This window comes from Ureibacillus chungkukjangi (genome assembly GCF_003217295.1).
GTDB classification, from domain to species: Bacteria; Bacillota; Bacilli; order Bacillales_A; family Planococcaceae; genus Ureibacillus; species Ureibacillus chungkukjangi.
The window spans coordinates 35866-93536 of record NZ_QJTJ01000006.1; the positions used below are offsets into that span (position 1 = coordinate 35866).

Genomic DNA, 57671 nt, shown 5'->3' on the forward strand with positions numbered 1-57671 from the left:
GGAGATAGGAGTGGAATGCGTTTCATGTAGGTGATGAAACGCGTTAGGGAGTGGAGATAGGAGTGGGATGCGTTTCATGTAGGTGATGAAACGCGTTAGGGGACGGAGATAGGAATGGAATGCGTTTGATGTGGGAGATGAAACGCATTAGGGAGTGGAATTTGTAGTGGGATGCGTTTCATGTGGTTGATGAAACGTGTTAGGGAGTGGAGATGGTAATGGAATGCGTTTGATGTGGGAGATGAAACGCGTTAGGGGACGGAGAAAGGAGTGGAATGCGTTTCATGTAGGCGATGAAACGTGTTAGGGGACGGAGAAAGGAGTGGAATGCGTTTGATGTGGGAGATAAAACGTGTTAGGGAGTGGAATTTGTAGTGGGATGCGTTTCATGTAGGTGATGAAACGCGTTAGGGAGTGGAATTTGGAGTGGGATGCGTTTCATGTAGGTGATGAAACGCGTTAGGGAGTGGAGCTGGTAATGGAATGCGTTTGATATGGGAGATGAAACGTGTTAGGGAGTGGAATTTGGAGTGGAATGCGTTTCATGTAGGTGATGAAACGCGTTAGGGAGTGGAGATAGGAGTGGGATGCGTTTCATGTAGGTGATGAAACGCGTTAGGGGACGGAGATAGGAATGGAATGCGTTTGATGTGGGAGATGAAACGCATTAGGGAGTGGAATTTGTAGTGGAATGCGTTTCATGTAGGCTATGAAACGTGTTAGGGAGTGGAGCTGGTAATGGAATGCGTTTGATGTGGGAGATGAAACGCGTTAGGGAGTGGAATTTGGAGTGGGATGCGTTTCATGTAGGAGATGAAACGCGTTAGGGAGTGGAGATAGGAGTGGGATGCGTTTCATGTAGGTGATGAAACGCGTTAGGCGGTGGAGATTGGATTAGAATGCGTTTCATAACGGGAATGAAACTCATTAGACGATGTAGATGGGATTAGAATACGTTTCATAACGCAGATAAAACGCGTTAGAACTAGAAAAATCACTTAACAAGCACTTCATAACCAGCATCGATCATATTAACGACAAGAGCTTCACGAAAAACGCAATTCACAACCTCTATCCGCAAGCCTCAATTGAAATCCCATCCCCAATTAATCTATCAAATTCCAAAAAATATACATGCTACAGTAAGATAAAATTCGACATAAATAGAAGCTATTCTCCTCCTCAAGAATGTAGTTTATCCAGTAGCTACTCTTTTCCTAAAGCCGCATCCTACCACTTAAACTCCACACTATATCCAGAACCTATTATAAGGGCAGCTATTATCAGCATGCCTATCCATTTTCCAACAAGATAGCTGTAAAGACACTTCACATTGGCTCAAGCCTACTTGTTCACTAAGATTATTCATCGCAAAAATACAATTTTAAATCAACTATACTTACACAACTTTCAATATCAATTTTATTAATCTTTTAATTTTTACTTCTGCATACACAATTTTCCCCAAGTCGAATATTTCTACATATCGTGTCGAAATTACTCAGTTTTTTAAGGGTTATTGTCAAAAAGAAATTCGAGTTTTGTACGATGGTTTGACAATTTCTGAAGAGGCAGGATGGTACTCTATTTACAGGAGGACGCTGAAATGATTGGAGAATTACTCGTACTATACAATACGTTATTTAACTATTTTTTATTAAAATTCACGCAAGAAATAACGGGATTGTATGTGAAAAGGAGTAGGTTGCTACTTAGTGCGTTTTGTAGTGGACTGATTGCCAGCATTTTCTACCAGACATTACTTGGAGCCTTACTGAGTTTTATCGTACTAATTGGAATGGCCTTTTCCTTTAGACTCCAGTCGTTGTTAAAGCAAGGCACTGTACTTTTTATTACAACGTTTTTTCTAGGTGGCGTTTTAACAAGCTTACTGCCCTTTTTATTAAATCAATCCGATGTCACCTTTTTTATATTATGTACAGCAGTCGCCTTTCTCGGTTTAACAGCGATTCATTCAAAGTGGAGAGAAATGATGCAATCAAAGATTCAACATTCATTTGTCGTAGATTGTGACCTCGAATTATTTAAAAACACATATAGTTTAAAAGGATTTATTGACACGGGGAATGAGTGCTCGGAGCCTATGAGTGGAAAGCCGGTACATTTTCTTTCGTATTCGGCAGTCTCAAAGGAGCTACCAGAGGACTTCCATAAAGCGTTACTAGAATGGGATGAAAAGAATCCTTATCAGCTTAAGATGTTTCCTACGTATGTCTATCCAAAGGTAAGGGTCTTAACGCTGTCGACAGTTCAACAGGAACGTTCAACAGTTCTTGCCTTCCGTTTTGACAAACTAAAACTAAGTGGGACAACTACGAAAGAAATTTTCGAACAGTATGTTGTTTTCACAAAGCAGGATGCGAGGTATCCACAAGACGCACAAATGATTCTTCATGTTTTGGCACTTTAAGCTACTAACTTATGGTAGCAGTGAGCTGCTTCGATTCATTTACAAAACGATTTGTAAATGCTGAACGAAGCTACTAGAACCAAAATTTGGACAAGGTGCTAGGTGTATTCAACCCGCATTTAAGGGTACTAAAATCTCCTTCCTAGATGATGAGTAAAGTGAAGAAGTGTAGGAGAGGTAAGTCCACAAGCGCCAAATCAGCTCACCTAACAAAAGCTAGACAGGTTTTAGCTATTGGAGGGTCACTTAATCAAACTTACGCATAAAGGGGGAAAATGATTGTTTAATAAAATTATTGACTTATTTAGAAAAATTTGGAGTAAGTTTCGACTAAAGGGAACGTACTATATAGGAGGGCACGATTCATTGCCAGTACCATTAACTAGAGAAGAAGAGACGACAGTTATTGAAGCCTTTATGAATGGTGATTTAAGAGCAAGAGATACACTAATTGAGAGAAACCTTCGTCTTGTTGTATATATTGCAAGACGTTTTGATAACACAGGTACACCTATTGAAGATCTAATCAGCATCGGTTCCATTGGTTTAATCAAAGCCATTGAGACCTTTAATACAGAAAAGAATATTAAATTAGCAACTTACGCTTCCAGATGTATTGAAAACGAAATCTTGATGCATTTGAGAAAGACAAGCCGTATGAAGGGGGAGGTTTCGTTAGACGAGCCTTTAAATTCCGATCCAGATGGAAATGAATTACTCCTTTCAGACATTCTTGGTACAGAAGAACAAATTATTATGAATGATGTGGAAAAGAAGATTGAACGTCAGCATATGTTCCAGGCGATTAATGGCTTAAGTGAACGTGAACGATACATTATGGAATGTCGATTTGGTTTAAACGGGAAGCAAGAAATGACACAAAAAGAGGTGGCCGACCATTTAGGCATTTCACAATCCTATATTTCACGTTTAGAAAAGAAAATAATTTTAGATTTACGTGAACATTTAAATCAACCAATTTCTTAATTTATATAATAAGAAAGGTTTTATTTTAAACAAATACAATTGAATATTAAGAGCTTTAGTACGAATCCGATTGGATGAAATTGGACGAAAATTTTGTGCATATTCTTTTTTATTCCGGACAAACTTAAAAAACAGTTCAGAGATATATGTGAAACTTTCATAAAAATTCCTTATGAAGGTTGAAGTGCATCTCATGTGCTTCATAGACATAGCTGCATTCATTTATGCTCCTATTTCTGTGCACATAGAAATTCATGCATTTCTTGACTGTATATTCCTTTGGTCATAACAGCAGGAGAATGCGGGGAAAAAAATGACAGTTCGGAGGAAAAGAAGATGGTTCGTACTAAGGTAGAACTTTGTGGTGTAGATACTGCTTCTTTGCCAGTGCTAAAACATGAAGAGATGAGAGAGCTGTTCGTTCGCTTACAAGCTGGAGAAGAATGGGTAAGAGATGAACTGGTAATTTGTAATTTAAGGCTTGTGTTAAGTATTGTCGGTAGGTTCTCCTATCGAGGCGAACAAGCAGATGACCTATTCCAAGTAGGTTGTATCGGTTTATTAAAAGCTATTGATCATTTTGACCTTAAGCATAATGTTCGATTTTCAACATATGCTGTACCAATGATCATCGGTGAAATTAGAAGACATTTGCGTGATCATCATGCATTACGCGTTTCCAGATCCTTAAGAGATATTGCTTACAAAACAATGCAGGCAAAGGAAGCGTTTATTTCAGAAAATCTACATGAGCCGACAATTGAACAATTGGCAGAAGCAATCGAGATGAAAAAGGAAGATGTATTGTATGCACTGGATGCAATTCAGGATCCTTTATCACTGCAAGAGCCAATTTACTCAGATGGCGGTGATGCCGTTTATATTATGGATCAGTTAAGAGATGATGATGTATCAGAGGAACAGTGGGTTGCATATGTAAGTGTAAAAGAAAGTATGCAAAAGCTAGATGAAAGACAGCAAATGATACTATCAAAACGATTCTATTACGGCGAAACACAAACGGAAATTGCAAAATCACTTGGCATATCTCAGGCGCAAATTTCTCGATTAGAAAAAAATGCAATTGAGACAATGCAAAAAGACTATAAATTAGGATAAAACATGCGGCGCACTTATCTTTTAAGTGCGTTTTTATTTGGTAATAAAGCCTTGACACAATAAATCCAGAAAATCCTTTGTATAAGTAAATATTTTGCCTCACCAAGCATAAGTGTTATTAAAGAGTGGTATATGTGAAAATGTACAAGAAGGGAGATCGGATTTGCGTTTTTCTGATGTGCAGCAAAAGGAAATTATTGAAGCTGGCAGTGGTCGTTTTATTGGGTATATTGTGGACGCCGAGGTGGATGAAAAGTCAGGGAACATAGTAGCTTTTCTAGTTTCAGAGCCAAAAAAATTTATGTCCTTTATGCAAAGTGACGAGCAAGTAAGAAAAGTAATGATTAGCGATGTGCTCGTAGTAGGAAAAGATGTTATTTTAGTTAGAGAACTTGTCTGATAGAAGTAGCAATGCATTGAAAAGTAGCATGTAGATTGATACAATAAAAGAAACTAATGATGTAAAGTTGGGTTTAAATTGGCAAAGATTACAGAAAACTTACAATTCATAAATGAAAAAATAAAACAGGCAAAAAATCGTTCTGAAAAAAAGCAGGACGTAACCGTAATTGCTGTAACAAAACAGGTCACTACCGAAAGAGCTTTTGAAGCGATAGAAGCAGGGCTAATTCATCTTGGTGAAAACCGACCAGAAGGATTATTGGCTAAAAAAAGCGAAATTAATAATCAAGCCAAATGGCATTATATTGGCTCGTTACAGTCAAGAAAAGTAAAACAAGTAATCAATGAAATTGACTATCTCCATTCTTTAGACCGTTTTAGTTTAGCTGAAGAAATTGATAAAAGAGCACAAAAAACGATTAATTGCTTTGTGCAAGCAAATGTATCAGGAGAAGAGTCAAAGCACGGACTTAACAGAGATGAGGTAATACCTTTTATCGAAAGTCTAGCGGAATTTGAACATATTCGCATCGTCGGCTTAATGACAATGGCTCCAAATACAGAAGATGAAGAAATAATTCGAAACGTGTTTCGTGAATTAAAAAATCTACAACAGGAAGTTGTTAAGCTCAACTTACCGTTTGCACCATGTCAAGAGCTTTCAATGGGTATGTCAAATGACTACGAAATTGCAGTTGAAGAGGGTGCAACCTTTGTAAGAATTGGAACAGCTCTTGTTGGATAGAAAAGAGGGATATTAGATGAGCATGAAAAACAAAATCAAAAATTTCTTTTACTTAGAGGAAGAAGAGGAAGCAGCAGCACAAGTGCAAGCTCAAAGCCCAGTGAATCTTCCAAAAGAGCAACCGGTAGTAAAATCTCGCACGAAAAAGGAAAGAAAAGTAGTGGAGGTAGAAGCAGCTACAGCGCAGCCACCACGTAATGTTGTAAGCCTGCAAGCTGCAAACTCGCTGAAAAATTCGAAAGTAGTCATTATCGAACCACGTGTATACGCAGAAGCGCAGGATATTGCCGAGCATTTAAAAAATAAACGTGCTATTATTGTCAATTTACAAAGAATTGATCGTGAATCCGGGATACGAATTATCGATTTCTTGAGTGGAACAGTGTATGCTTTAGGTGGAGATATTCAAAGAATCGGTACGGATATCTTCTTATGCACACCAGAAAATGTAGAGGTATCTGGTGAAATCTCTAATTATTTTTCTGAGGAATACTAGCTTCATTCCCTTCCAAGGAATGGAGTTTCCCTCTGGTATTGAAGTACATAAAAGAGCAATCAACTAGCTTGGGTAAGGTTTTACTCCTAGCAATTAAGGGGAATTTAATTTAGAGAGGGTTATCAATTAATATGTTACTATCAATTATAAACGTAATCTCAATTGCATTCTCGATTTATTCGTTTATGCTAATTATTTACATTTTAATGTCCTGGGTTCCGGCAGCTAAAGAATCTGGATTCGGACGTTTATTAGCAAAAGCATGTGAGCCTTATTTAGGCTTCTTTAGAAAGTTCATCCCACCAATCGGTATGATCGATTTTTCTCCAATCATCGGTATCTTATTATTAAGCTTTATCGAGAACGGCGTAAAAATTGTTATTTATAATATCTTTAACCTGATTGCATAGGACAAGCCCCTACGAATGAGTGGGGGTTTTTTATATAAGTTGAAAAGCATTTTAGCTAAAAGGAGTTTACTCCACATATTTAAGTAGAAACCGTTTAAGTAAGAACTTTATGAGAAAAAAACTCTAGCTTTTTACTATAAAACTTAAAAATTTAGGAATAATAATATTTATAAAGAGGGGCTTTTTTCAGATGGAGCATTTAATCCAGCATTTTAGAAAAGATGAACAGACGTTTATAGAAAAGGTCATTGGCTGGCAACGGGAAGTAGAGGACCGTTTTGCTCCAAAGCTAACAGATTTCCTTGACCCTCGAGAGCGCTTCATTGTTTCGTCCATCATCGGTCAGGCTAATGATTTGCAAGTGAAAACCTTTGGAGGGTTTCAAGAAGCAGAGCGGCAAAGACTATTTATCTGCCCAAGTTACTTTGAACCATCCTTAGATGACTTCCAAATTACCTTTTTCTCTATTAACTACCCTTCTAAATTTGTGCAGTTAAAGCATCCGGATGTTCTAGGGGCTCTATTATCACTAGGCATTGAACGCAGTAAATTTGGGGATATAAGAATCGAAGAAAACACTATCCAATTTGCAGCGGTAGGGGAAGTACAAGACTATATTCTAGCTAATTTAACCTCCATTGGAAAATCGAAAGTGAAGCTAGAATATGTAAAAACTACGGATCAATTAATCACCGTAACGGAAGAATGGTTTGACAATACCTATACCGTAGCATCTATGAGGCTAGATGTGATACTCGCAACGGTAGTGAATATATCTAGACAAAAGTCTCAAAGTCTCATCAAGGCTGGAAAAGTAAAAGTAAATTGGACCGTTAGAGAGGATACTTCCTTTGAGGTTCAAGAAGGCGATGTCATTTCAGCCAGAGGTCATGGAAGAATCAAGGTCATGATGACTGAGGGTAGAACAAAAAAGGATAAGATACGACTTCAAGTAGGACGATTAGAGCAAAAATAGTAGTTTCTGGTGAAAATTTACGAAAATTTGATGTCAAGTGACGACACGAGTTGTATAATAGGATTAGTTATTTCAAATGAGAAGGAGTGTTGACCATGCCATTATCACCTCTTGATATACATAATAAAGAATTTACTAGAGGCTTCCGCGGCTATGCAGAAGACGAAGTGAACGAATTTCTAGATCAAATTATTAAAGATTATGAAATTATCCTTCGTGAGAAAAAAGAGTTAGAAGAGAAGATTAAAACAATGACTGTACAAATGGGTCATTATAATACACTAGAAGAAACATTACAAAAATCTATCGTTGTAGCTCAAGAAGCAGCAGAAGAGGTTCGTCGTAATTCTCAGCAGGAGTCTAAGCTAATTATTAAAGAGGCTGAAAAGAATGCTGATCGTATTGTCAATGAAGCATTGGGCAAAGCTCGTAAAATTGCAATTGAAATTGATGAGTTGAAAAAACAATCGAAAGTATTCCGCAATCGATTCAAAATGCTAGTCGAAGCTCAATTAGACTTGTTAAGTACAGATGACTGGGATCATTTAATGGAATATGATGTGGGTCTTACTGAAATCCAAAAGCATGCGAGAAAAGAAACAGATGAAATCGAGCTTACAAGTGAAGAGTTAAACAAGCTTCTATAATATCCGATTTACTTGACGAAAATTATTTGGTTTCATATACTGATAAACGAGATTAAAAAATAACTTAAAATATGCGTTGACGGAGACAGTATTTTTTTGAATGTGGACACAAGCGATTCGAGGATGGTGAAAGCTCGAACAATACCTTCAATAAAAGAAAATCACTCCCGAGCAAAATCCCTGAAAAAGAGCGCGCAAAATAGTGCTGTAAGTAAGTGATTTCGTTAACACTAGCGTTAAAGTGTCTAAGAGGTAATCTAATCTTAGTGTTAGATTGCAAATTAGGGTGGTACCACGAGTTATAGCTTCTCGTCCCTTTTACCAGGGATGAGAGGCTTTTTTTATTTTTAAAAAAGTTCTGAGTCATTTATATTGGATTCAAAAAAAGGCTTCTAATCTACAACATGTTGCCTACTATGTAAGCCCTGCAATAGATCACAATATCCACTTTATTTATTGATTTAAACAACGCTAGTTATTTTAAGAATTAAGAAGTTGAAACTTTAGGAGGACTTAAAATGGTCGAGTACAAAGATACGTTATTAATGCCAAAGACAGATTTCCCAATGCGTGGAAACTTACCGGCAAATGAACCAAAAATGCAAGAAAAATGGAATGAAATGGACATCAACGCAAAGGTGCTAGAGCGTACAAAAGACCGTCCGCATTTCGTTCTACACGATGGTCCTCCATATGCTAACGGAGATATCCACATCGGGCATGCATTAAACAAGGTTATTAAAGATATGATCAACCGTCATCGTTCAATGACTGGCTACCATGTTCCATATGTACCAGGCTGGGATACACACGGTTTACCAATCGAGCAGGCTCTTACAAACAAAGGTGTAAAACGTAAAGAAATGACAGTAGCCGAGTTCCGTGAGCTATGTGAAAAATATGCCTATGAGCAGGTTGAAAACCAAAAATCACAATTCAGACGTTTAGGTGTTCGTGGTGATTGGGAAAATCCTTACATCACATTAAAGCCGGAATTTGAATCACGTCAAATCGAAGTATTCGGTAAAATGGCTGAAAAAGGCTATATCTATAAAGGTTTAAAGCCAGTTTATTGGTCTCCTTCTTCAGAGTCAGCTCTTGCAGAAGCAGAAATCGAGTATCAAGATATTAAATCACCTTCAATTTATGTAAGCTTCGGCATTAAGGATGCAAAGGGAGTTGTTCCTGGGGATGCAAAATTCATTATCTGGACAACGACACCATGGACTATTCCTGCAAACTTAGGGATTTCCTTAAACCCTGAAATTACTTACGTAGTAGTGGCTGTAAATGATAACAAATTTATCATTGCAAAGGATTTATTAGAAACAGTTTCACAAACACTAGAGTGGGAAAATGCAGAGGTTGTTCAAGAAGTAAAAGGGCAAGAGCTTGAATACGTAGTTGCTAAACACCCATTATATGACCGAGATTCTTTAATCATGGTTGGGGATCACGTTACTACTGATGCTGGTACAGGATGTGTTCACACGGCTCCAGGTCATGGTGAAGACGACTTCCAGGTTGGTAAACGCTATGGTTTAGAAGTACTAAGCCCAATCAATGACCAAGGCTGCTATACAAATGAAGCACCTGGTTTTGAAGGTTTGTTTTATAACGATGCCAATAAAGTGGTTACTGAAAAGTTAAAAGAGGCTGGTGCTTTAGAAAAGCTATCCTTCTTCTCTCACTCATATCCACATGACTGGCGTACGAAAAAGCCGGTTATTTACCGTGCTACACCACAATGGTTCTGTTCTGTAGAAGCATTCCGTGATGAGCTATTAAATGCGGTTGAAAGCACTACTTTCACGCCGGCGTGGGGAGAAACACGACTATATAATATGCTTCGTGATCGTGGTGACTGGTGTATTTCTCGTCAGCGTGCATGGGGTGTTCCAATTCCAGTATTCTATACTGAAAATGGTGAAGAAATTATTACACCTGAAACAATTGCTCATGTATCAAAGCTGTTCCGTGAGCACGGTTCAAACATTTGGTTCCAATGGGAAGCGAAAGACTTACTTCCAGAAGGCTTTACACACCCTGGAAGTCCAAACGGAAAGTTCTCTAAAGAAAATGACATCATGGACGTATGGTTCGACTCAGGTTCATCACACCAAGGTGTACTTGTTGAGCGCGGCATGAAATATCCAGCTGATCTTTACCTGGAAGGCTCTGACCAACACCGTGGATGGTTCAACTCGTCATTAATCACATCAGTTGCCATTAATGGCTATGCACCATACAAAGGTCTATTAACGCATGGTTTCGTATTAGATGGCGATGGTCGTAAAATGAGTAAATCCTTAGGAAATGTTATCATTCCTGAAAAAGTAATGAATCAATATGGTGCAGATATCCTTCGTTTATGGGTAGCTTCAGTGGATTATACTGCTGATGTACGTATTTCGATGGATATGCTAAAGCAAATTTCTGAAGTATACCGCAAAATCCGTAACACACTTCGCTTCTTACACGGGAATGTCTCTGACTTCAATCCTAAAGAAGACCGCGTAGCTTACGAAGATTTACGCGAAATGGATCAATACATGTACATGCGTTTACAGGATGTTTTAAAGGCTGTACGTGCTGCTTATGATCGTTATGAATTTGCATCTGTTTACCACACTATTAATAACTTTGTTGCAGTTGAATTATCAGCGTTCTATTTAGATGTAGCAAAAGATGTGGTATATATCGAAGGTAAAGAGAACCATGATCGTCGTGCAATGCAAACAGTAATGTTTGATACGCTTCAAACATTGCTAAAAGTGTTAACACCGATTCTGCCGCATACAACAGATGAGCTATGGTCGTACTTAAACGAAGAAGAAGCCTCTGTTCAATTAACAGACTTCCCAGAGGTTGATGAGCATAGCAACTTCCCTGAGCTACGCGCGAAATGGGAAAAAGTAATTGCTGTACGTGACGAAGTACTTAAAGCACTAGAAGAAGCTCGTAATGCAAAAACAATCGGTAAATCATTAGAGGCTAAATTAACAATCTTTGCAAATGAAGAGGTTACAGCACTTTTAAATGATACAGCGGTTAACTTTGCTCAAAGCTGCATCATTTCTCAGCTGGAAGTAGTAGCAGGTAAAGAAAATGCACCTGAAAATGCTCTAGTTCTAGATAAAACTTCTATTGTAGTTGAAAAAGCAGGCGGAGAAAAATGTGAGCGTTGCTGGTCTTACTCAGAAACTGTAGGTCAAAACGAAGCACATCCTACTTTATGTAGCCGCTGTGCGGATGTAGTAGAAAAGCATTACGTTTAAAATTCATTTTTCTTAGTTGTCGGCTATATTAGTTAAAGTAGCGGATACTCGGACATTAATTGGCGAAAAAAAGCCAAAACTGACGGATATCCTATAAACTATTACGACGCGCAGATAAATAACCGCTCTCGTTTTCGGGGGCGGTTGTTTTATAGTGACACAAAATAATGATGTTTAGTACCTACTGACATCGTTTAAGTGTTAGGATAACAGTATATATTAAATTTAATCTTTGCCATGGTTAATTTGAATGTGAAAAAAGGTAAAGATAATGGCTAATGGGGGAATACTGTGTATAAATACTATGGTATCGCTGCAATCGTTTTAATATTAGATCAGTGGACAAAATGGTTAGTTGTTAAAAATATGGAGCTTGGTGACCGTATCACAATCTGGGATCCATGGTTTGGGCTACTTTCCCATCGTAATCGTGGTGCTGCCTGGGGAATGCTACAAGGGCAAATGTGGATCTTTACCATTGTAACCTTAATCGTTATTGCAGGTATTATTTATTACTTCCATAAAGAAGCAAAAGGAAAGCCCGCTTTTGGAATCAGCTTAATGGTTTTACTTGGCGGGGCTTTAGGTAATTTTATCGATCGAATTTTCAGAGGAGAAGTAGTCGATTTTGCAGATGTACTAATCCCAATTATTAATTATGACTTCCCAATTTTTAATATTGCTGATGCAGCTTTAACAATTTCAGTTATCATGCTAATCATAGTAATGCTTAGAGAAGAACGGAATGAAAAGAAAAAGGTGAAATGATGACACTAGTCACAATTACAATCGAACAAGAAAACGCAGGAGAGCGTATTGACAAAGCGCTTTCAACAATTCAAGAAGAATGGTCAAGATCACAAATTTCCACTTGGATTACAGAGGGAATCGTGAAAGTAAATGGCGAAGATATTAAGCCGAAATACAAAGTAAAAGAAGGCGATGTCATTGAAGTGGACGTGCCAGACCCAGAGGTTCTAGAAGTAATTCCAGAGAATTTAGATTTAGAAATTATTTACGAAGACAAGGATGTACTTGTTGTAAATAAACCTAAAGGCATGGTGGTCCACCCGGCGCCTGGCCACTTAACAGGTACATTAGTAAATGGTTTAATGCATCATTGCAAGGATTTATCCGGCATTAACGGCATTTTACGACCAGGTATCGTACACCGAATCGACAAAGATACATCCGGATTATTGATGGTTGCTAAAAATGACCAAGCTCACCATTCGCTTGTAGATCAGCTTGTAAATAAAACTGTAACGCGTAAATATACAGCTCTAGTGCATGGACATATTGCACATGATAAAGGTACAGTAGACGCACCTATTGGACGTGATCCAAAAGATCGCCAAAAACAAGCCGTTGTTGATAATGGGAAGCATGCTGTCACTCATTTTAGTGTAATGGAACGACTTGGTGATTTCACACTTGTGGAATGCCGTCTAGAAACTGGGCGCACTCACCAAATCCGCGTCCACATGAATTATATTGGCTACCCCCTAGTAGGAGACCCAAAATACGGTCCAAAAAAGACAATCGACTTTGGTGGACAAGTGTTACACGCAGGCGTCTTAGGATTCGTCCATCCAACATCTGAAGAATACATGGAGTTTGAAGTACCACTACCAGATGACTATGTGGCATTATTAGAAGAACTACGAAAAGCATAATCAAAAACCCGTAGAGACAACGCTAAGTTGACTCTGCGGGTTTTTTTGTTGTGGGGAGGTGGGGAGTGGATTTGATAGATATAGGGGATGGATGAGTTTCAGATGTGGGGTGAAACGTGTTGGAAAGATGAGTTAGGGATGGAATGAGTTTCATAATGGAGTGAAACGCGTTGGGAGGAGAAGTTGGAGTTGGAATGCGATTCATATGTTGATATGAGATGCGTTAGGCGAGGGAGCTTGGTGCAGAATGCGTTATATAGTGAAGATGAAAAGTGTTGAGAGGAGAATGCGGAGTTGGAATGAGTTTCATAGTGGAGATGAAACGTGTTGGGAAAGGGAGTTGGTGCTGGAATGAGTTTCATAGTGGAGATGAAACGTGTTAGGAAGAGAAAGCGGAGTTGGAATGCGTTTCATAGTGGAGATGAAGCGTGTTGGTAAGAGGAGTTAGAGGCTGGAATGCGTATCATATGTAAGATGAAACGTGTTGGGAGGAGAAGTTGGAGTTGGAATGCGATTCATAGTGGAGATGAAACGTGTTGAGATGAGAAGTTGGAGTTGGAATGCGATTCATAGTGAAGATGAAAAGTGTTGAGAGGAGAATGCGGAGTTGGAATGAGTTTCATAGTGGAGATGAAACGTGTTGGGAAAGGGAGTTAGGGCTGGAATGCGTATCATATGTGAGATGAAACGTGTTGGGAGGAGAAATTGGAGTTGGAATGCGTTTCATACTGGAGATGAAACGTGTTAGGAGGAGAAGGTAGGGGTGGAATGCGTTTCATAATGGAGTGAAACGCGTCGGGAGGAGAAGTTGGAGGTGGAATGAGTTTAATAGTGGAGATGAAACGTTTTGGGAAAGGGAGTTGGTGCTGGAATGCGTTTCATATGTGAGATGAAACGTGTTAGGAAGAGAAAGCGGAGGTGGAATGCGATTCATAGTGGAGATGAAACGTGTTAGGAGGAGAAGTTGGAGTTGGAATGCGATTCATAGTGGAGATGAAACGTGTTGGTAAGAGGAGTTAGGGCTGGAATGTGTATCATATGTGAGATGAAACGTGTTGGGAGGAGGAGTTGGAGTTGGAATGAGTTTCATAATGGAGATAAAACGTGTTGGGAGGAGAAGGTAGGGGTGGAATGCGTTTCATAATGGAGTGAAACGCGTCGGGAGGAGAAGTTGGAGGTGGAATGCGATTCATAGTGAAGATGAAATGTGTTGGGGGTGAGGAGTTAGGGCTGGAATGCGTATCATATGTGAGATGAAACGTGTTGGGAGGAGAAGTTGGAGTTGGAATGCGATTCATAGTGGAGATGAAACGTGTTGGGAATAGAAAGCGGAGTTGGAATGCGTTTCAAAGTGGAGATGAAACGTGTTGGTAAGAGGAGTTAGAGTTGGAATGCGATTCATATGTGAGATGAAACGTGTTGGGAATAGGCGTTAGGGCTGGAATGCATTTCATAATGGAGATGAGACGCATTAGGCGAGGAGATTGGGGATGGAATGTATTCGGTTGGTAGAAATAGTTTTTATTTTTACGACGTTTTAGCAAGAATCTCTTTCCGCAAGGTAGCAAAAAGTTAGTGAATGCGACAATCGAGCAAGAATCTTACTCCAAAAGGTAGCAAAGTCCTCAGCATTAAGACAATCCAGCAAAAGACATACTTCAAAAGGTAGCAAAAAGTTAGTGAATGTGACGATCCAGTGAGATTCTTACTCCGAAAGGTAGCAAAGTCCTCAGCATTAAGACAATCCAGCAATAGACATACTTCAAAAGGTAGCAAAACGTTAGTGATTGCAACAATCGAGCAAGAATCTTACTCCAAAAGGTAGCAAAACCCTCAGCATTAAGACAATCCAGCAATAGACTTACTCCCAAAGGTAGCAAAAAGTTAGTGAATGTGACGATCCAGTGAGATTCTTACTTCGAAAGGTAGCAAAGTCCTCAGCATTAAGACAATCCAGCAATAGACATACTTCAAAAGGTAGCAAAAAGTTAGTGAATGCGACGATTCAGTGAGATTCTTACTTCGAAAGGTAGCAAAACCCTCAGCATTAAGACAATCCAGCAATAGACTTACTCCCAAAGGTAGCAAAAAGTTAGTGAATGCGACAATCGAGCAAGAATCTTACTCCAAAAGGTAGCAAAGTCCCCCGCATTAAGACGATCCAGCAAGAATCATACTCCAAAAGGTAGCACCCCCCCAGCATTAAAACGATCCAGCAAGAATCATACTCCAAAAGGTAGCAAAACCTCCAGTATTGCAACATTCAGCAAGAATCATACGCCGAAAAGTAGCACCCCCCCAGCATTACTACAATCCAGCGAGAATCTCACTTCGAATGATACCACCAACTCCCCCCAACCCCCACAACAATCTGAATCTACTCCCCTCTTAATATTTTCAAATAATTTTCAAAATAAGGTTGACGAATGACATTTACAATACTATACTAACAACAGTGAAGCCTACAGAGATGGGAACACGAAAAAGTAAAATCAAATAGAATCACCTTTAATGGCAGTCCAGAGAGGCTGAGAAGGTACTTGTAGAAATGTTATGGAATGATTATGCGCTTTTTTCGAATGAGGAATAGTTTAGACTGTTGACTCAAAATAGTAGGGAAAAGATTGCATCACTATACGAATATAGTGCGAAAATTGTCCGAACATGTTATTTCAACACGTATATCCAACCTCTTAAAGCCAAATGCTTTAAGAGGTTTTTATTTTGTGAAAAACTACAACCCTCTTTTGACTGAAACAAGCTATTTGTAAATCGAAATTAGGAAGGAGGAAAAATGATGGGACAAATTACAGAATTATTAGATGGCCCTTCAATGAATCGCGCTTTAACAAGAATTGCTCATGAAATCATCGAGAAGAACAAAGGAATCGACGAATGTATTTTAGTAGGCATTAAAACACGCGGTGCATTTCTAGCTAGAAGACTGGCAGACAAAATCGAGATGATCGAAGGAAAACCAATTCGTACAGGGGAATTAGATATCACGCTTTATCGAGATGATCTTACTACTAAAACCGAAAACGGTGAAGCACTCGTAAAACAGGTTGATATTGATTATGTAGTGGCGAATCAAAAAATTATTCTTGTAGATGACGTTCTGTACACTGGTCGTACAGTGAGAGCCGCTTTAGATGCAGTAATGGACTTAGGTCGACCTTCTCATATCCAGCTGGCTGTCCTTGTAGACAGGGGGCATCGTGAATTGCCAATCCGTGCTGATTATGTAGGAAAAAACATTCCAACATCAGGTGTCGAGAGAATCGTTGTTCGATTAACAGAAGTAGATAAAGAAGATAACGTAACACTTCATAAAGAAGATTAACTGACAAAAGAGGGAAATGAATATGTCAAAAGCGGTGTTAGACATCAATGACAAACCTACAGCAGGACAACTTGTTACACTAAGTTTTCAGCATATGTTTGCAATGTTTGGAGCAACAATTTTAGTACCAACCTTAGTAGGCTTAAGCCCATCAATCGCACTTCTATCAAGTGGGATAGCAACTATCATATTCTTGTTTATAACACAATTTAAAGTACCAGCTTATTTAGGCTCATCCTTTGCATTTATCTCGCCAATCATTATGGTTGCAGGATTAAATGAGGCTGGGGTTGCAGTTAATCCAGGAAATGCGATGATTGGTGCGATGGCAGTAGGGATTGTATATGCAATCGTTGCCTTGATCATTTGGAATACCGGCTATAAATGGTTAATGCGTTTATTGCCGCCGATTGTAGTAGCACCGGTAATTATCGTTATCGGATTAGGTTTATCGGGAACTGCAGTCGATATGGCGATGAACATTACAGTAGAAAACGTTAAACAATATAGTGGATTACATTTCTCGGCAGCACTTGTCACTTTGTTTGCAGCAATTATCTTCAATGTATACTTCAAAAACATATTAAGCGCGATGCCAATATTGCTCGGTCTAATTGTTGGATATATCTATTCATGTATCATTGGTCTCGTAAACTTTGCACAGGTTAAAGCAGCAGCTTGGTTCGCACTTCCAGATTTTTTACTGCCAGGTGTCGATTATGAATTTAAAATCACATCAACAATTCTCCTAGCCATGGTTCCGATTGTAATTGTGACTATCTCAGAACATATCGGTCACCAATTGGTATTAGGTAAGGTTGTAAATCGAAATTACATAAAAGATCCAGGGCTTCATCGTTCTTTACTGGGAGATGGGCTTGGGACATTTGTAAGTGCCTTTATCGGTGGACCACCAAAAACAACGTACGGTGAAAATATTGGGGTTCTAGCAATTACTAGAGTTTACTCAATCTACGTAATAGGTGGTGCAGCAGTACTTGCAATCGTTATATCATTCTTTGGTAAAGCAATGGCAGTAATTAGTACAATTCCAACAGCAGTGCTTGGAGGAATTTCAATTCTACTATTCGGAATCATCGCATCAAGTGGTTTACGTATGTTTGTAGAAAACAAAACAGACTTCGGAAACAACCGTAACATGGTAATTGCCTCTGTTATTTTAGTAGTAGGTATTGGGGGAGCAAAAATCTCGATAACTTATCCGTTTGAAATCGAAATTTCCGGCATGGCACTAGCAGCAATCATCGGAGTACTCATGAATTTAGTCTTACCAGGAAGACCAAAGCAAGAAAATGAATTAGAAGAATAAAGAAAACCTTTTAATGAATTGTCCAGAGAGGCAAAGAAGGGGAATAACAAGTAGGTACATCTAATTATGGGGTACCTTAGCTTGTCATACCTTTTGCCTCGCGAATCGACATTTGCGAGGCATTTTTTCTACTAATAGGGATTTAGTAAACGTGTTTTCTAGAGGAAATACGACAATTAGGAGGAAGAGGTAATGAGAAACTTATTATCGATGGAGCACTTATCAAATGAAGAAGTAATGCAGATTATAGAACGCGCCGCTCAGTTTGAGGATGGTGAAATGACAAGGTTAGAAAAATCCTATAACGTAGCAAACCTTTTCTTTGAGCCAAGTACTAGAACGAAAACAAGCTTTGAAATGGCTGAAAGAAAAGTGGGATGCACAGTAATCCCGTTTGATGCTGACTTTTCGAGTGCATTAAAGGGAGAAACAATGTATGACACTGTCAAAACTCTTGAAATGATCGGAATGGACGCAGTCGTCATTCGAGCTAAAGAGGATGAATATTATAATGAGCTTCTTGAAGGCATCAATGTAGCTGTTATCAATGCTGGAGATGGCGCTGGTCAGCATCCTTCACAGAGCTTGCTTGACCTTTATACGATACATAAGGAATTTAGTTCTTTTGAAGGCTTGAAAGTCACAATTGTTGGTGACATATCACATAGCCGTGTCGCTAAATCAAATGCAACTGCACTAAAACGTTTAGGTGTGAACGTTCGCTTCTTATGTCCACCAGAATGGGCTGGCGATTTTGAAGCATATCACTCCTGGGATGGACTAATCGAGGACAGTGACGTAATCATGTTATTAAGAATTCAGCATGAACGTCATGTTATAAATAAAAGCTTTTCAAAAGAAAGCTACCACGAGCAATATGGACTGACTTTTGAACTCGAAGCAAAAATGAAGAAAAACGCGATTATCATGCACCCCGCTCCAGTAAATCGGGATGTAGAAATCGTATCAGAGCTTGTTGAATGTGAGCGTTCAAGGATATTCGATCAAGTTCGAAATGGCGTTTTTGTGAGAATGGCAATATTAGAGACACTCCTGGAGGGAAGATCGATATGACAAAATATATTCAAAACGTAAAATTACTAAACGGACAAAGTGAACTAGTAGAAAGTACGATAACAATCGTTGACGGACGCATCACAGAAATAGGTGGAGAACAGCCAGCTGGTGCTGAAATAATTGATGGTAAAGGAAACTTCCTGGCACCAGGATTTGTTGATGTTCATGTGCATTTACGTGAGCCTGGATTTGAACATAAAGAAACAATTGCAACAGGAACAGCATCTGCTGCAAAGGGTGGTTTTACAACTATTTGTGCGATGCCAAATACGAAACCAGTGCCTGACTCGGTTGAAAATTTGGAATTAATCAACAGCTTAATCGAACAAAGTGCAAAAGTGCGAGTACTGCCATATGGATCATTAACGGTTGCTCAATCTGGTGACGAACGTACGGATTTAGAGGCGCTTAAAGCGAGCGGAGCAGTTGCCTTCTCGGATGATGGAGTTGGTGTACAGCTTGCAGCAACGATGTACGAGCAAATGCAGGCTGCAGCAAAGCTTGACATGGTTGTGGTAGCACACTGTGAGGATAACTCGTTGATCTACGACGGGGTTATGCATGAAGGAAAACGTAATAAGGAGCTTGGTTTACTAGGTATTCCTTCGATTTGTGAGTCGGTGCAAATTGCCCGTGACGTTCTGTTGGCTGAAGCAGCAGGAGCACGTTACCACGTATGTCACGTATCTACGAAGGAATCTGTCCGTGCAGTGAGAGATGCAAAGGCAGCAGGTATTCGAGTGACTGCGGAGGTTTGTCCACACCATCTGCTATTAGAAGAAATGGATATTCCAAGTGATGATGCGAACTGGAAAATGAACCCGCCATTACGAGCAATCGATGATAAAGACTCACTGCATGCTGCACTACTTGATGGAACAATCGATTGTATCGCAACAGACCACGCACCTCACACAGTTGAGGAAAAATGCTGTGGAATGGTTGGTGCTCCATTTGGGATTGTAGGCTTTGAAACAGCATTCCCACTTTTATATACACAATTTGTAGAAACGAAGAAATGGACTTTGAAGCAATTGGTAGATTGGATGACGGTTAAGCCAGCACAAATCTTTGACCTTCCATATGGAACATTAGAAGTAGGGGCTGCAGCTGACCTAGTATTAATAGATTTAAATCAAGAACAATCAATCAACCCAGATGAATTTGCATCAAAGGGTCGCAATACACCATTTACTGGATGGAAGGCAAAAGGCTGGCCGGTACTAACAATGGTTGAAGGTAACATCGTTTACAACGAGGAGGCAAAATAATGAAAAAGCGATTATTGATTTTAGAGGATGGAACAGTATTTTACGGGTACGCATTCGGCAGCGAAAGAGCGTCACAGGGTGAGGTAGTATTTACAACGGGGATGACTGGCTATCAGGAAACTTTATCTGATCCATCCTTTTACGGACAAATCGTTACATTCACTTATCCGTTAATCGGGAACTACGGCATTAATCGTGATGATTTTGAATCCATTACACCAGCTATTCGCGGCATGGTCTGTCGCGAGCTTGCAAAGGAACCTTCGAATTTCAGAAGTGATCTTTCATTAAATGATTATCTAGTGTCACAGGATATTCCCGGTATTGAAGGAATTGACACACGCAAGCTAACAAGAATTATTCGTTCAAAGGGTGCTGTAAAAGCGATGCTGACAGCAGCTGATGAGGAAGTAAATATAGATGAAATAGTAGCAACGTTACAAGCGACACCATTAATCACAAATCATGTAAAAGAAGTGTCACCTAAAGCGGCTTACCCAAGTCCGGGTCGCGGAAAACGTGTTGTACTAATGGATTTCGGTATGAAGCATGGTATCTTACGCGAGTTGAACAAACGTGATTGTGACGTACTAGTTGTACCTTACAACACTTCAGCACAACAAATTTTAGCATGGCATCCAGATGGCATTATGCTGTCAAATGGACCTGGAGACCCTGCTGATGTGACAGAGGGCATTGAAACAATTCGTAATTTAATCGGAAAAGTTCCAATCTTCGGTATTTGCTTAGGGCACCAGCTGTTTGCTTTAGCTAGCGGAGCAAAAAGCTTTAAGCTTCCATTTGGTCACCGCGGAGCAAATCACCCTGTAAAGGATTTACGCACTGGCCGAACAGAGCTTACCTCACAAAACCACGGATATGCTGTTGATGAAAGCTCATTAGCAAATACCGATTTAGAAGTAACACATGTTGCATTAAATGATGGAACAATCGAAGGATTACGTCATAAAAAGCATCCAGTATTTACAGTGCAATACCACCCAGAAGCATCACCGGGACCAGAAGATTCCAACCACTTATTTGACGAATTTATTGAATTAATGGAATCACATGTAAAGGAAGGGAAACAACATGCCTAAACGTACAGATATTGAAACTATTTTAGTAATCGGATCAGGTCCAATTGTAATTGGACAAGCAGCAGAATTTGACTATGCAGGTACACAAGCTTGTCTTTCTTTAAAAGAGGAAGGCTACCGTGTAATTTTAATCAACTCAAACCCTGCCACAATCATGACAGATACAGAAATTGCAGACAAAGTCTATCTTGAGCCAATTTCACTAGAATTTGTATCACGTATTTTGCGTAAGGAACGTCCAGATGCAATCCTTCCAACACTTGGTGGACAAACTGGCTTAAATATGGCAATCGAGTTAAATGACTCTGGCATTTTAGATGAGCTTGGAATCGAAATTTTGGGTACGAAACTAGATGCCATTCATAAGGCAGAAGACCGTGATTTATTCCGTACTTTAATGTATGAATTAGGTGCACCGGTACCTGAATCTGATATTATTACAAATCTTGAGCAAGCAAAAAACTTTGTAGCTAAAATTGGCTACCCAGTAATCGTGCGTCCTGCCTTCACTCTTGGCGGTACAGGTGGTGGAATTTGCTCAAACGATCAGGAGCTAGAGGAAATCGTAACAAGCGGTTTAAAATATAGCCCAGTAACACAATGCTTACTTGAAAAATCAATTGCAGGCTATAAAGAAATTGAATATGAGGTAATGCGTGACTCTATCGACAATGCAATCGTTGTATGTAACATGGAAAATTTCGACCCAGTGGGGATTCATACAGGTGATTCAATCGTAGTAGCACCTTCTCAAACATTATCGGATCGCGAATACCAAATGCTGCGCAATATTTCATTAGATATCATCCGCGCTCTAAAAATTGAAGGTGGATGTAACGTACAGCTAGCATTAGACCCGAATAGCTTCAATTATTATGTAATTGAAGTAAACCCGCGTGTTTCACGTTCATCAGCATTAGCATCTAAGGCAACTGGTTATCCAATTGCGAAGCTAGCAGCGAAAATTGCAGTAGGCTTAACTTTAGATGAAATTGTCAATCCAGTAACAGGGTCAACTTATGCTGACTTTGAACCAGCACTTGACTATGTTGTTGCAAAAATTCCACGCTGGCCATTCGATAAATTCGAATCTGCTAAACGTAATCTAGGAACACAAATGAAGGCAACTGGAGAAGTTATGGCACTTGGCCGCAACTTTGAAGAAGCCATTCTAAAAGCAGTTCGCTCGCTTGAGACGGGTCATACACATATTGAGCTGAAGCACGCTGAAGAAAATAGTGATAACTGGATTGAAAAACGTATTCGTAAAGCAGGGGATGAGCGTTTATTCTTTATAGGTGAAGCATTACGCCGTGGTGTAACGATAGAAAAAATTCATGAATGGTCAGAAATTGATCTTTGGTTCTTAAACAAATTACAAAACATCATCAAAATGGAAGCTACTTTAGCTGACAATGTAAATAATGCAGAAATTTTGCGCCAAGCTAAACGTATGGGCTTTGCGGATAAGAAAATCGCAGAGCTTTGGAACACGAATCCTGAGGCAGTGTATGCATACCGTAAAGAACAAAATATTATTCCGGTATACAAAATGGTGGATACTTGTGCAGCAGAGTTTGAATCAACAACACCATACTTCTACGGAACTTATGAGGATGAAAATGAATCCATCGTAACAGAAAAACCTTCTGTAATCGTGTTAGGCTCTGGTCCAATCCGTATAGGGCAAGGCGTTGAGTTTGACTATGCAACAGTTCACTCGGTATGGGCAATTCAAGAGGCTGGCTATGAAGCGATCATCATCAACTCAAACCCAGAAACAGTTTCAACTGACTTCTCGATTTCAGATAAGCTATACTTTGAGCCGCTTACGATTGAAGATGTTATGCACATCGTTGATTTAGAAAAACCAATCGGTGTAGTTGTTCAATTTGGTGGTCAAACTGCTATTAACCTGGCTGACAAATTAGCGGCAAACGGAGTGAAGATTTTAGGAACAAGCCTAGAGGATATCGATCGTGCAGAAAACCGTGATAAGTTCGAGCAAGCATTACGCGTGCTAGATGTTCCACAGCCAGCAGGGGAAACAGCTGTATCAACTGCAGAAGCACTGGAAATTGGCAAAAAACTTGGCTTCCCAGTACTTGTTCGCCCTTCTTATGTATTAGGTGGACGTGCGATGGAAATCGTTTATAACGAGCAAGAATTAGAGCATTATATGGAAAATGCTGTAGAGGCTTCACCAGACCATCCAGTATTAGTTGACCGATACTTAACGGGTCAAGAAATTGAGGTTGACGCAATCTGTGACGGTGAAAATGTGTTGATTCCAGGCATTATGGAGCACGTTGAAAGAGCAGGTGTTCACTCAGGTGATTCGATCTCGGTATATCCACCTCAAAAGCTAACAGATGAACAAAAGGCAACAATTGTTGATTACACAACGCGTCTAGCAAAAGGGTTAAACATCGTCGGGCTGATGAATATTCAGTATGTACTTTCAAAAGGGGACATTTTCGTAATCGAAGTAAACCCACGTTCAAGCCGTACTGTACCGTTCTTAAGTAAAATTACAAATATCCCGATGGCTAACATTGCTACTAAGGCTATACTTGGTCAATCCATTGTAGAACAAGGCTACCCAACTGGCTTAGCTAAGGAGCAAAAGGGTGTATTTGTGAAAGTACCAGTATTCAGCTTTGCTAAGCTTCGTCGTGTAGACATTACATTAGGACCTGAGATGAAATCGACAGGGGAAGTAATGGGGAAAGACTCAACCTTTGAAAAAGCTTTATACAAAGGCTTTGTAGCAGCGGGTATGGAAATCAAAACTCACGGAACAGTGTTATTTACAGTATCTGATAAAGATAAAAAAGAGGCGATTGAGCTAGCGAAACGCTTCAACACAGTGGGCTACCGCATTATGGCTACAGAAGGTACTGCACAAAGCTTTAAGGAAGCAGGAGTACAAGCAGATGTAGTTGGAAAAATCGGTTCTAAAGAAAAAACATTACTTGAAGTGATTCAAAACGGCCAAGCTCAGCTAGTTGTCAATACGTTAACAAAAGGTAAGCAGCCAGCTCGTGATGGATTCCGTATTCGACGTGAATCAGTTGAAAATGGTGTGCCTTGCTTAACATCATTAGATACAGCAGAAGCAATGCTAGAGGTTATTGAATCAATGACATTTACAGCAGAAGAAATGCCAAAAGCGGAGGTAGTTCATTAATGATTCAACAAGAACGAATGATTGTCGTTCGTCAAAGTGAAATAGCTCAGCATATTTTTGAACTAACATTACAAGGGCAAATTGTTCAGGACATGAATCCTGGACAATTCGTCCATATTCGTGTGTCAGACAGCTTTGAGCCACTTCTTCGACGACCAATAAGTATTTCCAATATAGACAAAGAAACAGGTGAAGCAACTGTTATCTACCGTGCTGAAGGGCGTGGTACACAGATCCTTTCCCAAAAACAAGTGGGCGATGAAGTAGATGTTCTGGGTCCCTTAGGAAATGGCTTCCCAGTAGAGGCTACACCTGAAGGCGGTACTGCTCTATTAGTTGGTGGAGGTATTGGCGTACCACCACTTTACGAGCTATCCCAGCAATTGAACGCCCGAGGTATCCGAACAATTCATGTATTCGGCTTTTCAACAAAAGATGTGTGCTTCTATGACGATCAGTTTTCAACTTTAGGAGATACTCATTACGTAACAGTGGATGGCACGAAAGGAACAAAAGGCTTTGTAACGGATTTACTTGAGGAGCTAAAGCCTGAATTTGATGTCTTTTATGCATGCGGTCCCTTACCGATGCTTCGTGCACTAGAAAACTTTTATCCAGATAAAACTGGTTTCCTTTCCTTTGAAGAACGGATGGGCTGTGGAATCGGTGCTTGCTTTGCATGTATTTGTAAAACGACGGATCAAACAGACAAGGATTATGTAAAGGTTTGTTCAGATGGACCAGTGTTCCCGAAAGGAGTTGTAGAGCTATGAGTCGACTAAGTATTCAACTCCCAGGCTTAGATTTAAAAAACCCAATCATGCCAGCTTCAGGCTGCTTTGGATTCGGCAAGGAATTTTCTAATCTCTATGATTTGTCTAAGCTTGGAGCCATCATGATTAAAGCTACAACTGTAGAGACACGTCTTGGTAACCCAACACCTCGTGTAGCAGAAACTGCAGCTGGGATGCTAAATGCAATTGGACTTCAAAACCCTGGCTTAGAAATGGTAATGAAAAATGAGCTTCCATATTTAGAACGCTTTGATGTTCCAATTATTGCAAACGTTGCGGGAACAACAACGGAAGACTATGTGGAAGTGGCTGAGAAGATTTCTGAAGCGCCAAATGTAAAGGCACTGGAGTTAAACATTTCCTGCCCGAACGTCAAGCATGGCGGTATCACTTTTGGTACAGATGCCGTTGTAGCTAAAGAATTAGTGGAAGCAGTTAAAAAAGTTTCAAAGGTACCAGTTTACGTGAAGCTGTCGCCAAATGTAACGGATATCGTGGGAATTGCAAAAGCTGTTGAAGCAGGTGGAGCAGACGGTATTACGATGATTAACACATTGGTGGGTATGCGTTTAGATGAACGTACTGGTAAGCCCGTGATTGCAAATGGCACAGGTGGGTTATCAGGTCCTGCGGTGAAGCCAGTAGCAATTCGTATGGTTTATGAAGTATACAAAAATGTAAACATTCCGATTATCGGTATGGGCGGCGTAACAAATGCACAGGACGTAATAGACTTCATGTCTGCAGGTGCGTCAGCCGTTGCAGTAGGTACAGCAAACTTTGTAGATCCTTTCGTTTGTCCAAATATTATCGAAGCATTGCCAGCTCGCCTAGAAGAGTTGGGAGTACAACGCATAAAAGAAATTATCGGAAGGAGTCATCTGTAAATGAACACTAAACCAATCATTGCACTAGATTTTCCAAGCGAAAAGGAAGTATTCCAGTTTTTAAGCAATTTTAATGAGCCGATTTTCGTGAAAATTGGAATGGAGCTATATTTACAAGAGGGCCCTAGCATTGTTCAAAAGGTAAAGGAACAAGGCCATGATATTTTCTTAGATTTAAAGCTTCATGACATACCGAATACTGTAAGGTCTGCCATGAAAGGGTTAGCTCGTTTAGGCGTAGATCTAGTTAACGTTCATGCAGCAGGTGGAATTGACATGATGCGTGGTGCACTTGAAGGACTAGAGGCAGGAACGCCAGCAGGTAAGGAAAGAGCAAAGCTTATTGCAGTAACACAGCTTACTTCAACGACAGAAGAACAAATGCAGAATGAGCAAATGATCAGCTTATCCTTACTTGACTCTGTACTACATTATGCAAGGATTACAAAGGAAGCTGGCTTGGATGGAGTTGTTTGTTCCGTTCACGAAGCAGGACAAATCGGTGAAGCTTGTGGCCAGGAATTTCTGCGTGTAACACCTGGTATTCGTTTACCAGGTGGAGAAGCTCACGATCAAAAACGAATTGCTACACCAAATGGGGCAAAGGCTAGTGGCTCATCATTAATCGTTGTAGGTCGTGCGATTACGGGAGCAGCTGATCCAGCAGCTGCATATAAAAAAGTTTGCGATTTATGGGAGGAAAACTAAATGTCATTACAAAAAGAAATTGCTCTTGGAATGCTAAAGGTGGGAGCTGTCGAATTAAATCCAACTGATTTATTTACTTGGGCTTCAGGAATAAAATCACCAATCTACTGTGACACACGTTTAACAATTTCTGATGTAACAGTTCGTAAACAAATCGCGCATGGTCTTGCACAAAATATCAAAGAATTCTTCCCTGAAACAGAAATTGTAGCTGGTACAGCAACAGCTGGCATCCCACATGCTGCATGGGTTTCAGATGTACTGGAGAGCCCTATGGTGTACGTTCGCTCTAAAGCAAAAGAGCATGGTCGAGGCAACCAAATCGAAGGAAAAATCGCACCAGGTCAAAAAGTAGTCGTAGTAGAGGACATCATCTCAACAGGCGGCTCATCGATTACAGCCGTAGAAGCATTACGTGCAGCTGGCTGTGAAGTAGTAGGCGTTGTCTGCGTTTATACATATAACTTACCACGTGCCGAGCAAGCCTTTGAAGAAGCTGGCATAAAATACGTATCCCTAACAAACTTCGACTACCTAGTAGAAGCAGCAACAGAAACAGGCGCTATCAACGAAAAAGACATCCCATTCTTAAAAGAGTGGCACGCAGATTTGAAGGCAGGGAGATTATAAATCTCAAACGAATAGCTTATTTGGTAAATTTATTTATACTAAACAGGAGCTGTGTCGAAAGCTTGCGACTGGTGCACCGCAGATTTTAAGAGAGTGAGAAAAGGAGTTCATCAGTTTGATGAACTCCTTTTATTAATTTAGTAGAAGTGTAGGAAATGACTTGGGATGTATTTGATTTATAGATTTATAAGGTGAACTGCATCACGCCGCAAAATGAGAGTCGGCATGCAGTTCATTTACCAGATGAACTGCATCACGATGCAAAAACAGAGTCACCATACATTTCATTCGTCCGCTGAACTGCATCACGCAGCAAAAACAGACTCCCAATGTACTTTATACACCCGCTGAACTGCATCCCAAGCCCAAAACAGAGTCCCAATGCATTTCATACACCCGATGAACTGCATCCCGCAGCAAAAACAGACTCCCAATGCACTTCATACACCCGATGAACTGCATTCCACGCACAAATCGAACTCCCAATGCATTTCATTCAATAAAAAATGGAGAAAAACGTCGCCGTTTATCTCCATCCTCCATCTTCAATCTTTAATTATTTCCCATTACCTTTTCCATTACCTTTCCCATTCCCTGGTTTCTCATTCGAGCTTCCAGTTTTTTTGATTTGGATTGTTTGAGTTGTAAGGTGGCCGGCTAGGTCTTCTGCTTCGATTACAAATTCGTTTGTACCGTCAACTAATTCAAGCTTTAGTTCGATTTGTTTTTCGAAGCCCTTCATTGCGTAAGGGGAAGAAAGCTCATGCATGAATCTTTCATCGCCGTTTACAGTTAAACGTAGCTCGTCGAAATTATCCTTTAATGTCACGATAACAGTTGCTACACTATCCTTTGTATTTTTAGGGACGCTACCAAGTTTGATAGTAGGTGCTTGTGTATCGACGAAAATTTGACGTGCAATTTGCATTTCGTTGTTGAACTCGTCAATTGCTTTCACACGAACGTTATGGAAACTATCTTTTAGGTTTAACTTGTGTGAGAAGTTTAGACCATCAAATGCTGCTTTTGCATCATTTACAGTTACTGAAGTAATTTTAGAATCATCTTCAATTGTTCCATATACGTCCACTTCGTTAGTATTGAATACATCGAATAATCCAGGAGACTGGATGTAAATTACAGGTGGTTTTGTTTCTGCTGTGCTGCCTACTTGGAAATCATATGCAGTCGCGTTACGAGCTGCATCCACAACCTGGACTGTAATTTTATCTTTATTTGTTAACTCACCTGCAACTACAAAGCTAGTAGTTGAAGTTGCTAGATTTTGTGAAACAGCTTTGCCATTTACAAGTACTTGCCAGTATTCCACGCCCGTACCAGAACCTACATCAGCAAAATCAGAAGCTGAAACAGTTTTTGTGGCAGTATCGAAGCTTACTTTTGCCGTTGGTGCTGCAGTATCGACTTTTACAGGGTATTCGATGGATTGCCACTGGGCACCCGCATAATCGATTACACCACTTAAGCGAATTTTGTAGTCACCGTCTGCAGCGATTTTATTGTTGATTTTTCCATCCCAGCCGTAATTTGTATTGTACGTGTAAGGAAGAGTAGTAGCTGAAGAAACATAATGCTTTCTTAAATCATTTGCAGTACGAACTGTACGGACAACCTTGCCCTTACTATCTACAACTTCCACTTTAAATTGCTTTGCATTACGGAATAGAGAGTATACAGGGATCGCTTTATCACGAACACCATCACCATTTGGAGAGAAACCAAAGCGAGTAGTGTCAAAGCTGCCTCCACCATCGATGAAATTACCTTGTTCATCTGCTAAAGCAGTATAGCCCCAGTATGTTAGCTCATCCCATGCAAAGTAATCGAAAATACGAGCATCATCCCAACCACCGTTGAATCCAAAGAATGGTACAGATAATGGAACATTGCCTGTAATTTCTTCATTTGGATCAGTTAGCGTAACAAATCCATCTACAAAGAAACCATTTTTATAGATTGAACGAATATCAGCTGGAATATCAGTTACATCCACTGAAATAGTAATTGTTGCTGTACCGTTAGCTGGAACAGTAACAGTTTCTGGAGCTTCAATATCGGCTTCTTCGTCAGTTAACACGTATGAACCGTATGTGTTTGTTGGAGTTACGTATAACCCTCCGCCAGCGTTGGCTGGATAGTCGATTTGAAGCTGAGTATTAACGTCATATGTTGCTGCTTCATCTGAATAGTTTTTCGCTTGTAATGTGAAGGAGAATTGGTCGTTTTTAATTTCTTTTAACGCAACCTTACCTTCTTTTGAATTACTTTCTGTTACTACAACATCTGATGTAAGAGCATTTGCAATCTGCATTAAACCTGCACCCTGACGACGAGGTGAAACATATTCACCTTCAAATAGCTCAATTGGAGTTGCAGTGTTCATTAATAGATTTTTAGTAAGCTGAACACGTTCTGCACCAGTTAGGTCAAATTCTGTGTCAACACGTTCTAAAACTAATGCACTACCACCTGCAACATGAGGAGCAGCCATGGATGTCCCACTCATAATACCGTATTCATTGTCGTTTAAAGTAGAGAAGATGTTGCCTCCTGGCGCTGTAATTTCAGGCTTGAAGTCTAAGTTTGGCGTTGGCCCCCAAGAAGTGAAGCTACTCATTTGGCCAGCGCTTGGATTTTGGACCTCGATGAAATTTCCTTCGAAGGAAACTGTTACAGTTTGCCCATTAGCAATCGCCGTTTTCAAAGCTAATCCATCTGACTGCAATGTTGACATAAACGGGATCGTAATAGCAGGATCTGATGCCATATTGATTGTGCCAGATGTATTATTGTAAACAATTGCAGCTACAGCACCGGCATTTTGAGCATTGACTCCTTTTTCAACGAAAGTATTTTCACCACGGGAAATTAGAGCTACTTTCCCAGTAAAATCCTTCCCGGCGAAATCAGCAGGTGTACCTAAACCAGCATCTACTACTTCAACTGCTCCTGATAAAACTGTTCGTGGATCTGCTTCATTTGCTGCTAGATATAGTGCGCCACCAGCTTTTTCACCATCGAATTGGTAGTCAAAGCTATAAGCAGTAATCATACTGTTTTCAAAGGATGCAACACTGATAGAGTCTTGTGAAATACCAGGAGAGCCTGTTACACCATAATCCTGATTTTCTGCGTATGGATAGAAAGTGCCTGATCCGTACATATCTGAGTTACCAGAAGAAATAGCAACGATAATTCCGTTTTCAGTAGCTCTTGAAACTGCTTGTTGCTCAGGACTATTTGCATCAACATAGCCAGCAGGAGAGCCTAATGACATATTAAGTACGTCTGCATTTAGTTTAATCGCATCGTCAATTGCCTTAATGTAGATATCTCCATAAGTAGTAGAGATTAAAGGGTCATTCCCGAATACCTTTAGAGCTAAAAGCTGCGCTTCTGGAGCTACACCTTTAATACCATTATTTTCTTCGTCGCCATTTGCCGCAACAGTACCACCTACGTGCATACCGTGCATTGAGGCTTCTGGACCTAAATCTAAAATTTCATGGCTTGCATCCATATAGTTATAGCCAAAAGGAACCTTGGCTGTATAGAATTGACCATTTTCGATAGAGCCATCTGCTAACAGTGCGTTTACTTCGCTTTCAGTTAACTCGCCCGTACTGTTGTCAGATAAAATCATGTCCTTATGGCTAGGATCGATTCCTGTATCAATGATACCGACAACCATTCCTTCGCCCTTGAAGCCATAATCATTCCAAGCTTGTTGTGCTTGAACTAATTCCTTTGAATAAACCATGTCTGGCGTCTCTTCTGGTCTTTCGTATTCTGTCGCCTCATATACAGCTTTAACTCCAGTAGTTGCCGCAATTTTTTCTACAACCTTCGCTTCAACCTCGGCAGAGAATCCATTAAATACAACAGTGAAGTTTTTAAGGTATTTCATAGAAGGAGCAGCAGCCTTTAAGCTAGCTTTTGCATTTTTTTGCTCTTTCTCAACTGCAGCTTCAATAGATTCTTTTTCTGCAGCTTTTAATTCTTTGTAAAGAAGACCTTTTTTCGTCGCTTTTTGAATTGCGGGTTCTCCCTCAAGCTCGATTACGATACGAACTTTTTCTTCAGGATTTTCTGGATTGATTAGTGATTTGGAAATGTTCGCTTTTGGTTTTTCTTGCTGAATGGATGGTAAATTTTTAATGCTTTTTGTACTAGCACTTGCAGCACTGACGTTAAATAGTGCTGAACTTAATGACAGCATAAAAATAAGTGCCACTAGTAAGGTCTTCCTTAAATTCATTCGTTTTCCCCCTGTTTCATATAAAAGTTGTTGTAGAAAAACTGATATTAAATCTATAGCGACTTTAGATTTAAGAGAGTTATTTCTATTATTCTATTATTTGATTGATAGACAGAATATTCCTTCAATTGTGTAAATTTTGAATCTAAAGGATGATACTTTTGTTTGGAAAATAAATGGGAAATGAAGTATGGCGTCGTATTAAGTTGCTAATTGTCGAGAAGGAGTGTTGTTGGACCTTTCTGAAGGTAATTTAACTAATGCAAATGGAGTGGTGTGCGGGAGATAATGTACCTATTCTGAAGGATGAAAAAAGATCTAAGAAGGTGAATATCTTCTTAGATCAGCAAAATAATTTTAAATTTATTTTTTTAACTTCATAACAAGCTCTTCATCAGGCGTGACATACAGTGTTTTTTGGTCAAAATAAATAACAAAACCAGGCTTAGATCCATTTGGCTTTTTTACTTGTCGAATTTCAGTGTAATCGACAGGGACGGAGGATGAATCTCTAGCTTTACTGAAATAAGCACTTAAAGTAGCAGCTTCTAATAGCGTTGTTTCATCGGGTTCAGATGAATGAATAACGACATGTGAGCCCGGGATATCCTTTGTATGTAGCCATATCTCTGATTTTTTTGCGAGCTTAAAGGTTAGATAATCGTTTTGTTTATTATTTTTCCCTACAGAAATCGGTATTCCAGTAGAGGAAACAAAGGATTCTGGTGAAGGCTTTGTCGGTTTTTTCTTCTTTTTGCTTGCACGTAGTCGAAGATAACCCTGCTCTGCTAGCTCTTCACGTATTTCCTCGATATCAGCAGGGGAGGCTTGGTTAACCTGTGCCATTAGCATTTCGAAATATTGAATTTCACTTTCCGTTTTTTCGAGCTGCTCCTTAACCATAATAAGTGCATTTTTAGCTTTATTATATTTACTATAATAGCTTTGAGCATTTTCAACAGGAGTTTTCCGTTCGCTTATAGGGATTGTAATTTGTTCACCGGCTTCACTATAGTAATTGGAAACCGTAACCTCCTTCATCCCTTTTTCAAATAGATAGAGATTGGCCATTAACAATTCACCATAAAGCTGGAACTTATCTAGTTTAGACGCATGATCTAAATCCTTTTGCAGCTTTTTGATTTTAAGCTTCAATTTGTTCAGCTCATTTTGTAGCCAGCGCTCTAGGTCACCTGCCTGCTGCTTTACTCGATCACGCTCGGCACGTGCAAAGAAGGTGCGGTCTAAAAGAATACTTAGTGTTTCATAGGCTGTTTCTGCACCTTCTAAATGTGTTAGCCTAGTAGGCGAGAAAAAGATTTTTCGATCAACCTCGATATAGGTTGGACGGGCACTTTTTACAATTTCATCAAGAAATGCACGGAAAGCAGTTACTTTATCGTTACCCTGTAGTCGATGCAATAACTCCTCGGCATGGGTTGGCGAGAATCCTTTAAATTGTTCAACAATTTCTTTAGACGAAGCTTCCTCTGTGAAAAATTGATTTATTTCTTCATCACTAACCATTAAAGGATTCTTTTTGTTTTGCTCGGGTGGTGTGATGTAGAGCTGGCCCGGCAATACCGTGCGATAGCTATTGATAGATGGAGGTAAATGCTTCAAGCTATCGATAATTTTGTTGTTTTCCTTGTCAATCAGAATAATATTACTGTGTCGTCCCATTATTTCGATTGTTAGCTTTCTGAAAATTTGGTCCCCAATTTCATTTTTACTTTCAATATTTAATGTAATAATTCGTTCAAAGGGATCTGTTTCAATTGCGTGAATAAAGCCGCCTTCAATATGTTTACGAAGTAGCATGCAAAACATTGGTGGTTCAGAAGGATTATCGATTGATTGCCCAGTTAAGTGTACTCGAGCGTAAGATGGGTGAATAGAGCTTAATAATTTAAAATTTTCTCCATTTGACCGTACGTGTATGACAATTTCAAGGGCGTTTGGTTGGTGAATTTTCGTTATACGACCAGTTTCCAATTTTTTTAATTCATTTGTCATTGCAAATGTAAATAATCCATCAAAAGCCATGATTGTGTACCTCTTTTCTAAAAATCAATTTAAAAATGGTTAAAATTTTTTGTTTTCTTATATTAGATAAAAAAGTCTATTTCACATTATACTATAGTTCTTGCATGTTTCCTCCAATATTTACTTTTTATAAACCTCCTAGATTAAAAATTTACTTAAATGTGTTATACTTGGAATAGTATGCAAAGAAAGGTGTGATGACCTTGGTGCGTAGTATGACCGGTTTTGGCAGGGGTGTCACAGCTACGAATAACTATCAACTCACTGTGGAGATTCGTTCAGTGAATCATCGTTTTTTAGAAATTTATACGAAGTTTCCTAAAGAGTGGTTTGAGGCTGAAATCGCGACGAAAAAACAATTATCACAATATGTGAAACGTGGGAAAATTGATGTTGCGATTGATTTGAAAACCATTGGGAACGAGAAGTTAGCTATCCAAATCAATTGGCCTTTAGTTGAAGCTTACCAAAAGGCTAAGGAACAGCTTCAAGAAGTCGTTTCGATAGAAGAGAAATGGTCGATGCAAGAAATTCTTTCATTAGATAATGTTATATCTTATGAAAAACAGGAGTTAGCTCCTGAAGAGTTAAAGATGTCGATTGGGCTTGCAGTTAAAGAGGCTGCAGAAAAATTAGTTGAAATGCGGATTCTAGAAGGTCAGCAGCTGAAACAAATTTTGACAAGCTTTAATAGCCAGTTAAAAGAACTGATCCATCGTATTAGAGAATTGTCCGGTGAAGCTGTCAATAAGTTTCGAGATAAACTAATTGATCGCATAAAAGAAATTGGGAATTTAGAGGAACTAGAAGATCGACTATTGGCAGAGGTAGCGATTTTTGCTGAAAAAATTGATATATCTGAGGAACTAGATCGTTTGACTAGTCATTTTAAACAATTTGAAAGTACAATTGAAGAGTCAGATTCAATTGGACGTAAATTAGATTTCTTGATGCAGGAAATGCACCGGGAGATCAATACTATTGGTTCTAAAAATCAAAATTCCGAGATATCACTTGCAGTTGTTCAATCTAAAACAATTTTAGAAAAAATGCGTGAACAAGTACAAAATATTGAATAATACATGTATTACCCTTTCAACTGGTAAGAATCTTCTATATAAAAGAAGTCTTCTTTACTAAAGGGGAATTCACTTCTTGTTAAAACCTCATCGATTTAACTTTATAAGTAGAAGAATAAAAAAGTCCCCACAATTTGAAATTTTACTTTATACTGTAGTAATCATTAAAAATATTGTTGTAAAAGCAGTAAGTAAGGGAGAATTTGAGAACAATGAGAAAAGAACGAGGTTTATTAATTGTTCTATCAGGCCCATCCGGTGTCGGTAAAGGAACAGTACGTAAAGAACTTTTTTCTAAGGCCGGCACTAATTATGAATATTCGATTTCAATGACAACACGCTTGCCTCGTGAAGGTGAAGTTGATGGAGTGGATTACTTCTTTAAATCACGTAACGAATTTGAAGCGCTTATTGAAGAAGGCGGCTTATTAGAGCATGCCGAGTTTGTTGGCAACTATTATGGCACACCACTTGCCTATGTAAACGAAACATTGGATGCTGGCCGAGATGTATTCCTAGAAATAGAGGTGCAGGGAGCAGCTCAAATTCGTGAAAAAGCTCCAGATGCTCTGTTTATCTTCTTGGCGCCACCAAGTATTTCGGAGTTGCAAAATCGTCTAATTGGACGCGGTACTGAAACAGAAGAAATTATTAAAAAGAGAATTGACACGGCACGCAATGAGCTTGAAATGATGAGTTTATATGACTATGTGGTCGAGAACGATGAAATTCAAAACGCATGTGATAAAATAAATGCTATTATTGTCGCTGAGCATTGCCGTCGTGAACGTATTGAAAAAACCTATTTGTCTATGTTGAGAGGAGAATAAATTATATGTTATACCCATCTATTGACGCTTTAAAAAACAAAATCGATTCAAAATATTCTTTAGTGAGCTTAGCTTCAAAGCGCGCTCGCCAAATGCAAGAAGAGGGCAATGAGCAATTAGCAAAATACGTTTCTTACAAACCAGTAGGTAAAGCACTGGAAGAAGTAGCAGCTGGCGTGCTTAAAAAAGAAAAACAAGACGCATCAACAATTTACGAAGACGAAGTTTAATAATCAACATCGAGTTGGCCTTTGTCTTGCTCAATAAATATACGATTATTAGAAGCTTTTTAAGTGTTTATATACTCGTATGTTTGTTTGTACCCAGAGTGTACGGGTACAGAATTTGTTTGTAGATAAGTTGTGATTATGTAGCTCCCGAAGAATTTTTCTTTGGGAGCTTGTCATTTGAAAGGAGATTAGTCATGCAAAAAAATATTTTGCTTTGTGTATCAGGCGGGATCGCAGTCTATAAAGCAGTCGCACTTGTGAGTCAATTAACAAAAGCACATTTCAACGTAAAAGTCATAATGACAAAATCCGCAAGGGAATTTGTAACACCTCTTACGTTTCAGGTCATGTCAAAAAACGATGTATTCTTTGATACCTTTGACGAAAAAGACTCAAGTAAAATCGCACACATTGATTTAGCAGATTGGGCCGACCTAATTCTTGTAGCACCAGCTACGGCAAACGTAATCGGAAAGCTTGCCAATGGTATAGCAGATGACATGGTGACGACTACTTTACTTGCTGCTACCTGTCCTGTCTGGCTAGCTCCTGCCATGAACGTACATATGTATGACCATCCTGCTGTAAAACGTAATATCGCACAGCTTGCAGAGGATGGGTGCTCCTTTATCGAGCCATCAGAAGGTTTTTTAGCCTGCGGGTATGTCGGTAAAGGCCGACTTGAAGAACCAGAAAAGATAACGCAAATTGTGGTCGACTTTTTTAAAGAAGAAGTAAAAGAAGAATGATCACCGTTGCGCAAGTTATCGTGGACGTTGCTGCATATCCAGTCGATCGTCCCTTCGATTATCTAGTGCCAGCTGAAATGACACAAATAATCGAAACGGGCTGTCGCGTTAAAGTACCATTTGGACCACGAAATGTACTCGGATTTGTTGTGGCTATTAAAAACGAAACCGATGTCCCAATAGAAAAGATAAAGCCAGTTTCGCAGGTTCTTGATATTGAACCCGTATTAACTGGTGAAATGCTAGAGCTTGCAAAATGGTTGAAAAATGAAACGATCTGCTATGAAATCGATGCACTTCAGGTAATGCTTCCATCTGCCTTAAGAGCTAAATATGAAAAAATCGCAAATCTGCAAACTGAAGTGGAGCTATTACCTGAGCCACTCCAGGAAATTTTTAGAGATTCTCAACAGATAAATGTAAACGTATTTGAAAAAAACAATCTACTTCCTCAGTTGAAGGCGGCGATAAAAAATAAGCAAGTTTCAATCGCCAATGTCGTAAAGCAAAAGGGGAAAGTAAAGGAAGTTAGAAAAGTTCGAATAATAGAAGACAACCAAATGCTGGCTGACATTCAGGCGAATATTTCAAACCGTGCTAAAAAGCAAAAGCAGCTAGTGGAATGGATGCAGCTTCATGCTGGCGAAATAATGGATCCAGAGGTTATCTATAAAGAGCTGGAAACTTCTGCCCAAGTGTTAAATGCAGTAGTTGACCTGGGTGCAGCAGACTTTGTTCAAGAAGAGGTCTATCGTGATCCTTTTACAAAAGAGATTAAACGAACAAACTTTTTAAATTTAACAGATGAACAATCTGTAGCATTAGATCAAATCATGAACTCAATCGAAGAACAAGAACCAAAAACCTTTTTACTCCAGGGTGTTACTGGTAGTGGTAAAACAGAGGTCTATTTACAAACAATCGCCAAGGTATTAAATGATGGAAAAGAAGCGATTGTCCTAGTTCCAGAAATCTCCCTAACACCTCAAATGACGGAACGATTTCGCTCGCGGTTTGGTGAATTGGTAGCGGTTATGCACAGCGGTTTATCAGTCGGTGAAAAGTATGATGAGTGGAGAAAAATTCACCAAGGCAAAGTGAAGGTAGTTGTTGGTGCTCGTTCGGCTGTTTTTGCGCCCTTTGAAAACGTCGGGATTATCATTTTGGATGAAGAACACGAATCGACGTATAAGCAAGAGGATTCACCAAGATACCATGCCCGCGATGTTGCGATTTGGCGAAGTAAGTATCACAACTGTCCGGTCATTTTGGGAAGTGCAACACCTTCACTTGAATCCTTTGCGCGCGCGAAGAAAAATGTCTATACATTACTGACATTAAAGGAGCGAGCGCTAAAGCAATCATTACCGAAGGTTCAAATTGTTGATATGCGTGATGAATTGAAAAAAGGCAATCGCTCAATGTTCTCTCAAAGCCTGATGGAATCCATTCAGATCCGTTTGGATAAAAAAGAACAAATCGTTCTGTTTTTAAATCGACGCGGCTATTCTTCCTTCGTTATGTGTCGGGATTGTGGAACCGTTCTTCAATGCGAAAATTGTGATATCTCCTTAACCTACCATAGGAAAAATGAAAAATGTAAATGTCATTATTGTGGCTATGAGATACATGTGCCAAAAACCTGTCCACAGTGTCAAAGTGATCACATTCGATATTTCGGTACAGGTACGCAAAAGGTGGAGGAGGAATTAGCGAAATTCTTTCCTGGAATAAGAGTACTGAGGATGGATGTTGATACGACCCGAGCAAAGGGGTCGCATGAACAACTATTAGAGGCGTTTGGTAACGGAGAGGCGGACGTATTGCTTGGTACCCAAATGATTGCAAAGGGCCTAGACTATCCAAATATAACTCTAGTAGGTGTACTTAGTGCAGATACGTCGCTGCATTTACCTGATTTCAGAGCGGCAGAAAAAACATTCCAGCTTTTAACACAGGTAAGTGGACGAGCCGGAAGACATGAAAAGCCAGGTGAAGTAGTCGTACAAACCTATACACCTGAGCATTATGCGATTGAATTATCAGAAGCACAGGAATATGACCCATTTTATGAACGTGAAATGCAAATGCGCCATCAAGCAGGCTATCCACCTTACTATTATTTAGCATTGATACAAGTATCACACGAGGATGTATTGATGGCTGCGGATTATGCAGGAAAAGCAGTAGAGTGGTTACGCTCACAGCTTTCCTTTAATGTTTCAATTATTGGACCGACCGCTTCAGGCATCAGTCGTCTCCAAAATAGATATCGCTATCAATGTTTGATAAAATACAAGGTAGAGCCAGATTTAATCCCAACCTTATTACAACTGATCAAAATTTACCGTTCAGATTGGATTAAAAAAGGAATTAATTTGACTGTAGATTTAGATCCAAACATGATTTAAACAGGATTGGCAGAGTCAGATATGATGCTGCGAATTCTGATAATAATAATAAGCTTAAAGAAGTGTAGAAAGAGGTAATAATAATGGCAATTAAAGAAGTAGTGGAGCATCCGGCAAAGGTGCTTTCAGAAAAATGTAAAGAAGTAACAGAGATTAACGAAGAAATTATTACACTTCTTGATGATTTATATGACACGATGGTTGAGCATGATGGTGTTGGGATTGCAGCTCCACAAATCAATGTCCCATTGCGAGTGGCAATTGTAGAGCTTGGCGAAGAACGTGATGTTTTAGAAATGATTAATCCAACAGTAATTGAAACCTCTGGTGCAGAGGTTGATATAGAGGGCTGCTTAAGCTTCCCAAATCTATTTGGTGAGGTGGAACGCCCAACTTACGTGAAAATTGAAGCATGTGATCGTGAAGGTCGTGTTTATGAGCTGGAAGCTGGTGGCTTTGATGCTCGTGCGATTCTCCACGAAATCGATCATTTAGACGGTATTTTATTTGATTCTAAACTAATTCGAGTTGTCACAGAGGATGAGCTAGCTCAAATGTATGGTGAGGAGGAATAAGAATGACTTCTGTTGTTTTTATGGGAACACCAGATTTTTCGGTTCCAATTTTACGAATGATTCATGAGGAAGGGTACGACATATTAGCAGTTGTTACTCAGCCCGATCGTCCAGTTGGTCGTAAGAGAGTGTTAACACCACCTCCAGTTAAAGCCGAGGCTTTACGTTTAGGGCTGCCAGTCATTCAACCTGAAAAATTGCGTAACTCTGAGGAGCTGCAAGAAATTATCAATTTGAAGCCAGATATAGTTGTTACAGCAGCTTTTGGTCAAATCCTGCCTAAAAGCTTACTGGATGCACCTCCTCTTGGCTGCATTAATGTACATGCTTCACTATTACCAAAGTATCGTGGGGGAGCACCAATCCACCAAGCGATCATTGATGGAGAAGAAAAAACAGGTGTTACGATTATGTACATGGCAGAGAAATTAGATGCTGGGGACATTATTACACAGCGTGCCATCTCTATTGAGGAGGAAGATAATACAGGAACAATGTTCGAAAAGCTAAGTGTAGTTGGAAGAGAGCTATTAAAAGAAACATTGCCTTTAATTATCGAAGGGAAAAATGAACGTATTCCTCAGGATGAAGAAAAAGTAACCTTCGCCCATAATATTTCTCGCGAACAGGAACGTGTGGATTGGTCAAACGGAGCTAGAAATGTGTTCAACCAAGTTCGTGGTTTAACGCCATGGCCAACAGCCTATACAACCTTCCAAGGCGAGAATGTGAAATTATGGTCTGTAAAAGAAGGCGACAGTGTAACAACACACACACCAGGTCAAGTTGTGAAAATTGAAAACGATAGCTTTGAAGTTGCAACAGGTGACGGGAAGTCTATCGTGATATATGAATTACAGCCTGCTGGGAAAAAAAGAATGACAGCACAAGACTACCTGCGTGGGACAGGATCGAAGCTAGCGATAGGGGACCAATTTGAATGACAAAAAAGAAAGAACAAATTTGGGACGGCAATGTTCGAGATGCAGCACTAACAATCCTATTAGCAGTAGACAAACATCAAGCATACAGTAACCTTTTACTAAACCAGACGATAAACAAATATAAAATCGAAGCAAAAGATCGAGCTCTACTAACTGAACTTACTTATGGTACTCTTCAGTATAAGTACACACTAGATTACTATTTAGAGCCGTTTATCAAAGGAAAGATGGACCTTTGGGTAAAGTGGCTTCTTCGTCTTTCACTTTATCAAATCGTTTTTTTAGATCGTGTTCCAGATCATGCCGCGGTAAACGAAGCAGTGGAAATTGCAAAACGTAGAGGTCATAAAGGGATTGCATCAGTGGTGAATGGTGTATTACGCTCTATTTTACGTCAGGGAGTTCGTTCTACTGAGGAAATTACGGATTCTACAAAGCGACTAGCAATTGAAACAAGCCATCCAGATTGGCTAGTAGCACGATTTATCGAAGCATATGGATTTGAAAAAACAAAAGAAATGCTCAAAGAAAATAATCTACCACCAATTGCATCGATTCGTGTAAATACGGCAAAAGCTACAGTAGAAGTAGTACTTGCTCTATTAGAAGAAGAAGGTGTAAAAGCTGAGCAGAGTAAGGTCATTCCTGAATGCCTGCACTTATTGAGTGGCCAAGCTTCTCGTACAAAGGCGTTTAAAGATGGCTATATTACGATTCAGGATGAAAGCTCGATGATGCCTGCAAATGCCCTTAACCCACAGCCGGGCTGGCGTGTATTGGATATGTGTGCAGCACCAGGCGGGAAAACAACTCATATGGCTGAAAAAATGAAAAATGAAGGTTCTATCTTAGCTACAGACCTACATCCACATAAATTGGACTTAATCGATGAGACAAGTAATCGTCTAGGCTTAGAAATCATCCAAACTGCACCAGTTGATGGGCGTAAAGCGGCAGAATTTCTAGAAGCGGAATCCTTTGATGCTGTATTAGTAGATGCGCCGTGTTCAGGATTGGGTGTAATGAGACGCAAACCTGATATTAAATATACAAAGCGTGAAGAAGACTTATCAAGACTTCATGAAATTCAGCTTCAGCTTTTGGATAATGCGGTGAAGGTTCTTAAAAAGGGTGGGAGACTAGTTTATAGTACATGTACTATAAATAAAGAGGAAAACGAAGAAACTGTTCAAGCGTTTTTAGCGTCTCATCCTGAAATGGAAGCTGTCCCGTTAGAAAATTTACCAAAAGAACTTTTAGAAAAAAGCCAGGGTGGTATGCTACAAGTATTCCCACAAGATTTTGGGAGCGATGGATTTTTTGTAGCTGCCTTCCGAAAAAACAAACAAGATTAGACATAAAAGGAGAATCCTAAAGACTAATGGATGAAAATAAATTTATTGAACGTATACAAGACTTGGTAGAAGAGGCTGAACAAAAGCCAGAAGAAAAGTCAGAAGAAAAGCCGGTTCGTCGTGAGAAGAAAGAAAAACCAAAATTAAAAGAATCAATTTATTCACTGCGTCCTGATCAATTAGGAGAATGGTTAACAGCAAACGGTGAAAAAGCTTTCCGTGCTGGACAAATTTATGAATGGTTATATGAAAAACGTGTAAAAACCTTCGAAGAGATGTCAAACCTTTCAAAAGCATTACGCGAAAAATTAGCAGAGAATTTCTTATTAACAACATTATCTACAATTATTAAACAGGAATCAAAAGATGGTACAATCAAATTTTTATTCCAACTTCAAGATGGCTATTCAATCGAGACTGTATTAATGCGCCATGAATATGGAAATTCTGTTTGTGTAACTACACAAGTAGGTTGTCGTATCGGTTGTACATTCTGTGCCTCAACACTAGGTGGGCTAAAACGTCACTTATTAGCCGGTGAAATTGTTGAACAGGTTGTAAAGGTACAACAAGAGTTAGATAAAGAAGGCGAACGTGTTTCTCATATTGTTATTATGGGAATTGGTGAACCATTCGATAACTATGATGCTATGATGAACTTCTTAAAGGTCATCAATAATGACAAGGGGTTAAATATTGGTGCACGTCATATTACCGTATCTACATCAGGTATTGTGCCTAAAATTTACGAATTTGCAGATGAAGAATTACAAATCAATTTCGCGGTCTCACTACATGCACCAAACCAAGAAGCACGTCAAAAATTAATGCCGATTGCTCGTGCCTACAAGCTTGAAGATCTATTAGAGGCGGTTCGTTATTATACGAACAAAACAGGACGTCGTGTGAGCTTTGAGTATGGTCTAATGTCAGGTGAAAATGATTCAGTTGAAGTTGCAGAAGAATTAGCAGCTCTAATAAAAGGCATCAAATGCCATGTAAACTTAATTCCTATCAACTATGTGCCAGAGCGTGATTATATTCGTACATCACGAAACAGTATTTTTGCGTTTGAAAAAACTTTAAAGAAACGTGGCATTAACGTAACAATTCGCCGTGAGCAAGGCGCGGATATTGCTGCAGCTTGTGGACAGTTACGTGCACAAGAACGTCAAGAAGAAACAAAGTAGGCAGGTGACTTATGTGAAGTTTACAGTCGAAAGTGATGTGGGGCGTAAACGTATGGTTAATGAGGATCGGGTTGCTTTTTTTGAGCATCCCGATCGCTTTAAGCTCGCCATTTTAGCAGATGGAATGGGTGGTCATAATGCTGGTGATGTTGCTAGTGAAATGGCGATTGAAGAGATGAAATCATATTTTCTTAACTTAGATGTAACGCAGCTAGACTCAACTGAGGCCAAAAGACAATGGATGCTAGAAACAATTCAGTCAGTTAATGAAAAGGTTTATAACCATTCCTTATTACACGAAAGCTGTAAAGGGATGGGAACAACCTTAATTGCGATGCTAATTGATGAATACGACTGTTTAATAGGACATATTGGGGATAGTAGAGTCTATTATTTTACGGCTGATTCGGTCACGTTAATTACGAAGGATCACTCTTATGTAAATTTCCTGGTGGAGTATGGGGAAATTAGTGAAGAGGAAGCAGAAAATCATCCTCAAAAAAACTTTATTGTAAAGTCGCTTGGTACGGAAAGTACCATTGAACCAGATTTCTATGAGCTACAAGTAGAAGATGCATCAAATGTATTAATCTGTTCTGATGGTTTAAGTAATAAACTTACCACTGAAGAGATGGCAGCCATTTTAACCTTGCCTTTATCAATCGAGGAAAAAGGTAAGAAGCTAATTCAGCTGGCGAATGATTCAGGTGGAGAAGATAATATTTCAGTAATTTTATTATCTAACGATGGGGAGGTGTAGAGATGCTTGAAGGAAAACGATTAAATGACCGTTATAAGATTTTAGACCTCATTGGCGGAGGCGGAATGTCGAATGTTTATTTAGCGCACGATATGATTCTTAACCGTGATGTGGCTGTGAAGATTCTTCGCTATGATGCTACGAACGAAGAAGAGTTCCATCGGCGTTTCCATAGGGAAGCATTATCAGCTACAAGCCTTACACATCCTAATATCGTAAGTATTTATGATGTTGGTGAAGACCAGGATATGCACTACATCGTGATGGAATATATAAAAGGCAAAACGTTAAAACAATACATAAATGAGTTTTCGCCTTTATCACCAGCTAGAAGTGTTCAAATCATGAAGCAATTAACTTCAGCAATTACCCATGCACATGAAAATCAAATTATTCATCGAGATATTAAGCCGCAAAATATATTGGTAGATGTTGAAGGGAATGTGAAAATTACCGATTTCGGTATTGCAACCTCATTATCTGCGACTAGCTATACGAAAACTAATTCTGTCATTGGGACAGTGCACTACCTATCACCTGAACAGGCGCGTGGAGGAACTGCAACAAGTCAATCCGACATTTATGCACTTGGAATCGTATTGTATGAATTATTGACAGGTGAACTTCCATTTTCTGGGGAATCTGCCGTATCTATCGCATTAAAGCATTTACAGGCAGAAACACCGTCAATTAGAGCGATAGATGCCTCGATTCCACAAAGCTTGGAAAATGTCGTGTTAAGGGCTACCGCAAAAAATCCACTTCATCGATATCCTACAGTTGAAGCGATGGAGGAGGACCTGTTAACAGTTTTATCGCCAAATCGTACAAATGAACAAAAATTTGCTCCACCTGTCGATGATGATGAAACAAAAGCTATCCCAATTATAAAAGAGCCAATGCCAATCGGCGATATGGCGAATACAAAAATTTTAAATCAAGAAATAGGTAAGATTGAGAAGGTTGAACTGACAAAAAATAAAAAAGAGCCAAAAGGCGAAAAGAAGAAGAAAAAAAGTCGTGGAAAGATTTTTGGAATAATTCTTGCTTCACTTTTGATTGTCATTTTAGCTGCTATTTTACTATTTAACTTACTTAGTCCAAAGCAGGTTGAAATTCCTGACGTGGCTAATTTAGAGCTTGAAGAGGCTATTGAAACTCTTGAAACAGCTGGGTTTACTATTGGTGAAACGAAAGAGAAGCATTCAGAGGATGTAGAAGAAGGCCTTGTCATTGAAACAAATCCAAAAGCTGGCGTTACACGTGTAGAAGGCACAGAAATTACGATTTACACGAGCCTAGGAAATGAAACTGTTCCAATGGACGATTATACTGGAAAGCAAATTGATCAGGTAATCGCTATCCTTGAAAACAGTGACTTTAAAGTAAATTTAATAGAAGAAGATTCAAATGAAAATGAAGGAATAATTATCGGACAGGAACCAGAGGCTGGCGAAGAGGTTATTCCAGGTGAGACAGAAATTACTTTAACGGTTAGTAAAGGTAAAAGCTATGGTACAGTAGAGGACCTTTCAGGCTATAATAAGGCCTCATTAAAGAGCTATGAACAAAGATCTGGATTTAAGGTTGATATTAAAGAAGAATATTCAGAGGATGTTCCTGCCGGTGAGGTAATTGAACAGGATCCAAAAGCAAACAGAAGCTTAGAGCTTGGCGGTAAAATCTATGTGGTTGTATCATTGGGACCAAAAGAAAAAGAATCTAAGCTATACGTAAAAACTATTAAGATTCCTTATGAGCCAGTCAATTTAGGTGACGAACAACAGGTCCGAATCTTTATTCAAGATAAAACCCATACAATGGTTGAGCCTTTTGCTGAGTTTACAATTACTGAGGATACAGATTATAAGATTGAATTAGAAATTACTGAAGATCAACCAGCAGCTTATCGAATAGAACGTGATGCAATGAGGATTGCTGAAGAAACGATTCCATATAAAAGTGTTGAGGAGTGAAACAATGGCTGAAGGCCAAATCCGTAAGGCGTTAAGTGGTTATTATTATGTCTATTACAATGGAGAATTGCTACAATGTCGTGGGCGCGGTGTTTTCCGAAATCGAGGAGAATCACCGCTCGTTGGTGATTTTGTCGACTTTACTAAAGAAGGGGAATCGGATGGTACGATCATGAAAATCCATCCGCGATCTAATGAGCTAGTACGTCCACCGGTTGCGAATATCGACCAAGCGCTATTAGTCTTTTCAGTAAAGGAACCAGATTTTAATACGATTTTATTAGACCGCTTTTTAGTTGTTTTAGAGTCCTTTAACGTAGAACCAATCATTTGTTTAACGAAAATAGATTTATTGACTGACGTGGAAAAAGAGAAGCTTCAAAGCTATATCGATGATTACAAAGCAATTGGCTATGAAATCATTGAAACCTATAAAGAGGATGCTTCTTTAATGGATCGTTTGCAGCCAATTCTGAAAGGGAATACATCCGTTTTGGCAGGTCAATCTGGTGTAGGGAAATCGACTATGTTAAACACTTTACTTCCCGAGCTACAATTGGAAACGGGAGTGATTTCTCAAAGTCTAGGTCGCGGTAAGCATACAACGCGTCATGTTGAGCTAATAGAGGTTTGTGATGGTCTTTTAGCTGATACACCAGGGTTTAGCTCCTTTGACTTTGATACGATTGAAAAAGAAGAGCTTACGTCTTGTTTCCCTGAATTTAGCAAATTGAGTGAAGGGTGCAAATTTAGAGGGTGCTTACATATAAAAGAACCCAAATGTGCAGTAAAGGATGCCCTTGAAAAGGGTGAAGTAAAGAGCTATCGTTACGAGCATTATCAACAATTCTTACAAGAAATTATTGATCGAAAGCCGAGGTATTAGTGATGATTAAAATTGCACCATCGATATTATCTGCAGATTTTGCAAAATTAGGACAAGAAGTGAAGGAAGTAGAAGCAGCTGGAGCAGAGCTAATCCATATTGATGTTATGGACGGACATTTTGTACCCAATATTACAATGGGACCAATCGTTGTTGAGGCATTACGTCCAATTACACAATTGCCATTGGATGTTCATTTAATGATTGAAAACCCTGATAACTACATCGAACAATTTGCTAAAGCTGGTGCTGACTACATTTCCGTGCATGTAGAGGCATGTAGACATTTACACCGTACAATTCAACTAATTAAATCTCTAAATGTGAAAGCGGGCGTTGTATTAAATCCGCACACACCGATTGAATCGATTCAACATATTTTAGAAGACATCGACTTTGTTCTGTTTATGACAGTAAACCCTGGCTTTGGAGGTCAAAAATTCATCACTTCTGTAGTTCCCAAAATTGAGGCTCTTTCAGCTATCATCAAGGAACGTGGGTTAAATATCGAAATCGAAGTTGATGGCGGCATAACTGCCCAAACGATTGGAGAATGTGCTAAAGCTGGAGTAACAATGTTTGTAGCCGGCTCTGCTATTTATAATAAAGAAGATCGTGCCAAGGCCTTACAGGAGATTAAAGCTGCTGGTGAGGCTGTATTACAATAATGACGTGCGTTGTAGTATGTTCAGGTGGGCCTAAGAGAGAACTTTGCTCATTTGATGATTTCAAAGCTAGAAATGCACTTTTTATTGGGGCAGACAAAGGCGCTCTTTATTTAATAGAAGAGGGCATCGTACCTACTGATATTGTTGGTGATTTTGATTCATTATCGAAAGAAGAATGGCAGCGGGTTTCTACTATTGCACTTAACGCCGAAAAGGTACAGGCTGAAAAAGATGAGACAGATACGGATTTGGCATTATTGAAGGCATTAACCTATAATCCAACAGAAATCTTTTTAACAGGAGTTACAGGAGGAAGGCTAGATCACTTTGAGGCAGCTCTTCGTTCTATGTACCGATTACAAAAAGAGCACCCACAAATTCACATAAAAATTATAAACTCTCATAATGAAATTCGCATACTATTCCCTGGGGAACATACTATAATACGAGATGAAAAGTTTCGATATATTTCATTTTTTGCTTATGAGGATGAAGTAGAAAATGTAACAATACGAGGTCTAAAATACGAGACTACCAAAGAATGCATTGAAATTGGCACTTCTCGCTTTACTAGTAATGAATTGATTTCTAGCCTTGGGTATATCTCCTTTTCATCAGGCATATGTTTAATGATAAGAAGCAGTGACTAAAAAGGAGGGCCAGCATTTGAGAGTTTATACATTTCAATTGCCGAAATTTGTTAGTAGTCTTACACGAAGCTGCATTAATTTATTTACAGGCGGCGGAAAGAACAAAGAGAAAAAATAGTCTAATTGCTTGCATTTCACAGTCCCCAACCTGATCATGTATCAGTTTAGATTGACTAAGATTAGGTGGGGACGGCTGCAAGTAAAGCATGCTTTGAATTGGCCAATATGAAAATTGGTTACATAAGTGATATCACAAAGTGGCCAATCTTAACATGTTGGTAATCGCTGTGTTGTGATGCACTTAGCTCTTGATTTAGTAGCTAATCAGTGGGGACGAGAGCAAACTTAATCTGACTTTTTTGTCTAATGTCTTTATTCTTTCATCCATGTGTTTCTTACCTCCCCATTGATTGGAGTTTCGTTTTAAAGCTTTCAAATTTAAAATTAATGTAGCATATGGTATTTCCGCTAAAACAAAAAAAGAACTGTCCTTTAAGCTTCATGGACAGTTCTTTTTTATCATCACAATAGAAAAAAACATCAATTTCTACAAAAGTAAAAATTGATGTTTTACAGGTTAAAATACGAACAATTAAACGCGTTCAACTTTACCAGATTTAAGCGCACGAGCAGAAACCCATACACGTTTTGGTTTACCGTTCACTAAAATACGAACTTTTTGTAAGTTTGCACCCCAAGTACGTTTGTTAGCGTTCATTGCGTGTGAACGATTGTTGCCTGAACGAGTTTTTCGACCAGTTACTACACATTGTTTAGGCATGTATATTCCCTCCTTACAGATGAATCTGAAAGATTGTTTTTCAGTTCTTTATTTCACATACTTTAATAATTTAACATACACAACAAGGCTATGCAACAGTTTTCACATAACCTTTCAAGAAAAATTCCTTTACAGTATGAAATAGAGTGTTAAAAATGGAATTCTTCTAAAAAAACACTTATGATATTATTAAGGCTAAATTTATAAAATACTAGAAGAATATTAAGCTTATTTGCCTAATGAAGTGGGAAATAGGTTATACTTTATTATCTGTAAAAAGTTAGGAAAACTAGACAATATGTAGACGAATACCAAGGTTTTCTTTTATAATCAATTTTTGTGTAGTACAATAGAATTTAGTGAAAATGAGCCAAGGGGGCAAAGTCATGTCAGTAGAAATTAATAATGATTTCGGCCATATCGATATTTCAAACGATGTAATTGCACAAATTGCTGGTGGAGCAGCAATTGAATGCTATGGTATTGTTGGAATGGCATCTAAACATCAAATTCGTGATGGATTAACAGATATTTTACGAAAAGAAAACTTTGCAAAAGGTGTAATTATCCGTCAAGAAGGACAAGACCTTCATATTGACATGTATATTATCGTTAGCTATGGAACGAAAATTTCAGAAGTGGCTTACCAAGTTCAGTCAAAAGTAAAATACACAGTAAACAAAACATTAGGTATGAGCGTTAAATCAGTTAACATTTTTGTTCAAGGCGTTCGTGTTATGAATGTGTAAGAGGAGGATTTAAATCGGATGAAGTCACTAGACGGAATCAAATTTGCAGAAATGGTGCAAATGGGTGCCCATAATTTATCTCAAAATGCAAATTATGTTGACTCTCTAAACGTATTCCCGGTTCCAGATGGAGATACAGGTACAAATATGAACCTGTCCATGACATCAGGTGCAAAAGAAACAGAAAGTAATGCAGGGAAACATATTGGGAAAACAGCACAAAGCTTATCAAAAGGATTACTAATGGGGGCACGAGGCAACTCAGGCGTAATCTTATCTCAATTATTCCGTGGTTTCGGAAAAGCAATTGAAAAAGACAGTGAAATTGATGCGATTCAATTTGCTAATGCATTCCAAGCAGGTGTAGATACGGCCTATAAAGCGGTTATGAAACCGGTTGAAGGAACTATTCTAACAGTTGCTCGTGAAGCGGCAGCAAAGGCTGTTGAGGTTGCACAAGAAGAAAGCAGTATCATTGCTGTTATGGAAGCAGTAGTAAGTGAAGGTAAAAACTCACTAGATCGTACACCAGACCTATTACCAGTACTAAAAGAGGTTGGTGTTGTAGATAGTGGTGGCCAAGGACTTTTATTCGTTTACGAGGGATTCCTTGCCTCATTAAAAGGTGAAGCGCTTCCAGCTAAAAACGACGCTTCTTTAGATGATTTAATTAGCGCTGAGCATCATCGTGCACAAGATTTTATGAGCACAGAGGATATTGAGTTTGGCTATTGTACAGAAATTATGGTTCGACTTGAAGAAGAGAAGGAACCATTTGATGAAGCAAAATTCCGTGAAGAACTAAATGTAATGGGTGATTCATTACTTGTAGTTTCGGATGATGAAATTGCAAAAGTACATATCCACTCTGAAACGCCAGGTGCGGTACTTGCAGCAGGTCAGAAATACGGAAGCCTAATTAAGATCAAAGTAGACAATATGCGTGAACAGCATTCTGCGATTGTCAATGATCAAGATACGCAAGCCCCTGCACCAAAGAAACTAGAAAAGCATCCTTATGCTGTAGTAACAATTGCTATGGGTGAGGGAATTTCTGAATTACTGCGCAGTATAGGCGCATCTTATGTTATTGAAGGTGGACAAACAATGAACCCTTCAACTGAGGATATCGTTAAGGCAGTGAAAGAAATTAATGCTGAACGCGTCCTGATTTTACCAAATAACAAAAACATCGTAATGGCTGCTGAACAAGCAGTTGAGTTATTAGATATTGAAGCTGCAGTTGTTGCAACTAAAACAATTCCACAAGGGATGGCAGCTATCCTAGCGTTTAACCCTGAAAGCTCTGTAGCCGATAACAAAGATGGCATGACGAATGCATTTGCACACGTGAAAACGGGTCAAGTGACTTTTGCTGTTCGCGATACGAGTATTGATGGTGTAGAAATTCGCAAGGATGACTACATGGCATTGGCTGAAGGTAAAATCATTTTATCGACACCTAAAATGCTGGATGCAGCACAGAAGGTTGTAACTGATTTAGTGGATGAGGATTCAGAAATCATCACAATCATTTACGGTGAAGATGCTTCTGAAGCAGAGGCTAACGAATTAGCAAGCTTCATCGAAGAAAACTATCCTGACGCAGAAGTTGAAATTGTTGAAGGAAAACAATCGTTATATCCATTTATCCTTTCGATTGAATAATTGGTCGGAATATATTTTAAGGCTAAATAAAAAGCTAACCTCAAAAAGTTGTACAAGAAACTTCTTTTTGTGGTTAGCTTTTTTGTATTTTAAAGAAAAACATCAAAAAGAAGTCAATTTAAAATAACCCTTAATATCAATCCAATATTCACCAAGTGGCGTGCCCTCAAGGTTATTTAATCGATTTTCTGAAAAAAGAAGTATTCAAAAAAATATATATTTTGTGTGTCTATGATCCTTCATGATAAACTATGCTTAAAATAATAGATTTAATTTCGATAACAAATCATTTCAGATTTTAATATAATTGAGAATAAGGGGGAGAGTAGGTTGAAATTTACTTCAGTTTTTGACATTATCGGTCCAGTAATGATTGGACCATCGTCTTCTCATACAGCGGGTGCTGCTCGTATCGGACGAGTTGCAAGAGATTTATTTGGCCGAAAACCTAAATGGGCGAAAATCCATCTTTATGGTTCTTTTGCCGAGACATATAAAGGACATGGTACAGATGTAGCGGTAGTTGGTGGATTATTAGATTTTGATACATTTGATGAACGCATAAAAACAGCCTTTGAGCATGCAAAGAATGAAGGACTTGAATTTGAAATCATACCAGAAACAGCAAATAAAGAGCATCCAAATACAGCGAGAATAGTAATGGGTGACGAAACAAGCGAAATGTCGGTAGAAGGGATTTCTATCGGTGGGGGTAAAATCGAAATTAGTGAAGTGAACGGCTTTAAGCTTCGATTAAATGGTGGGATGCCAGCAATATTGGTTGTCCATGACGACCGTGCTGGATGTATTGCAAACGTTGCAAACTGCTTAGCGATGCACCATGTAAATATTGGGCATATGGAAGTATCGAGAATTGAACGTGGCCAAACAGCATTGATGGTAATTGAAGTCGATCAAAATATTGAAGAACGTATTTTGCAACAGATTTCATTGATTCCTAATATTACAAAAGTATCAAAAATTAATAACTAGGGAGTGAGCTTTGTGGACGTATTATTTCACAATGTAAGAGAATTGGTTGAACTTGCTGAAAAAGAAAATAAGCTCATTTCTGACATCATGATAGAACAAGAAATGAATATGACTGGTCGCACGAGAGAAGAGATTTTCGCTCAGATGGACCGAAATTTAGTTGTTATGGAGCAAGCAGTTGAACGTGGGCTAAACGGGGTTCAGTCTGTTTCGGGCTTAACGGGCGGCGATGCAGTTTTACTTCAAAAGTATATTGCTTCAGGTAAAAGTCTTTCTGGGGACCTTTTATTAGATGCTGTAAGTAAAGCAGTAGCAACAAACGAAGTAAATGCAGCAATGGGAACAATATGTGCAACGCCAACCGCTGGATCTGCTGGAGTCGTACCAGGTACACTATTTGCTGTAAAAAATAAATTAAATCCTACACGTGAACAGATGATTAATTTCCTATTCACATCTGGGGCATATGGATTTGTTGTAGCTAATAACGCCTTTATCTCTGGAGCTGCAGGTGGGTGTCAGGCTGAAGTTGGTTCTGCAGCTGGTATGGCAGCAGCAGCAATTGTAGAGATGGCTGGTGGCACGCCTGCCCAAACTGCGGAAGCGTTTGCAATTACATTAAAGAATATGCTAGGGCTTGTATGTGACCCAGTTGCAGGGCTTGTAGAGGTTCCATGTGTAAAACGAAATGCAATGGGGGCAGCAAATGCAATGGTCGCTGCAGATATGGCGCTTGCTGGAATAACTAGCCGAATTCCTTGTGATGAAGTAATTGGAGCAATGTTTAGAATCGGTCAAACGATGCATCCAAGCTTAAAAGAAACAGCTCGTGGAGGACTTGCTGCAACACCAACAGGTAAAGCACTAGCTGCCAAAATTTTTGGAAGTGCAGTACAAGTTGACTAATGTATTAGAACCAATTACGGCATTAAAGGGTATTGGAAAAGAAACGGCTGAGCACCTAAGTGAAATGGGTATTTACACTATCGAAGATCTAATTTGGACGTTCCCCTATCGTCATGAAGATTTTCGGCTAAAGGATTTAGCAGAAACACCGCATAATGAAAAAGTAACAATTGAAGCAAGAGTTGAAAGTGTTCCTTCAGTTCTTTATCTAGGGAAAAATAAATCTAGAATACAAGTAACAGTGCTAGCCGGAAGACATCTTGTGAAGGTTGTATTTTTTAATCAAAATTATTTAAGAACTAAGCTTACGCCAGGTGAAATCGTAACGGTCTCAGGAAAATGGGACCGTGGTCGACAAGTCATTAATGGCACGTCTATAAAATTTGGACCTAAAACAGATAATACTGATTTTGAGCCAGTTTATAGCTTAAAGGGCAATATTCATCAGAATAGATTTCGCAAGTATATGCGTCAGGCTTTAGATTTACTTGATGGTGAAATGGCTGAAACACTTCCAAGTCATTTGATTGAGCAATATCAATTGCCAACAATAACAGATGCCTTGGAGGGTGTTCATTTTCCTAAGGATGCAGATCATGCAAAACAAGCAAGAAGACGCTTTGTTTATGAGGAATTATTACATTTCCAGTTAAGAATTCAATCCTTACGTAAAATTCGCAAGGAAAACGAACAAGGTATCTCCATTCAGTATGATGTGAAAAAGGTTCGTGAATTTATTCAAAGTATTTCTTTTGAGCTGACAAATGCTCAAAAGCGAGTAGTCAATGAAATAAGCAAGGATTTAAAAGAGCCGCACCGCATGAACCGACTTTTACAAGGGGATGTTGGTTCAGGGAAAACAATTGTCGCGGCTATAGGACTCTATTCAGCAGTAACAGCAGGCTATCAGGGGGCACTAATGGCGCCAACTGAAATTTTAGCTGAACAGCATGCTGAATCCTTAAAAGGCTGGTTTGACCCGATTGGTGTGAAGGTGGCTATGCTTTCTGGTTCAACGAAAGCAAAAGACAAAAGAATCCTCCTAGAGCAATTACATAATGGGGAAATTGATATTTTAATCGGTACCCATGCCTTAATTCAGCCGGATGTAATCTTTAAAAATCTTGGCTTCGTCATCACCGATGAGCAACATCGCTTTGGTGTAGAGCAGCGTAGAATTTTACGTGATAAGGGAATGAACCCTGACGTACTGTTCATGACGGCTACACCAATTCCTAGAACGCTAGCAATCACTGCTTTTGGTGAAATGGACGTTTCCATTATCGATGAGCTACCTGCGGGACGTAAGCAGATTGAGACACATTGGCTGAAAAAAGAACAATTGAATTCGAGCATAACGAAAATGGAATCTGAACTGCGCCATGGCAGACAAGCTTATGTAATATGTCCACTGATCGAGGAATCAGATAAATTAGATGTTCAAAATGCCGTCGAGGTTTATGAGCAGCTCGCTACAATTTTTAATGGTCGATTTAAAGTTGGTTTAATGCACGGAAGATTGCATTCTGATGAAAAGGATGCCGTGATGCGTGATTTCTCTAATGGAAAGATTGACGTATTAGTTTCCACAACGGTTGTAGAGGTAGGGGTTAATGTTCCGAATGCTACATTTATGATGATTTATGATGCAGATCGTTTTGGGCTTGCACAGCTTCACCAATTGCGCGGTCGTGTCGGTCGAGGCGAGCATCAATCGTATTGTGTACTTTTAGCTGACCCTAAATCAGAAGAAGGTAAAGAACGTATGATGTCTATGACACAAACGAATGATGGCTTCAAGCTTGCGGAAAAGGATTTAGAGCTTCGTGGACCTGGTGATTTCTTCGGGAAAAAGCAAAGCGGGCTCCCTGAGTTCAAAATGGCCGATCTCGTGCATGACTACCGAACATTAGAAGTGGCTAGACAGGATGCGGCAAAGCTTATTTATGAGGATGAATTCTGGAACTCTGACGAATATCAGCATTTACGTGAAATGCTAGAAGAGTCTGGTGTCTTAAATGGAGAACGAATAGATTGATCTAACGGTTTTCGCTATTATTAGCGGGAATCGTTTTATTTTTTTTGTAAAATATGAAATGGCGAGATTATTTGAAAAAGTACCAGGATTATAGCGTAAAGTGGCTAGATTATCTTTCAAAGTGGCTGAATTCCTAGGGGAAGTGTCTAAATTATTACAAACCCCACCTAGAATCCACCAGCAAGAACGAGAAACATCTAAATTCTCTCTTGCGTTCCTTTTTGTAGAAATGTATACTGGTATTAGTACCAAGTGCTAAAAAAACTAGAAGTAGGTGACGAGTGTTTTGAAGCGTACCAAAAAAGAACGGCAAAGACTACTAACTGAAACAATTGAAGATAACCCATTCGTCACTGATGAACAATTAGCTTCACAGTTTGGAGTCAGCGTTCAAACCATTCGCCTCGATCGCATGGAACTATCTATTCCTGAATTGCGCGAACGTATTAAAGACGTTGCAGCACAAAATTATGAGAATGAAGTAAAATCTTTACCATTAGACGAAGTAATTGGTGAAATTATTGATATAGAATTAGATCAACGAGCATTATCCATTTTTGATGTAAAGGATGAGCATGTTTTTCAACGTAACGGCATTGCAAGGGGGCATCATTTATTTGCCCAGGCAAATTCGCTAGCTGTAGCCGTTATCAATGATGAACTAGCGCTTACCGTTAAGTCAAACGTGGTGTTTGTAAAGCCTGTAAAAGCAGGAGATCGTGTAATTACAAAAGCAATTGTTCGTAATAGGAATAGTGAAAAAAATCGTACATATATAGATGTAGTATCAACTGTAAATAATGAAACAGTGTTTAAAGGTGAATTTGAAATGTACCGCACGAAAGGTTCAGGTGACAATAATGAAGTTAGCAATTGATGGAATGGGTGGGGACAATGCTCCAAAGGCAATCGTTGAAGGTGTATTGCTTGCATTAGAAGATTTTCCAAACCTAGAGGTCCAGTTATATGGTAAACAGCAAGAAATGCAGCCTTTTTTGAAAGAGCATGCCCGTCTTGAAGTAATTCATTGTGAAGAAGTTGTTGAAGCTGAGGACGATCCAGCTCGTGCTGTTCGTCGCAAGAAGGATTCATCGATGACGAAAATTCTTGAAGCAGTTACAGATCTGCGTGCAGATGCGTGTTTATCTGCAGGAAATACGGGAGCTTTAATGGCTGGAGGTTTATTTAAAGTAGGACGTATCGAGGGTATTGCTCGTCCAGCATTAGCTACAACATTACCGACAATTGATGGCCAAGGCTTTTTAATGCTTGATTTGGGTGCTAATGCCGATGCAAAACCTGAGAATATTGTACAGTACGCCATAATGGGCTATATTTATGCAAAAAAAGTTAGAGGCATCGACAATCCTCGAGTAGGATTATTAAATATCGGTACAGAAGATAAAAAAGGGAACGAATTAACAAAGCAAGCGTTTACTTTGTTAAAGGAAGCTGACATTAACTTTATTGGCAATGTTGAGTCTCGTGATTTATTAGACAATGTAGCTGATGTTGTGGTGACTGACGGCTTCACAGGAAATATGGTTTTGAAAACGATTGAAGGTACGGCTGGCGCAATGATGTCTATGCTAAAAGAAGCCTTTATGGCTTCTGCTAAAACAAAAATCGGTGCTGTACTTATGAAAACTGAGCTGAAAAAGCTTAAAGGTAAATTAGATTATTCTGAGCATGGTGGAGCGGCGCTGTTTGGTCTTAAAGCACCTGTTATTAAAGCCCACGGATCATCAAATGCAAGAGCAATCTATAGTGCAATACGACAAGCATCTATTATGGCTGAACATAATGTAACAAAAGATATTGCCGAAACAATTGCACAAAGCCAAGAACAATAATTCCATTTATTTTAAGGGGATAAAGGGATGAAACGTTAGAAAAGGGGATTGGATATGACGAAAATAGCTTTTATTTTTCCGGGTCAAGGCTCGCAGCAGGTAGGAATGGGACAAGAATTCATTCAAACTAGTAAGGAAAGTAAAGCTTTTTATGAAAAGTGTGATGAAGTACTTCAATTTTCATTATCAAACTTAATGCTAAATGGTCCTGCTGAGGAGTTAACACTTACTTACAATGCCCAACCGGCATTATTGACAACAGGAGTAATGGTAGCACAAAAGCTAATCGATGCAGGCATTAAACCAGATTATACAGCAGGACATTCATTAGGTGAATATAGTGCCTTTGTTACTTCAGGTGCGCTATCCTTTGAAGATGCAGTGTTAACGGTTCATAAACGTGGCTTGTTCATGAATGAGGCTGTACCTGCAGGTGAAGGTGCGATGGCTGCAATTTTAGGCTTGGATGCAAAAAGCCTAAAAGCGGTTTGTGATCAGATCACGACTGAAGGAAATATAGTTCAGCTAGCTAATTTAAACTGTCCTGGCCAGATTGTT

The 57671-nt window shown here is 39.2% G+C and carries 47 protein-coding genes, 1 pseudogene and 1 other annotated feature (1 of these 49 running past the window's edge); of the genes and pseudogenes, 45 read left to right on the forward strand and 3 right to left on the reverse strand.

The features are described 5' to 3' along the window. The first annotated feature begins 1606 nt into the window (after nucleotides 1-1606). From BJ095_RS06615 to pyrE, 22 genes are all read left to right on the forward strand, one after another. Nucleotides 1607-2431, forward strand: coding sequence for a sigma-E processing peptidase SpoIIGA (locus BJ095_RS06615; protein WP_181417981.1), 825 nt, complete (start codon nucleotides 1607-1609; stop codon nucleotides 2429-2431). Between the two features lie 279 nt (nucleotides 2432-2710). Then, nucleotides 2711-3418 (forward strand): RNA polymerase sporulation sigma factor SigE, encoded by a 708-nt coding sequence (gene sigE, locus BJ095_RS06620; RefSeq protein ID WP_107933861.1) that lies wholly within the window; start codon nucleotides 2711-2713, stop codon nucleotides 3416-3418. 336 nt (nucleotides 3419-3754) lie between these two features. Next, nucleotides 3755-4537 (forward strand): RNA polymerase sporulation sigma factor SigG, encoded by a 783-nt coding sequence (gene sigG / locus BJ095_RS06630; protein ID WP_107933865.1) that lies wholly within the window; start codon nucleotides 3755-3757, stop codon nucleotides 4535-4537. A gap of 163 nt (nucleotides 4538-4700) precedes the next feature. Beyond that, nucleotides 4701-4937, forward strand: coding sequence for a PRC-barrel domain-containing protein (locus BJ095_RS06635; protein WP_107933867.1), 237 nt, complete (start codon nucleotides 4701-4703; stop codon nucleotides 4935-4937). 78 nt (nucleotides 4938-5015) lie between these two features. Beyond that, entirely contained in the window at nucleotides 5016-5684 is a 669-nt protein-coding gene (locus BJ095_RS06640) for a YggS family pyridoxal phosphate-dependent enzyme (RefSeq protein ID WP_107933869.1), read from the forward strand. A gap of 16 nt (nucleotides 5685-5700) precedes the next feature. Further along, nucleotides 5701-6180, forward strand: coding sequence for a cell division protein SepF (locus BJ095_RS06645; RefSeq protein ID WP_107933871.1), 480 nt, complete (start codon nucleotides 5701-5703; stop codon nucleotides 6178-6180). 131 nt (nucleotides 6181-6311) lie between these two features. Continuing rightward, complete coding sequence (locus BJ095_RS06650; RefSeq protein ID WP_107933873.1) at nucleotides 6312-6590, forward strand: YggT family protein; 279 nt, start codon at nucleotides 6312-6314, stop codon at nucleotides 6588-6590. A gap of 190 nt (nucleotides 6591-6780) precedes the next feature. Next, a complete protein-coding gene (locus tag BJ095_RS06655; protein ID WP_107933875.1) occupies nucleotides 6781-7566 on the forward strand; it encodes a YlmH family RNA-binding protein in 786 nt (261 codons plus the stop codon). 95 nt (nucleotides 7567-7661) lie between these two features. Beyond that, nucleotides 7662-8213 (forward strand): DivIVA domain-containing protein, encoded by a 552-nt coding sequence (locus tag BJ095_RS06660; RefSeq protein WP_107933877.1) that lies wholly within the window; start codon nucleotides 7662-7664, stop codon nucleotides 8211-8213. 67 nt (nucleotides 8214-8280) lie between these two features. Beyond that, nucleotides 8281-8533: a binding site (T-box leader), on the forward strand. A 198-nt stretch (nucleotides 8534-8731) separates the two neighbouring features. Next, entirely contained in the window at nucleotides 8732-11491 is a 2760-nt protein-coding gene (gene ileS, locus BJ095_RS06665; protein ID WP_107933879.1) for an isoleucine--tRNA ligase, read from the forward strand. Between the two features lie 291 nt (nucleotides 11492-11782). Beyond that, complete coding sequence (lspA, locus tag BJ095_RS06670) at nucleotides 11783-12259, forward strand: signal peptidase II (RefSeq protein WP_107933881.1); 477 nt, start codon at nucleotides 11783-11785, stop codon at nucleotides 12257-12259. After that, a complete protein-coding gene (locus BJ095_RS06675; RefSeq protein WP_107933883.1) occupies nucleotides 12259-13167 on the forward strand; it encodes an RluA family pseudouridine synthase in 909 nt (302 codons plus the stop codon). The genes lspA and BJ095_RS06675 overlap by 1 nt, the downstream gene beginning before the upstream one ends. 2797 nt (nucleotides 13168-15964) lie before the next feature. Further along, complete coding sequence (gene pyrR, locus BJ095_RS06680; RefSeq protein WP_107933885.1) at nucleotides 15965-16510, forward strand: bifunctional pyr operon transcriptional regulator/uracil phosphoribosyltransferase PyrR; 546 nt, start codon at nucleotides 15965-15967, stop codon at nucleotides 16508-16510. 22 nt (nucleotides 16511-16532) lie between these two features. After that, nucleotides 16533-17840, forward strand: coding sequence for a solute carrier family 23 protein (locus BJ095_RS06685; protein ID WP_107933887.1), 1308 nt, complete (start codon nucleotides 16533-16535; stop codon nucleotides 17838-17840). Nucleotides 17841-18032: 192 nt separating this feature from the next. Beyond that, nucleotides 18033-18914 (forward strand): aspartate carbamoyltransferase catalytic subunit, encoded by an 882-nt coding sequence (locus BJ095_RS06690; RefSeq protein ID WP_107933889.1) that lies wholly within the window; start codon nucleotides 18033-18035, stop codon nucleotides 18912-18914. Further along, nucleotides 18911-20188 (forward strand): dihydroorotase, encoded by a 1278-nt coding sequence (locus BJ095_RS06695; RefSeq protein ID WP_107933891.1) that lies wholly within the window; start codon nucleotides 18911-18913, stop codon nucleotides 20186-20188. Before BJ095_RS06690 ends, BJ095_RS06695 begins: the two co-directional genes overlap by 4 nt. Beyond that, nucleotides 20188-21288: a carbamoyl phosphate synthase small subunit gene (locus BJ095_RS06700; protein ID WP_107933893.1), complete on the forward strand. Its 1101-nt coding sequence runs from the start codon at nucleotides 20188-20190 to the stop codon at nucleotides 21286-21288. The genes BJ095_RS06695 and BJ095_RS06700 overlap by 1 nt, the downstream gene beginning before the upstream one ends. Further along, nucleotides 21281-24478, forward strand: a complete 3198-nt coding sequence (carB, locus tag BJ095_RS06705) for a carbamoyl-phosphate synthase large subunit (RefSeq protein ID WP_107933895.1) — start codon at nucleotides 21281-21283, stop codon at nucleotides 24476-24478. Before BJ095_RS06700 ends, carB begins: the two co-directional genes overlap by 8 nt. Further along, a complete protein-coding gene (locus BJ095_RS06710; RefSeq protein WP_107933897.1) occupies nucleotides 24478-25251 on the forward strand; it encodes a dihydroorotate dehydrogenase electron transfer subunit in 774 nt (257 codons plus the stop codon). Before carB ends, BJ095_RS06710 begins: the two co-directional genes overlap by 1 nt. Continuing rightward, entirely contained in the window at nucleotides 25248-26159 is a 912-nt protein-coding gene (locus BJ095_RS06715; protein ID WP_107933899.1) for a dihydroorotate dehydrogenase, read from the forward strand. Before BJ095_RS06710 ends, BJ095_RS06715 begins: the two co-directional genes overlap by 4 nt. Next, entirely contained in the window at nucleotides 26160-26867 is a 708-nt protein-coding gene (gene pyrF, locus BJ095_RS06720; protein ID WP_107933901.1) for an orotidine-5'-phosphate decarboxylase, read from the forward strand. Continuing rightward, entirely contained in the window at nucleotides 26868-27497 is a 630-nt protein-coding gene (pyrE, locus tag BJ095_RS06725) for an orotate phosphoribosyltransferase (protein WP_107933903.1), read from the forward strand. It abuts the gene before it with no gap. Nucleotides 27498-28053: 556 nt separating this feature from the next. Here the strand turns inward: pyrE and BJ095_RS06730 are convergent. Both BJ095_RS06730 and BJ095_RS06735 read right to left on the reverse strand, forming a co-directional pair. Further along, nucleotides 28054-31776 (reverse strand): S8 family serine peptidase, encoded by a 3723-nt coding sequence (locus tag BJ095_RS06730; RefSeq protein ID WP_107933905.1) that lies wholly within the window; start codon nucleotides 31774-31776, stop codon nucleotides 28054-28056. Nucleotides 31777-32139: 363 nt separating this feature from the next. Further along, a complete protein-coding gene (locus BJ095_RS06735) occupies nucleotides 32140-33822 on the reverse strand; it encodes an Rqc2 family fibronectin-binding protein (RefSeq protein ID WP_107933907.1) in 1683 nt (560 codons plus the stop codon). Nucleotides 33823-34037: 215 nt separating this feature from the next. On the opposite strand from BJ095_RS06735, the gene BJ095_RS06740 reads away from it, so the two are divergent. From BJ095_RS06740 to spoVM, 15 genes and pseudogenes are all read left to right on the forward strand, one after another. After that, nucleotides 34038-34901: a YicC/YloC family endoribonuclease gene (locus BJ095_RS06740; protein WP_306460152.1), complete on the forward strand. Its 864-nt coding sequence runs from the start codon at nucleotides 34038-34040 to the stop codon at nucleotides 34899-34901. Nucleotides 34902-35113: 212 nt separating this feature from the next. Further along, nucleotides 35114-35731: a guanylate kinase gene (gene gmk, locus BJ095_RS06745; protein WP_107933911.1), complete on the forward strand. Its 618-nt coding sequence runs from the start codon at nucleotides 35114-35116 to the stop codon at nucleotides 35729-35731. Between the two features lie 5 nt (nucleotides 35732-35736). Next, nucleotides 35737-35961 (forward strand): DNA-directed RNA polymerase subunit omega, encoded by a 225-nt coding sequence (gene rpoZ, locus BJ095_RS06750; RefSeq protein WP_107933913.1) that lies wholly within the window; start codon nucleotides 35737-35739, stop codon nucleotides 35959-35961. A gap of 194 nt (nucleotides 35962-36155) precedes the next feature. Next, a pseudogene (gene coaBC, locus BJ095_RS06755) lies at nucleotides 36156-36701 on the forward strand (bifunctional phosphopantothenoylcysteine decarboxylase/phosphopantothenate--cysteine ligase CoaBC); the annotation flags it as partial. A gap of 5 nt (nucleotides 36702-36706) precedes the next feature. After that, entirely contained in the window at nucleotides 36707-39121 is a 2415-nt protein-coding gene (priA, locus tag BJ095_RS06760; protein WP_107933916.1) for a primosomal protein N', read from the forward strand. 83 nt (nucleotides 39122-39204) lie between these two features. Further along, a complete protein-coding gene (gene def, locus BJ095_RS06765) occupies nucleotides 39205-39696 on the forward strand; it encodes a peptide deformylase (RefSeq protein WP_107933918.1) in 492 nt (163 codons plus the stop codon). A gap of 2 nt (nucleotides 39697-39698) precedes the next feature. After that, entirely contained in the window at nucleotides 39699-40640 is a 942-nt protein-coding gene (gene fmt, locus BJ095_RS06770) for a methionyl-tRNA formyltransferase (RefSeq protein ID WP_107933920.1), read from the forward strand. Then, complete coding sequence (rsmB, locus tag BJ095_RS06775; RefSeq protein ID WP_107933922.1) at nucleotides 40637-41995, forward strand: 16S rRNA (cytosine(967)-C(5))-methyltransferase RsmB; 1359 nt, start codon at nucleotides 40637-40639, stop codon at nucleotides 41993-41995. Before fmt ends, rsmB begins: the two co-directional genes overlap by 4 nt. 26 nt (nucleotides 41996-42021) lie before the next feature. Next, a complete protein-coding gene (gene rlmN / locus BJ095_RS06780; protein ID WP_107933924.1) occupies nucleotides 42022-43185 on the forward strand; it encodes a 23S rRNA (adenine(2503)-C(2))-methyltransferase RlmN in 1164 nt (387 codons plus the stop codon). Between the two features lie 13 nt (nucleotides 43186-43198). Continuing rightward, nucleotides 43199-43945 carry a Stp1/IreP family PP2C-type Ser/Thr phosphatase gene (locus tag BJ095_RS06785; RefSeq protein WP_107933926.1) on the forward strand — a complete coding sequence of 249 codons (747 nt, stop codon included), beginning with the start codon at nucleotides 43199-43201 and terminating at the stop codon, nucleotides 43943-43945. 2 nt (nucleotides 43946-43947) lie between these two features. Then, entirely contained in the window at nucleotides 43948-45921 is a 1974-nt protein-coding gene (pknB, locus tag BJ095_RS06790; protein ID WP_107933928.1) for a Stk1 family PASTA domain-containing Ser/Thr kinase, read from the forward strand. Nucleotides 45922-45925: 4 nt separating this feature from the next. Beyond that, nucleotides 45926-46807 carry a ribosome small subunit-dependent GTPase A gene (rsgA, locus tag BJ095_RS06795; RefSeq protein WP_107933929.1) on the forward strand — a complete coding sequence of 294 codons (882 nt, stop codon included), beginning with the start codon at nucleotides 45926-45928 and terminating at the stop codon, nucleotides 46805-46807. Between the two features lie 2 nt (nucleotides 46808-46809). Then, entirely contained in the window at nucleotides 46810-47475 is a 666-nt protein-coding gene (rpe, locus tag BJ095_RS06800) for a ribulose-phosphate 3-epimerase (RefSeq protein ID WP_107933931.1), read from the forward strand. After that, entirely contained in the window at nucleotides 47475-48125 is a 651-nt protein-coding gene (locus BJ095_RS06805; protein WP_107933933.1) for a thiamine diphosphokinase, read from the forward strand. The genes rpe and BJ095_RS06805 overlap by 1 nt, the downstream gene beginning before the upstream one ends. Nucleotides 48126-48141: 16 nt before the next feature. Continuing rightward, nucleotides 48142-48243, forward strand: coding sequence for a stage V sporulation protein SpoVM (spoVM, locus tag BJ095_RS06810; RefSeq protein WP_107933935.1), 102 nt, complete (start codon nucleotides 48142-48144; stop codon nucleotides 48241-48243). Between the two features lie 474 nt (nucleotides 48244-48717). On the opposite strand, the gene rpmB is transcribed toward spoVM, so the two are convergent. Continuing rightward, nucleotides 48718-48906, reverse strand: coding sequence for a 50S ribosomal protein L28 (gene rpmB, locus BJ095_RS06815; RefSeq protein WP_036202868.1), 189 nt, complete (start codon nucleotides 48904-48906; stop codon nucleotides 48718-48720). Between the two features lie 386 nt (nucleotides 48907-49292). On the opposite strand from rpmB, the gene BJ095_RS06820 reads away from it, so the two are divergent. From BJ095_RS06820 to fabD, 8 genes are all read left to right on the forward strand, one after another. Then, nucleotides 49293-49655, forward strand: coding sequence for an Asp23/Gls24 family envelope stress response protein (locus tag BJ095_RS06820; RefSeq protein ID WP_036202871.1), 363 nt, complete (start codon nucleotides 49293-49295; stop codon nucleotides 49653-49655). Nucleotides 49656-49673: 18 nt separating this feature from the next. Continuing rightward, nucleotides 49674-51323 (forward strand): DAK2 domain-containing protein, encoded by a 1650-nt coding sequence (locus BJ095_RS06825; protein ID WP_107933936.1) that lies wholly within the window; start codon nucleotides 49674-49676, stop codon nucleotides 51321-51323. 330 nt (nucleotides 51324-51653) lie between these two features. Next, entirely contained in the window at nucleotides 51654-52316 is a 663-nt protein-coding gene (gene sdaAB, locus BJ095_RS06830) for an L-serine ammonia-lyase, iron-sulfur-dependent subunit beta (RefSeq protein WP_107933938.1), read from the forward strand. A 12-nt stretch (nucleotides 52317-52328) separates the two neighbouring features. Further along, on the forward strand, nucleotides 52329-53222 hold the full coding sequence (sdaAA, locus tag BJ095_RS06835; protein ID WP_107933940.1) for an L-serine ammonia-lyase, iron-sulfur-dependent, subunit alpha: 894 nt from the start codon (nucleotides 52329-52331) through the stop codon (nucleotides 53220-53222). Beyond that, nucleotides 53215-55260 carry an ATP-dependent DNA helicase RecG gene (gene recG / locus BJ095_RS06840; protein WP_107933942.1) on the forward strand — a complete coding sequence of 682 codons (2046 nt, stop codon included), beginning with the start codon at nucleotides 53215-53217 and terminating at the stop codon, nucleotides 55258-55260. Before sdaAA ends, recG begins: the two co-directional genes overlap by 8 nt. Before the next feature lie 286 nt (nucleotides 55261-55546). After that, nucleotides 55547-56137 (forward strand): transcription factor FapR, encoded by a 591-nt coding sequence (gene fapR, locus BJ095_RS06845; RefSeq protein ID WP_107933944.1) that lies wholly within the window; start codon nucleotides 55547-55549, stop codon nucleotides 56135-56137. Continuing rightward, the gene (gene plsX, locus BJ095_RS06850) at nucleotides 56121-57113 is read left to right on the forward strand and encodes a phosphate acyltransferase PlsX (RefSeq protein WP_107933946.1); all 993 of its coding nucleotides are present in this window, start codon (nucleotides 56121-56123) and stop codon (nucleotides 57111-57113) included. The genes fapR and plsX overlap by 17 nt, the downstream gene beginning before the upstream one ends. Nucleotides 57114-57167: 54 nt before the next feature. Then, a protein-coding gene (gene fabD, locus BJ095_RS06855) for an ACP S-malonyltransferase (RefSeq protein ID WP_107933948.1) crosses the window boundary here: on the forward strand, nucleotides 57168-57671 show its 5' portion. The gene runs 447 nt beyond the window's last position; 504 of the gene's 951 nt are visible here — the first part of the coding sequence; it begins with the start codon at nucleotides 57168-57170; its stop codon lies off the right edge, out of view.

Coding starts and splice junctions, on each gene's coding strand:
- BJ095_RS06615 (WP_181417981.1), top strand. CDS start 1,607: ATGATTGGAGAATTACTCGTACTATACAATACGTTATTTAACTATTTT.
- sigG (WP_107933865.1), top strand. CDS start 3,755: ATGGTTCGTACTAAGGTAGAACTTTGTGGTGTAGATACTGCTTCTTTG.
- BJ095_RS06645 (WP_107933871.1), top strand. CDS start 5,701: ATGAGCATGAAAAACAAAATCAAAAATTTCTTTTACTTAGAGGAAGAA.
- BJ095_RS06650 (WP_107933873.1), top strand. CDS start 6,312: ATGTTACTATCAATTATAAACGTAATCTCAATTGCATTCTCGATTTAT.
- BJ095_RS06655 (WP_107933875.1), top strand. CDS start 6,781: ATGGAGCATTTAATCCAGCATTTTAGAAAAGATGAACAGACGTTTATA.
- BJ095_RS06660 (WP_107933877.1), top strand. CDS start 7,662: ATGCCATTATCACCTCTTGATATACATAATAAAGAATTTACTAGAGGC.
- ileS (WP_107933879.1), top strand. CDS start 8,732: ATGGTCGAGTACAAAGATACGTTATTAATGCCAAAGACAGATTTCCCA.
- BJ095_RS06675 (WP_107933883.1), top strand. CDS start 12,259: ATGACACTAGTCACAATTACAATCGAACAAGAAAACGCAGGAGAGCGT.
- pyrR (WP_107933885.1), top strand. CDS start 15,965: ATGGGACAAATTACAGAATTATTAGATGGCCCTTCAATGAATCGCGCT.
- BJ095_RS06685 (WP_107933887.1), top strand. CDS start 16,533: ATGTCAAAAGCGGTGTTAGACATCAATGACAAACCTACAGCAGGACAA.
- BJ095_RS06690 (WP_107933889.1), top strand. CDS start 18,033: ATGAGAAACTTATTATCGATGGAGCACTTATCAAATGAAGAAGTAATG.
- BJ095_RS06695 (WP_107933891.1), top strand. CDS start 18,911: ATGACAAAATATATTCAAAACGTAAAATTACTAAACGGACAAAGTGAA.
- BJ095_RS06700 (WP_107933893.1), top strand. CDS start 20,188: ATGAAAAAGCGATTATTGATTTTAGAGGATGGAACAGTATTTTACGGG.
- carB (WP_107933895.1), top strand. CDS start 21,281: ATGCCTAAACGTACAGATATTGAAACTATTTTAGTAATCGGATCAGGT.
- BJ095_RS06710 (WP_107933897.1), top strand. CDS start 24,478: ATGATTCAACAAGAACGAATGATTGTCGTTCGTCAAAGTGAAATAGCT.
- BJ095_RS06715 (WP_107933899.1), top strand. CDS start 25,248: ATGAGTCGACTAAGTATTCAACTCCCAGGCTTAGATTTAAAAAACCCA.
- pyrF (WP_107933901.1), top strand. CDS start 26,160: ATGAACACTAAACCAATCATTGCACTAGATTTTCCAAGCGAAAAGGAA.
- pyrE (WP_107933903.1), top strand. CDS start 26,868: ATGTCATTACAAAAAGAAATTGCTCTTGGAATGCTAAAGGTGGGAGCT.
- BJ095_RS06730 (WP_107933905.1), bottom strand. CDS start 31,776: ATGAATTTAAGGAAGACCTTACTAGTGGCACTTATTTTTATGCTGTCA.
- BJ095_RS06735 (WP_107933907.1), bottom strand. CDS start 33,822: ATGGCTTTTGATGGATTATTTACATTTGCAATGACAAATGAATTAAAA.
- BJ095_RS06740 (WP_306460152.1), top strand. CDS start 34,038: ATGACCGGTTTTGGCAGGGGTGTCACAGCTACGAATAACTATCAACTC.
- gmk (WP_107933911.1), top strand. CDS start 35,114: ATGAGAAAAGAACGAGGTTTATTAATTGTTCTATCAGGCCCATCCGGT.
- rpoZ (WP_107933913.1), top strand. CDS start 35,737: ATGTTATACCCATCTATTGACGCTTTAAAAAACAAAATCGATTCAAAA.
- priA (WP_107933916.1), top strand. CDS start 36,707: ATGATCACCGTTGCGCAAGTTATCGTGGACGTTGCTGCATATCCAGTC.
- def (WP_107933918.1), top strand. CDS start 39,205: ATGGCAATTAAAGAAGTAGTGGAGCATCCGGCAAAGGTGCTTTCAGAA.
- fmt (WP_107933920.1), top strand. CDS start 39,699: ATGACTTCTGTTGTTTTTATGGGAACACCAGATTTTTCGGTTCCAATT.
- rsmB (WP_107933922.1), top strand. CDS start 40,637: ATGACAAAAAAGAAAGAACAAATTTGGGACGGCAATGTTCGAGATGCA.
- rlmN (WP_107933924.1), top strand. CDS start 42,022: ATGGATGAAAATAAATTTATTGAACGTATACAAGACTTGGTAGAAGAG.
- pknB (WP_107933928.1), top strand. CDS start 43,948: ATGCTTGAAGGAAAACGATTAAATGACCGTTATAAGATTTTAGACCTC.
- rsgA (WP_107933929.1), top strand. CDS start 45,926: ATGGCTGAAGGCCAAATCCGTAAGGCGTTAAGTGGTTATTATTATGTC.
- rpe (WP_107933931.1), top strand. CDS start 46,810: ATGATTAAAATTGCACCATCGATATTATCTGCAGATTTTGCAAAATTA.
- BJ095_RS06805 (WP_107933933.1), top strand. CDS start 47,475: ATGACGTGCGTTGTAGTATGTTCAGGTGGGCCTAAGAGAGAACTTTGC.
- rpmB (WP_036202868.1), bottom strand. CDS start 48,906: ATGCCTAAACAATGTGTAGTAACTGGTCGAAAAACTCGTTCAGGCAAC.
- BJ095_RS06820 (WP_036202871.1), top strand. CDS start 49,293: ATGTCAGTAGAAATTAATAATGATTTCGGCCATATCGATATTTCAAAC.
- BJ095_RS06825 (WP_107933936.1), top strand. CDS start 49,674: ATGAAGTCACTAGACGGAATCAAATTTGCAGAAATGGTGCAAATGGGT.
- plsX (WP_107933946.1), top strand. CDS start 56,121: ATGAAGTTAGCAATTGATGGAATGGGTGGGGACAATGCTCCAAAGGCA.